This window comes from Kitasatospora sp. NPDC058048 (assembly GCF_042885555.1).
GTDB lineage: Bacteria > Actinomycetota > Actinomycetes > Streptomycetales > Streptomycetaceae > Kitasatospora > Kitasatospora lactacystinica.
Genome location: NZ_JBHVRT010000033.1, coordinates 1 through 57,671, shown reverse-complemented (window position 1 = coordinate 57,671; position 57,671 = coordinate 1). Strand labels below are relative to the sequence as shown.

23 protein-coding genes (1 of these 23 running past the window's edge) are annotated in these 57,671 nt (G+C 73.5%); 10 read left to right on the top strand and 13 right to left on the bottom strand.

Translation table 11 applies throughout. From position 1 onward, the window contains the following. Positions 1-1,286: the 3' portion of a type VII secretion integral membrane protein EccD gene (eccD, locus tag ACFVVA_RS29580; RefSeq protein ID WP_387693833.1), read on the top strand. 73 nt of this gene lie to the left of the window's left edge; 1,286 of the gene's 1,359 nt are visible here — the last part of the coding sequence; its start codon lies beyond the left edge, outside the window; it ends in the stop codon at positions 1,284-1,286. A 104-nt stretch (positions 1,287-1,390) separates the two neighbouring features. On the opposite strand, the gene ACFVVA_RS29575 is transcribed toward eccD, so the two are convergent. The 9 genes from ACFVVA_RS29575 to eccB form a co-directional block, all read right to left on the bottom strand. Beyond that, positions 1,391-2,053: a type VII secretion system-associated protein gene (locus tag ACFVVA_RS29575; RefSeq protein ID WP_387693832.1), complete on the bottom strand. Its 663-nt coding sequence runs from the start codon at positions 2,051-2,053 to the stop codon at positions 1,391-1,393. A gap of 25 nt (positions 2,054-2,078) precedes the next feature. Further along, on the bottom strand, positions 2,079-26,279 hold the full coding sequence (locus ACFVVA_RS29570; RefSeq protein ID WP_387693878.1) for an ADP-ribosyltransferase: 24,201 nt from the start codon (positions 26,277-26,279) through the stop codon (positions 2,079-2,081). Positions 26,280-26,396: 117 nt separating this feature from the next. Then, positions 26,397-26,696, bottom strand: coding sequence for a hypothetical protein (locus ACFVVA_RS29565; protein WP_387693831.1), 300 nt, complete (start codon positions 26,694-26,696; stop codon positions 26,397-26,399). Then, positions 26,689-27,138 (bottom strand): YbaB/EbfC family nucleoid-associated protein, encoded by a 450-nt coding sequence (locus tag ACFVVA_RS29560; RefSeq protein ID WP_387693830.1) that lies wholly within the window; start codon positions 27,136-27,138, stop codon positions 26,689-26,691. The genes ACFVVA_RS29565 and ACFVVA_RS29560 overlap by 8 nt, the downstream gene beginning before the upstream one ends. 141 nt (positions 27,139-27,279) lie before the next feature. Then, on the bottom strand, positions 27,280-29,595 hold the full coding sequence (locus ACFVVA_RS29555) for a hypothetical protein (protein ID WP_387693829.1): 2,316 nt from the start codon (positions 29,593-29,595) through the stop codon (positions 27,280-27,282). 93 nt (positions 29,596-29,688) lie between these two features. Next, on the bottom strand, positions 29,689-30,057 hold the full coding sequence (locus ACFVVA_RS29550) for a hypothetical protein (RefSeq protein WP_387693828.1): 369 nt from the start codon (positions 30,055-30,057) through the stop codon (positions 29,689-29,691). 23 nt (positions 30,058-30,080) lie between these two features. Then, positions 30,081-30,389: a WXG100 family type VII secretion target gene (locus ACFVVA_RS29545; RefSeq protein WP_359899441.1), complete on the bottom strand. Its 309-nt coding sequence runs from the start codon at positions 30,387-30,389 to the stop codon at positions 30,081-30,083. Positions 30,390-30,421: 32 nt separating this feature from the next. Then, positions 30,422-30,748, bottom strand: coding sequence for a hypothetical protein (locus tag ACFVVA_RS29540; RefSeq protein WP_359899443.1), 327 nt, complete (start codon positions 30,746-30,748; stop codon positions 30,422-30,424). A 75-nt stretch (positions 30,749-30,823) separates the two neighbouring features. Further along, entirely contained in the window at positions 30,824-32,365 is a 1,542-nt protein-coding gene (eccB, locus tag ACFVVA_RS29535) for a type VII secretion protein EccB (RefSeq protein ID WP_387693827.1), read from the bottom strand. A 203-nt stretch (positions 32,366-32,568) separates the two neighbouring features. On the opposite strand from eccB, the gene ACFVVA_RS29530 reads away from it, so the two are divergent. From ACFVVA_RS29530 to ACFVVA_RS29510, 5 genes are all read left to right on the top strand, one after another. After that, entirely contained in the window at positions 32,569-34,104 is a 1,536-nt protein-coding gene (locus ACFVVA_RS29530; RefSeq protein ID WP_387693826.1) for a flavin monoamine oxidase family protein, read from the top strand. Continuing rightward, on the top strand, positions 34,101-35,519 hold the full coding sequence (locus tag ACFVVA_RS29525; protein ID WP_387693825.1) for a glutamate-cysteine ligase family protein: 1,419 nt from the start codon (positions 34,101-34,103) through the stop codon (positions 35,517-35,519). Before ACFVVA_RS29530 ends, ACFVVA_RS29525 begins: the two co-directional genes overlap by 4 nt. A 165-nt stretch (positions 35,520-35,684) precedes the next feature. Then, positions 35,685-35,942 carry a hypothetical protein gene (locus tag ACFVVA_RS29520; protein ID WP_387693824.1) on the top strand — a complete coding sequence of 86 codons (258 nt, stop codon included), beginning with the start codon at positions 35,685-35,687 and terminating at the stop codon, positions 35,940-35,942. 149 nt (positions 35,943-36,091) lie between these two features. Then, positions 36,092-37,297 carry an MFS transporter gene (locus tag ACFVVA_RS29515; protein WP_387693823.1) on the top strand — a complete coding sequence of 402 codons (1,206 nt, stop codon included), beginning with the start codon at positions 36,092-36,094 and terminating at the stop codon, positions 37,295-37,297. Positions 37,298-37,436: 139 nt separating this feature from the next. Further along, positions 37,437-38,174, top strand: coding sequence for a class I SAM-dependent methyltransferase (locus ACFVVA_RS29510; RefSeq protein WP_387693822.1), 738 nt, complete (start codon positions 37,437-37,439; stop codon positions 38,172-38,174). 18 nt (positions 38,175-38,192) lie between these two features. Here ACFVVA_RS29510 and ACFVVA_RS29505 read toward each other — a convergent pair whose 3' ends face one another. Beyond that, entirely contained in the window at positions 38,193-39,566 is a 1,374-nt protein-coding gene (locus tag ACFVVA_RS29505; protein ID WP_387693821.1) for an FAD-binding oxidoreductase, read from the bottom strand. 328 nt (positions 39,567-39,894) lie between these two features. Here ACFVVA_RS29505 and ACFVVA_RS29500 point away from each other — a divergent pair, with 328 nt between their 5' ends. From ACFVVA_RS29500 to ACFVVA_RS29485, 4 genes are all read left to right on the top strand, one after another. Beyond that, positions 39,895-40,740, top strand: coding sequence for a ferritin-like domain-containing protein (locus tag ACFVVA_RS29500; protein WP_387693820.1), 846 nt, complete (start codon positions 39,895-39,897; stop codon positions 40,738-40,740). Positions 40,741-40,921: 181 nt separating this feature from the next. Continuing rightward, positions 40,922-42,841, top strand: coding sequence for a RiPP maturation radical SAM C-methyltransferase (locus ACFVVA_RS29495; RefSeq protein ID WP_387693819.1), 1,920 nt, complete (start codon positions 40,922-40,924; stop codon positions 42,839-42,841). After that, entirely contained in the window at positions 42,841-43,473 is a 633-nt protein-coding gene (locus ACFVVA_RS29490) for a DUF5825 family protein (RefSeq protein WP_387693818.1), read from the top strand. Before ACFVVA_RS29495 ends, ACFVVA_RS29490 begins: the two co-directional genes overlap by 1 nt. A gap of 3 nt (positions 43,474-43,476) precedes the next feature. Beyond that, on the top strand, positions 43,477-44,799 hold the full coding sequence (locus tag ACFVVA_RS29485; protein WP_359912541.1) for an MFS transporter: 1,323 nt from the start codon (positions 43,477-43,479) through the stop codon (positions 44,797-44,799). 39 nt (positions 44,800-44,838) lie between these two features. Here ACFVVA_RS29485 and gndA read toward each other — a convergent pair whose 3' ends face one another. From gndA to ACFVVA_RS29470, 3 genes are all read right to left on the bottom strand, one after another. Beyond that, a complete protein-coding gene (gene gndA, locus ACFVVA_RS29480; protein WP_387693817.1) occupies positions 44,839-46,293 on the bottom strand; it encodes an NADP-dependent phosphogluconate dehydrogenase in 1,455 nt (484 codons plus the stop codon). A gap of 161 nt (positions 46,294-46,454) precedes the next feature. Further along, entirely contained in the window at positions 46,455-47,792 is a 1,338-nt protein-coding gene (locus ACFVVA_RS29475) for an MFS transporter (RefSeq protein WP_387693816.1), read from the bottom strand. 153 nt (positions 47,793-47,945) lie between these two features. Continuing rightward, the gene (locus ACFVVA_RS29470) at positions 47,946-57,647 is read right to left on the bottom strand and encodes an amino acid adenylation domain-containing protein (protein WP_387693815.1); all 9,702 of its coding nucleotides are present in this window, start codon (positions 57,645-57,647) and stop codon (positions 47,946-47,948) included. Between the last annotated feature and the right edge of the window lie 24 nt (positions 57,648-57,671).

Below are 57,671 nucleotides of genomic sequence, written 5' to 3'. Positions count from 1 at the left end.
CCGCCGTCCTGGGGCACGCCGGTCCCGGGCTCGCCGAGGAGGGCCTGGAGCACGGCGGCTGGGTGCTCCAGCGGCTCGGTGAGGAGCCGCTGGACGAGGAGCGCACCGCCGAGGCGCTCGGCCTGCACGACGGCGACGCCCTGTACCTGCGGGCCCGCCACGAGGCCCTGCCGGAGGTGCACTTCGACGATCTGGTGGACGGCGTCGCCACCGGCATGAACGAGCGCGGCGACACCTGGCGCCCGGCCCTCACCCGGGTCCTCTCGCTGGCCCTGGCGCTGACGGCGCTGGCGGCCGGCTGGGTGCTGCTCGCCCTGTCCGGCCCGGCCGCCCCGCGCGAGGCCGCCGCCGCGGCGGTCGCCGTCCTGCTGCTGCTCGGCGCGGCCAGCGCCTCCCGGGCGATGGCCGACGCGGGCGCGGGCGCCGCGCTGGGCGCCGCCGCCGTCCCGTACCTGGCGCTCGCCGCGCTGCTGCTGCCGAACGGGCCGGGCGGGTCCGGCGGGGGCGAGCTGCTCGGCGCCCGGATCCTGGCGGCCTCCTCGGCCGGGGCCGGGGCGGCGGTGCTGGCCCTGGCGGCGGTGGGGGCGGCGGCGCCGCTGTTCCTCGGGGTGGCGCTGGTCGCGCTGCTCGGGGTGCTGTCGGGAGTGCTGGTGCTGGCCGGGATGACGCTCGCCCAGCTGGTGGCGGTGGTCGGGGTGGTGGCCGTGCTGGTCGGCGCCTTCGTGCCCTCGCTGGCGTTCCGGCTGTCCGGGCTGCGGCTGCCGATGCTGCCGCGCAACGCGGACGAGCTCCAGGAGAACATCGAGCCGGTCCCGGCCGCCGCCGTGCTGCCCCGCGCCCTGGTCGCCGACGACTACCTGATGGCCCTGCACACCGCGATCGGCGCCGTCTGCGGCGTCTGCCTGGCCGTGCTGCCCTTCGCCGACGGCTGGGCCGGCCCGGCCGAGGCCGGCGCGCTGAGCCTGCTGCTCCTGCTGCACGGACGGGCCGTCGGCAGCATCCGCCAGCGCCTGGCCGTCCTGCTGCCCGGTGTCCTCGGCGGCCTGGTGCTGCTCGCCCGCGCCGCCGCCGGCGCCTCGGCCATCGACCGGCTGCTCCTGCTCGGGGTCCTGCTGACGCTGACGGCCGCCCTCCTCGTCGCCGCCTGGACCGTGCCCGGCCGCCGCCTGCTGCCCTACTGGGGCCGCCTCGCGGACGTCCTGCACACCCTGTCCGCGCTGGCCCTGCTGCCGCTGGCGCTCCAGGCCTGCGGGGTCTACCACACCCTGCGCGGCCTGGCCGGCTGAGCCGGGCGGGGATCCGCGGGCCCGTCACCGTCCCCCGGTGGCGGGCCCTTCCGCTGCCCGCCCCGGTGCGGGCCGGCTCAGCCGTACGGGCGCTGCGGGCCGGCTCAGCCGAACGGGCGGAGCGGGCCGCCCCGGTCGCCGGCCCGCTCCCGGGCGTCGAGGGCCGCCCACAGGGATCCGGGCTCCAGCCTCATCGCGGCCGGGGCTCCCGGGTTGACGACGATCCCGAGGCCGGGGGGCAGCCGTTCCAGCAGCGTGCCGGGGCCGACCACCGCGTGCCCGGGGCTTCCCGCGGCCTCCAGCCAGGAGCGCGCGGAGAACACGACCACCGCCGGTTCGCCGTCCGGGAGTCCGAAGCCGCCGACGGTGCCGAACTCGTCCAGCAGTACGGCGACCCGGGCCGAGGCGAGCGCGCGGTAGACGTCGTCGCCCGGCCCGTACCCGGTCGCGGCCAGCTGGACGGCGGCGTCGACCGGGTCGGTCGGTGCGGGCCACTCGCGCGCCAGCGGCGACGGGCGGTACTCCGCGTTCGGCGCGAACTCCTCGACGGAACCGTCCTCGCCCGCACGCCACCGGCCGATCACCGCCCAGTCCGGGGGCTGCCCCTCGCCCTGCCAGTTCGGGTCGACCAGCCCGATCCACTGCCCCGGCGCGGCCCGGGCGGCGGCCAGGATCCGCTCGGGCACCGGCGCCGTGTCGGGTGGCGGCGTGTCGGGTGACGGCGTGGCGGCCGTCGGTTCGTCGTGGCCCTGTCCGGGAGCGGTCATCGCGGTCCTCGCTGTCTGGTGGCTGTCAGTCGTCGGTCAGGCCGTAGTCGGGGTTCGGGGCGAAGTGCTCCGCCGTCTCGTCCCCCATCGGCTCGAAGTCCTCGTCGGCGTCGTCGTCCGGCGGCTCCACCCTGCCGTAGACGATCCACTGGCTCTCCGGGGGCACGTCCGCCTCCCCGCCGTCCAGGGCCCCCTGCGGCAGGGGGTGGTCCGGGGGGATGATCCGGACCGGCCGCCAGCGCAGTCCGGCGCCGAGCAGGATCTCGTTCTCGGCCGGGCTGTGCGAGACCTCCCGGAGGAACGCCCCCGGTGTCCGGTCGGGCAGCATCAGGTACAGCCGGATGAGCCGTTGGCCGAAGGCCCCGTGCAGCCGGCTGCCCGCCGAGACCGAGACGTACGTGGGTTCGGTGACGACCTGCCCGACCTCCAGGGTGCCCGGGTGCAGCCCGGGTCCGACGTACGGCGCTCCCCTGCTCCCCACGAGGTCCCCCGTCACCGGGCTCTGCTCGATGGAACTGTCCAGATTGCCGATGACCTCCCGCACCGGGCCCGGGGGCAGGGCGGTGTGGTCCCGGCCCGCCATGGACAGCTGCCACCGGATCTGCTTGACCTCGTAGTACGAGAACTGCTGGGCGACCTCGCCGTCCCCGGTCTCGCTCGGGGCAGTGTAGAACTCCAGTGCCCCGCGTTCCTCGTCGCTCAGCCCGCGGACGAGCTCCGCCATCGGTTCGAGCCCCTGCCCGTCGTAGTAGGCGTCGCGGCCGAGCCTCTGCTGGTCGGGCCCGAAGAGCTCCAGCTGCGCGAGGCGCTCCCGGAACGCCCGCGGCATCGCGTCGAACTCGGCCGTGCTCATGGTCCAGCCCCCGTCGCGCCAGAACAGGTCGGCGGCCTGGGTGCCGTCGATGCCCGCCAGGGCCCAGCCGGACGGGTCGGCCCAGACCTCCGGGTCGTGCTCCGGGAGCTGGTGGTGCCAGCCTCCGGGCGGCGCCGCGCTGTTGTCGGAGTCGGACCCCACCGAGGAGTCGTCGCCGTTCACGATGTTCAGCCCGCCCAGGCCGTTCAGGACGCTTTCGATGTCGTCGGCCGTGTGGTCGCCGACGTGCCCGCCCGGGTTCCCGTCCGCTTCCGCGGCGGGCTCCGTCAAGCCCATCGCCGCGGCCTGCTCCGGGGTCCGGTGGTCCGGCCGGTAGGCCTCGTTCGGGACGAACTCGACCGCTTCCACGTACCGGCCGCTCTCGTGGTCCAGTTCGGTGCCGCGCACCAGTTCGACGCCGACGATGTACCGGCCGTCGATGCCCCCGGGGAACGCGACCTCCTGTTCCTCCTCCGAGAGGCCCGGACGGTTCAGGGTCTCCCGGACGTCGATGCCTCCCGGTGCGTCGATCACGTAGCGGTGCCAGGTCCCCCAGTCGACGTGCTGGGCCGTGCGGGAGCGCGTCGTGCTCACCAGGGCCGACGCCTCGTTGCTCCCCACGTAGTCCTGGAGGTCGGGGTAGCGGTCCTCCTGCCTCGGCCGCATCCCGCCCTCGAAGACCTCGGGGTAGTCGACCATGTCGGAGCGGCTCCGCTCCCACCGGTACAGGTGGCCGGAGTCGTACCGCCACATCAGGGGCACGGACTGGGCCTCCCGCAGCGCGTCCAGGTCGACGTACCGGCTCGTCGCGACCGGGTTCGGGGGCTCCTGCGCGGCGGCGTGCGGGACGTCGTCCCTCGGCACCAGCGGGACCTCGGGCACGCCGAACTCGGTGTCCAGGTAGGCGTTCCGCTCGTCGAGGGCGACCTCCAGCGGGCGCAGCTCGGGCCCGTGGTGGTGGTCCTCCGGCGCGCGGTACCGCTCGACCAGCCGGCCCTCGCCGTCGTAGGTGTCCACCCGGCCGTCGGCGAGGTAGCGGGTCTCCCCGCCGCCCGGGAAGCGGTGGATCTCCGTCCCGTCCGCGTAGCGGTGGATCTGCGTCCCGTCGGTGAGGTAGTGGACCTCGCGGTCCGCCAGGTAGTGGACCTCCCGGTCCTGGAGGAAGTGGATCTCCCGGTCCGCGAAGCGCTGGATCTCCGTTCCGTCGGTGAGGTGGTGGACCTCGCGGTCCGCCAGGTAGTGGACCTCCCGGTCCGGGAGGAAGTGGACCTCCTCCCCGGTGGCGTAGCGGTGGATCTCCACACCGTTCTCGTGGCGGACCTCGGGGCCGGACTGCGAGGAGCCCTCGCCGTTGCCCGTGTTGTCCAGCGCGCCTCGCACCGGCGCCGACCGTTCGAGCCCGCCGGCCGCCGGGGTGTGCGACGGGGGCGTACCGCCCGGGACGGCGCCGGCCGGGTCCGGGTGGAACGTCCGGAACAGCCCGGTCGAACCGTCCGGGCCCGGTTTGACGTACAGGCTCGCGGTCGACGGACCGTCGGGGCCGCCCGGCCTGCCGCTGACGCCGGTGCGGCCGGTCGGCGCGTGGACCGGCAGTCCGGTCTGCCGGGCGACGGCCTGGGCCTGCTCGGCGGACTCACAGCTGAGCAGCGTGATCGAGGCCGGACCGCGGCCCGGACCGCCGTTCGTGTCGCCGTCCGCGTCGGCGCTCACGTTCCGGTGCGCGTCGGCCGCCTTCAGCGCGAGGTCGGCGAGCCGGCGCTTGAGCAGGGCGCCGACCTCGGTGCCGGTGACCCCGTGGGCCTTGGTGCCGTCGGTCAGCGGGAGGTCGAATCCCTCCGGACGGCCGTGCGCGGCGAAGAAGTAGGTGTGCTTCCCGTCCCACGGCACCTGCCGCGGCACTCCGGTCGCGAAGCCGTCGGCGGAGCGCGGCACGAAGCTCGTGACCTCGCTCAGCTCGGGGTACAGCGGCGACCGCTTCGCCCAGTCGGCCTCGTCGAAGAGCGCCTGCCCGGTCTCCCGGCCGGTGGCGTCGGTGATGGCATGGGTGAGCAGCAGCTCGTCGGGGACGGTCCGTCCGTCCGCCAGGCGCACCCCGCCGGAGGCCGGCCCGGTCTCCTCGGCGGGGTCGGTGGCGGGCTCGTCGCCGGGGCGCCGGGGCGGCGGCACGGCGGCCGTGTTGTCCGTCTCCTCGGACACCGACTCGCGGGCCCTGAGGCGGACGTAGGTGACGCCGTCCTCCGTCCGCGTCAGCGTGCGCTCGGTGACCCGCATCCGGGCCCCGGGCAGGAAGAGGACCTCTTCCTCCTCCATGTGCGAGGAGAACGGCGCGATGTCGCGGCCGTTGAGGCCGGTCGCCTCCAGCTCCAGCAGGACCCGGTACTCGTCCTGGCCGTCGTACTTCTTCATGAAGCCCAACGAGGTGCTCTCGTTGGTGCTGAAGCTCGCGAACGTCCGGTGCAGGATGACGTCGCCGCCGTACTCGGGCCCGGCGGGCCGGCCGGTCGGCCGCATCGGGTCCTCCAGGGTGCCGTCGCCGCGGAACAGCGTCCCCCTCGCCGCGGGCAGCAGCCGCAGCGCGTCCGCCAGCAGGTGGCTGTGCAGCTGCATCTCCCGCTGGATGCCCGCCAGTTGCTCGGCGGTCAGGGAGTCGGCGAGACTCCACGGTTCGGTCCTCGCCCGCATGCCCTCGTGCAGCTCGGGGATCCCGGTGATCGAGCCGGGCAGCGCGGTGCCCGGGTCCCGGTAGTGCTTGGCGATCAGCGCCGCGATCTTCCCGCGGAGCGCGGGGACGGCGCCGGGGCCCGGGTTCTTGAGCAGCACGTTGATCAGCGAGTAGGCCGGGCCGGTGTAGGTGTACAGCGCCACGAAGTGCGCGGGGCCCAGCAGGTCGGTCACGTCCGTCGCCCTCGCGACGCCGTTGCGGGCCATCCACTGCAGGTACGGGGGCGCCCCGAGTCCCTCGTCCGGGTTGGTCTCGGTCAGCGACTCCCAGCGCCGCCGCGTCTCCTCCACAACCGTGTCGTTCACCTCCTTCGAGGTGCGGGCCCACTCCAGGTACGTGCGCTCGTGCGGCAGTCCGGCCGTGAGCTCCGCCGGTGCCGGGTGCTCGAAGGCCGGCCTGACCGGCCCGTCCCAGCCCTCCACCGGCGGGCGCAGCTCCGCCGGCGGGACCCCGGGCACGTTCCGGTACAGCTCGGCGCCGTCGGTGTACCGGTGGCCGGGGAAGGCACCGGCGAGCCGTATGCCCGCCACCACCTCGTGCAGCGAGTGCTCCCCGTCCGTCAGCAGCCAGCCGTACAGCGCCCGGGCGAACAGGTCGTGGTCGCCCTGCCCGAGGAGCCGGTACGCCTGCATGGCCTCGGCCGCGACCCGGGAGGCCGCGCCGTCCGCCGTCCTGATGCCCAGTTCCCGCAGGTCCGCCTGCCGGACGGCGTCGGCCCGCAGGGCCGCGGAATCGTCGAGGCGGAACCGCTCGTCGCGGGCCAGCCGGTGGAACTCCCGCATCACCTCGTGCAGGCTCCCGCCGGTGACGAGGTGGGCGGTGCCCTCCGCCCCGGTGGCCTCGGCGATCCGGCGCAGCGCCGCACGGGCCCGGTCGACCACCCGGGGGTCGCCCGCCGTCCACGCTCCGAGCTCCCGGTCGAAGGCCTCCGCGTGGTGCCGGTACCGCGGCTCGTCGAAGACTGTGTGCCGTACGACCGCTGCCGTGGGCGGTGGCTGGGTACCGGGGAGCACGGCGGGCGGGGTGCCGTCGCCGGGGTGGAGCTGCGGGTCGAGCGGCGTGCCGGTGTCGAGCGGCGTGTCGACGCCGAACTTCACCGCTCCGTCGATCCCGCCGTGGACGTCGCCCCGGTCGGCCTCCGGGTACGCCGCCCTGCCGTCGTCGTTCAGGTAGGCGCCGAGGTCCGCGGTCCCGTCCTGGGCGATGCGCTGCCAGTTGCCGCCGCGGACGATCACCGGACGGCCGTGCGCGTCCATCCCGACGCCGGAGGTGACCACCAGGTGGCCCCGGCCGTCGCCCGCCGCGCCGGCCGCGGGAGCCGGCGGGACGAACCAGACCTGGCCGTCGGCGGCGTAGGCGACGGCCTCGGGCAGCCGGGCCCACACGTGCTCCATGACCTCGCGCACGTACTCGCGGTCCGGCCGGACGTTGAGGTCGCAGGCGACGAAGCGCACCGGCTTCTCGCCGTCCCAGCCGTCCTCCTCGTAGAGCTTGAGCAGCCCGCCCGCGACGTCCGCCGGGGCGACCATGACATGGCCCATCACGGGCACGCCGTCGGCGGTGTGCATGGCCAGGGTGAGGTAGTCGTTCGCGTGCGGGAGGTTCGGGAAGACCGACTCGGTGAGCGTCCGCCAGTCGGCGTGCCGGTCGCCGACCCAGTACAGCGCCTGGGACTCCAGCACGGTCAGCTCGGGGGCGGGTTCGTACCCGGGGTCGCGCCAACGCTGCTCGACCTCGGTGACGGCCACCGCGCGGCCGGGGCGCTTGAGCTTGTCGACCACGTCGACCAGGGTCCGCAGGTCGCCCGCGTCGACCTCACCGCCGCCGTCGCCCTTCAGCGTCCGGACGTGGTCGACCAGGTGCGCCCTGGTCACCTGCTGGTCGGCCGGCAGGTGCAGGGCCTCGCGGACGAGGTCGGCGGTGCGGCGCAGCCTGGTGAGGTGCGCCAGGGTGATCCGCTCGGTGCCCTGCTGCAGTTCCTGGGCGAGCTTGGCGGTGCGCCAGGCGTTCATGCTCGCCTCGCGGCGGGCCGCCTCCCCCGCGACCAGGTCGGTGACCCGGCCGGCGAGCGGGCGCCCGTGGTCCGCTCCGATGTACTCGGCCAGCGGCCACAGGTCGTCGTGGGTGCGCAGTTCGGGGACGTTGGCGAGCCCGGCCAGGGCCTCGTGCAGCCGCCGGTCCGCGTCGCTCGCCTTCGGGAACGGCGAGGGCGTGGTCCGCTCGGTGGCCTCGATCTGCACGTACGGTTCCCGCAGCGGGGACTGGAGGAGTTGCCGTCCGCCGAGGTCGAAGGTGCTGCCGGGCCGGATCAGCACCTCGGCCTCGCCCTGCTTGTCCGAGAACGGCTGGATGTCGAAGGCGCTGCCGCCGCCGCGCACGGAGAAGTGCAGCAGGGCGCGGTAGGTGAGCGGGAGTTCCGTGCGGGTCTGCATGAACATCATCGCCGTTTGGCGGTCCATGCTGGTGCTCACGAAGTCGGGGTTGCTGAAGGTCTCTCCCCCGTAGGAGGGCGACAGCCGCCTGCCGACCGGTCCCGGCAGGCCCAGGACCCGGTCGCCGCGCCAGAGCTCGCCGGTGTACGGGGGGAGCTTGGCGAGCGACTCGGAGATCAGTTCCGCGTGGGCGATCAGCTCCCGCTCGATCTGCGGGAGCCGCTCCTTCACGGCGCTCTTCAGGGCCTTCCGGTCGTCGGCGGTGCGGTCGCGGGGCAGCTTGGTGAGCAGTGGTGCGAGCACCTCGTCGTGCTTGAGGATCGACGGCAGGCGGGCCGGGTCCGGTGTGCGCAGCAGCCCCGTGATCTGGATCTCCAGGGCCCGCTGCCGGGTGAGCGGACCGAACCTCAGGGCCACGTTGATCAGCGCGTAGGCGGGGCCGGTGTAGACGGCCAGCGCGTCGAAGTGCGCGGGGGTCAGCCGGTCGAGCACCTCCCGCGCGCTCAGCGGGTTGCGGCCCAGCCACTCGGCCACGACCCGCGAGGCCCGGGTCGGGTCGTTCGCGGCCAGCGTGAACCCGTCCCGGTTGCGCTGCGCGTTCTCCACCACGTCGTCCCGCCAGCCGCCGTCGGCGCGCGGCTTGTGGAGCAGGTCGTGGTAGGCCGCCTCGTGGGGCAGCATGCCGTCCTCGCCCAGCAGCGCGCGCACCTGCTGCTGCGGGATGCCCGGGATGTGCTGGTACAGCGTCGAGACGTCTTCCAGCGCGTTCGGCGGGAGCGGGGGCAGTTCGTCCAGCAGCTGCGCGCCCTTGAGGATCTCGTACAGCGAGTGGTCGCCCAGCGGCAGCATCCAGCCGGTGAGGGCCAGCAGCATGTCCTGCGGTGCGCTGTCCACGACCTTGAGCAGTCGGAAGGCGTTCAGCATCTTCGCCGTGGTGGCCGAGATGCCGGTGCTGAGCGGCATGCCCTTGTCGAGGTGGGCCTCGCCGTACCAGGCGGACTTCTCGTTGAGCATGTAGTGCGCCCGGCCGGGCTTCCACGTCAGCGCCTCCCCGTCCCCGACGCCCTGCTGGTACGCCAGTTCCCGGGGGCTCAGCGGCATGCCGCGGTCCTGGAGGCCCTGCGCCGTCAGGTCGTTCGGCGGCACCGGCTCACGGGCCTGGCGGGCCTTCAGGCTGGCCAGGTACTCGGCACCGGCCTTGAGCGGTTCCGCGCCCTGCTTGATGACGGTGCCGGTGCCGAAGTGGTCCTTGGCGAACATGGTGTTGAGGCCGGGCAGGATCTCCAGCACGGAGCGGGTCCCGCTCCGGAGGAAGTCCTGCTGGGCCGCCAGCTCGCGCAGGTCCAGCCCCATCGCCTCGGCCGTCGCCGTGGGGTCGGAGGACTCCAGCATCCGCTGGAGCACCTGCTTGAGGCCGAACGGGGAGTCCTTGACGTAGGCCGCGTTGTAGAACGCGGTCAGCAGTTCCCGGGTGTTGCCGGTCCGCATCATGGTGCGGAACTCCGCCAGGCCGAGCTGCTCGCCGACCTGCCCGGCGGCGCCCTCGTCCGGCTTCCTGTCGGTGTTGAGGAAGACCTGGTAGAGCTCCCCCTCCGGGGTCTCGGGGTGGGCGGCCCGCAGGGCGTCGTAGAGCCGCTGGACGGCGTTGCGGGCCGCGGCCTGCGCCTGGGGGTGCGCGAAGGCGTAGGCACCCAGCCGCGCCTCGAACTCCTCGGCGCGCCGCCGGTGTTCCGGGGTCGCGTGGAGCGCCTGCTTGGGGACGCCGAGGGGCTGGAGGTCCCGCTGGTCGACGACCGGGTGCTGCGCCGTGGCCTCGGCGAGCGGCTGCGGGTCGTGCAGCTGCGGGCCGTGGACCTCGACGACCTCCACGACCGGCCCGTGGGCGGGCGGCGGGGCGTGGTCCGGCGGCGGGGCGTGGACGCCCGCCCCGTTGTCGACGGTCGGGGTGTGCGCCCCGGCGCCCTCCACGGGCAGCCTCAGGTGGAGCCACTGCCCGCCCGCCTCCAGCCGGGGCCGGCCCGAGGCGTCCCAGCCGACCCGCGAGCCGACCACCAGGTGGGTGCGGCCCTGGTCCTGGACCACCCAGACCTTGCCGTTCCCGACGTACGCCTGCAGCTCCACGCCGGGAAGCCGCTCGCGCAGGGACCGCAGCACCTGGGTGACGTACTCCTGGGCGTCGCAGGCGACGAACCGCAGCGGGCGGCCGTCCCACTCGCCGGTGGCGTGGAGCTCCGCCAGCGACTGGGCCAGGTCGTCCGGGTGCAGGGGCCAGCCGTTCCAGCCCGGCGCTCCGTTCTCCGTGACGGCGTGGTAGGCGATGGTGAAGTAGCGCGGGTCCTCCTCGATCGACCGTACGCTCCGCTCCAGGTTCTCGTGCGTGGCCTGGTCGGCGAGCGGGTCCCGCAGGACGCGGACGCCCCCCTCGTGGTGCGGGGTCAGGGCGCGCGCCACCTGGATTCCGACCTGGCGGCGCGGCACGGTCAGGCCGTCCGGGTGCTCGGGCGTGAACTGCGTCCAGTGGTCCGCGGGCGAGACGCCTGCCCTGGTGTCGGCGTGCGGGATCTCCAGCTCGACGGGCAGCAGCCCGGACAGCGACCGGTTGCCGCCGGAGCCCTGGTCGGCGGGGTCGCCGCCCCTGTGGAGGGTCAGTTCGAGCTGGACGTAGCCCGTGTAGCGGGCCATCGGGGTGTTCGCCTTGGCGTTGGCCACGTACCGGCCGCCGGCGTCCGTGACGGTGCCCATCCGCCCGCGGTAGGCGCCTCCGAGCAGCAGCGAACCGGTGCCCTCGACCAGGGCCCCGAGGTCGGCCTGGGCGCCGACCTGGCCGCGCAGGTTCCACTGCCGGCCGGTCAGCTGCGTGCTCCGGTTGCCGCCGCCCGACTCGTTCGCCGGGCTCAGCGCGGCCCCGGTGCTGTCGCCGTGGTGCTCCAGCTGGACGAGGGAGGCCTTGACCGTCACCTCCGCGTCGTCGACGAACCAGCGCCGGCCCGAGGAGGGGGTGCCGATCGCCCGCTGCGGGCCGACCGCGGCGCCGGCTCCCGGGTGGGCGCCGACCGCCGGGGCCAGCAGGGAGGAGAGCTGGGCGTGGCTCAGGCCCGCGGTGACGACGGGCTCCAGCCGCTTCCAGGTGCCCCCGCCGAAGAAGCGCGGCCCCTCGGTCCGCAGGAGGCTCCGCAGGCCCGCGGTGTCGCCGACCCAGCGCAGCACGTCCCCCGGGCGCAGGCCCGCGGTGAAGACCTCCGCCGGCGGCACCCGCAGATCGCGCGGGAGGGAGGGGCCGCGCCGCTGCCCGGGCCCGGTGGCGTCCGCGGTGGCGCGGGCGGTCTCGGTCAGCACGTCGGCGTGGATGACGGCCTCCGCGACCGTCCGGCGCAGCCGCCACTGCGGGACGACCGCGTTCCCGGCCTCGGCCAGGTTGCGGACGACCGCCCGCGTCCTGGAGCGGGCGGGTTCGGGGACGGTCTGCACCGGCCGGGCGTCCAGCGGCAGCGGAACCGCGGGACGCCGCTCCATCACCACCGACAGCCGAATCGTGGCCCGGTGCGCCTCGGCGGCGAGCTTGGTCTTGACGGCCGTTCCGGTCACCAGGACGTCCCGGCCATACTCCAGTGCGTCCGTGCGCCGGGTGTGGGTGACGCCGCCGCCGATCACGGCGGACACGCCCGTGCCCACGGTCCCCAGCACGGTGAGCCCGAGCGAGTCGGCGTGCCCGCTGCCGGAGTTGGTGCCGGCCTCGGAGCTGGTGAAGGCGGTCTGGGAGCTGGCACCGATGTTGAACTCGACCTGGGGCGCGTCGCCGGACTTGGTCATCCGGTCCACCGAGGCGGTGATCCGCACCGTGCTGCGGCCGTGCGTCAGGACGATCTCGTGGCCCGAGGTCATGGGCTTCAGCAGCGGGTGCAGCCTGTCGAAGTCGAGGGCGTCGAGGAGCCGGGTCCGCATCCCCGCCCAGTCCCGGCCGAGCACCGCCCGGCCCTTTGGCGCCAGCTCGGCGACCACGTCGGCCACCGCCCGCGGCCCGGTGCGCACCGTTCCGTCCTGGGCCTCCAGGTGGACCCGGGTGACGATGTCCGAGGAGCCGAGCCGCTTGTCCGGGAGCTGCAGGACCGCCGGGTTGTCGCCGGCCGGGGGCCGGACCACCTCGCGGTGCGGGGCGGCCACCAGGACGGGCGCCTGCGCGGTCGCCTCGGCCAGCGAGCGCTGGAGCATTCCCGGCACGAACCGGACCGTGAACACGGCGTCCCCGTCGAACAGTTCGGCGGTCTCCACGCTCTTGCCGCGGCTTCCGGTGCCGCCGGTGCGCTCGATGGTGAGGCCGCGCGCGCTGTCCCGGGTGTGGGCGTACTCGCCGGTGACGCTCACGTGCGGGACGGTGCCCTTGAGGGAGACCCCGCCCCGCCAGCGGCTGAGCCGGTCCCAGCTGTAGCCGACGACGGTGCGCTGCTGGCTCCCGAGCTCGAACTCGAAGCCGTCCACCGTCCGCCGGTGCCGCAGGGCCAGCGGGGCGACGGTGACCTCCACCGTCCCCTTCCAGTTGCCGGTGTCCACCGACACCTTGAGGCTGCCGCCCCGGCTGAGCCGGGACAGCGAGGCGGTCAGGCCGGCCGTGTCCAGGTGGGCGGCGAGCCGGGCCGACGCGTGGGCGGAGACCGGGCCCGCCGTCCCGAGGACGCGGTGGGCCTCCTCCAGGACGGACGGGCCGCGCCGGCCGACGCTGAGCACCACGTCGGAGTGGCCGAGCCTGTCGGGGACGCTCAGGTGCTCGGGGGCCTGCCCCGCGGGCTCCGGCTGCGGGGCAGGCGGGTCGGCGGGCGGCGGCACCGCTTCGTCGAAGGGGTTGGCGATGACCCGGTCGGGCCGCTCCCGGGGCTCGGTGTGCGCCTGCTCCATGCTCAACGCGGCGTCCAGCGCGACCGGTTCGCCGTGCGGCCTGCCGTTCAGCGTCAGCCGGAGCTCGAACCTCGCGTCGTACAGCACCTGGGCGCTGCGGTACTTGCCGTTGGCGTAGCTCTTGGCCGAGGCGCCGCCCCGCCAGCCGTCCCGGTCGCGCACCTCGTGCTGGACCGTGGCGGTGCCCTGGAGGGTGTCCGTGAACGGCTTGCCGTTCCCGTCCAGCACGTTCTCGCGGGTGTGCACCGGCCCCTTGCCGAAGGCCTGGGCCGAGACGTTCCTGCTGTCGGAGTTCAGCAGCCGCTTCGACTCGAAGGTGGTGCTCTCCCGGACGGGGTTGAGGTCCGCCGACGCCTGCTCCCGCCGGTACGTCAGCGAGGTGACGTGCGCGGTGACGCCGAGGCCGAGCCTGCTCAGCGGGCCGAGCGTGACGGCGGGGCCGCGCAGCGGGACCTCGTGGGTCATGCCCACCAGGTGGGCGCCGACGGCCGCCTGCGAGAACGCCCGCAGGACGTCCTCCCTGACCCCGCGCCACGTCTTCGCCCCCAGCTGGGCGAGGCCGATCTCGTCCAGCCGGGCGTGCAGCGGTGCGACGCTGTGCACGTCACGGACGACCGTGGTCACGGGCAGGCCGGTGTAGGCGGCCGAGCCGTGCCAGATCCCGGTCGGCGGGTGCGGGACCAGGGTGCCGGGGGGCAGCGGCGCGTGGTCCGGGTGCGGGGCCGGGTTCTCCTGGCCCGGGGTCGGCGGGGAGGTCTCCGCCCGGTCGACGACCACCCGGAAGCCGAGCCCGGCGTCGACGGAACGGGCCGGGCCGGGCCGCAGGGTGCCGAAGGGGCCGAACTCGACCTGGATCCGCGCCTCCCCCTCGAACACCACCGCCGCCGTCTTCACCTTGGTGCCCAGCGACAGTTCGTCGCCGCCGCCGTTCAGCGTCACCCGGTCCCGGCCGGTCCCGGCACCGGCGCCGGCGCCTCCGCCGCCGTTCTTGGCCGACCCGGTCGCGCTGAGCGGCAGCGGGAACTGCCAGCCGGTGCTCGTGGTGTCCTGATGGACGTGCGAGCGGGACGTTCCGGTGGCGATGTTGAACTCGGTGGCCGGCAGCTCCGCGGTCTGCCCGATCGTGTGGATCCGGGCGTTCTTCAGGGTGATGACGGCCTTGGGGCCGACGAGGCCGTCCACCTCGACGGTCAGGGTCTCGCCCGACATCAGCGCCTTGAGGTCCTGGTGCAGCGCGCCCAGGTCGACCTCGTCCAGCAGCTTGGCCTTCAACGCGGGCCAGGCGCTGCCGAAGTGCTCCCGCGCCTGGGTCTCGAAGCCCGCGACGAACGCGGCGATGCCCTTGCCGCCGGCACCGGGTGCGTTCAGGTCGGGGAGCTGGATGCCCTCGGGCCCCTCGACCGGCTCCGGCCGGTGCCGCAGTGCCCACACGTCCGTCACGATGTGCGAGCCGGACAGCCGCCCGCCCGGGCCCGCCCCGGGCGGCGGGAGGAGCGGGAGGTCGACCGGCAGCGGAGCGCCGGTCTCCCGGAGCGGAACGGCGACCTGGGCCCGCACGTCCACCGGTCCGATCGGTCGCGGGACGGCTTCCGGGGACACGTCGGTGCCGCGGTGGGTGAGGTCGAGGAACCGCGCCGACAGGTGGAAGACGGTGTCGAACAGCGCGGCGGTCTCCGAGGTCTTGCCGCGGGCCACCGTCCGGCTCGCCTGGGCGTCGGTCGTCCCGTGCTGCCGGCCGTACCGGTAGCCGACGGTCTCGGTGAGGTCGGCCGGCTTGCCGAACTTGAACTTCGCCTGGCCGCCCACGTTCCCCTGGAGCAGCCGGTCCCCGGTCACGCCGACCGAGGTCTGCCGCTCCGAGCCGTACTCGAACTCGAAGTTGTCGGCGGCCCTCAGGAAGGTGCTGTTCCCGAGGTCGGCCCCGACCCGGACGGTACCGCTCCAGGAGCCCGCCGAGAACGGCACGTCCCACACCTCGCCCCGGGACAGCGCCGTGAGCTTCGCCTGCAGGGTCTCCGCGCCGAACAGGCTCTCGGCGAGCGTCCTGGCCGCCGGCTCCTCACCGTGCAGCGCCGCGGCGAACCGGCGGGTGAAGTGGTCGAGGAGCTGGGTGCGGGTGCTGCCGAGCCCGATCAGCACGTCCGAGGACGCCAGGCCGTGCTCGTCGATCCGCGACGGACGGGCGGGCAGCTCCGGGCCGACGACGGTGCGGACGACACCGTTCAGGTCGGTGACGGTGTCACCCGGCTGCAGGACCTCCAGGGGAGCGTGCTGCCCCTGGTCGTGCTGCTCGACGACCGTCTCGTCCACCGGCGCCACGGATTCCATGAACTCCCGGAACCCGGTGAACACCTCCTCCTCGCTCGGCCGGACGACCGTCGCCCTCTCCCGCGTCGCGGAGTCCATGAACTCCCGGAAGCGGCCGAACAGGTCCTCCTCGTCCAGCCGGGCGACGGTCCCGCGTTCGCGGACCGCGGAGTCCATGAACTCCCGGAACCCGGTGAACAGCTGCTCCTCGGCCTCGGTCCGGCCGACCTGGTTGGCCGGCTCCGGATGGGCCGCCCGCGGGTCCGTCCCGAAGAGGCGCTCCAGCAGCGGCACCAGCTCGGGCACGTTCTCCCGCACCCACGGCGCACCGTTGTTGCGCGGCGACCCGGTCAACGGGTCACTGCCGTGGTTGTGCCCGAAGTACGCCGTCACCAGCTGCGCGAAGAACTCGTGCTCGTCGCGCGCCGAGTAGTTCCCGACCCGCTCGCCGTTCCCGTCCCGCAGACCGCCGTCCGGCCAGGCCGTCACGGACTCCTCGCCGAACAGCTCCGCCAGCGCGTCGGACACGCTCCGGTCCCGGAAGGCCTCCCCGACCAGCTCCCGCTGCGCCTCGGTCAGACCGAACTCGTGGATCGCGTGCGCGAGTTCGTGCGCCGACGTGGAGTACCCCTCGGCGTACGCCGGATGCTGCCCCACCGGCGTCCGCGCACCGAGCAGGTTCTCCTCCGTGATCAGCACGGTCCCGTGCCCGCTGGAGCCCCGCACCACCGACCAGTCACGCCCGTCACCCGTGCCGTGCCCGGACGCCGCGAAGCCCGGGACCTCCGTCATCGGCACGTCACGCGGCACCACTCCGACCCGCAGGCCCGCCGCCACCAGCCGCTCCGCGACCTCCTTGTTCGCCAGCATCCGCGCCACCAGGTCCTCGGCCGTCCGGCGGGCCGCGACCGGCTGGTGCGTCCGGGGGTCGACGTCGACGAGCAGCCGCGCCGCCGCCTGCGCGAAGTCCTCCGGCCCCAGCTCGCCCCGCAGACCCGCCATGAAGGCCTGGTCCGCCGCGAGTTCACGCCGGTCCTCCGAGGAGAGGTGCTCCAGCGCCTGCACCCACTCGTGCAGCGGCCCCGGTACCGGCATCTCCCCGCCGCCCAGTCCCACCGGTGGCCGGCCCGGCGCGACCTGCCCGTCCTGCCCGGTCGGCGCGGGCGCCGGGAACGTCGGCGACGGCGGGGACGGCGGGGACGGCGGCTGCTGCATCGCCGTGTCCGTCGGCGACGGCGGCCGCGTCACCGTGCCGGGCGGCGGCGGGGTGGGGGCCGGTCCGGTGAGCCGCAGGTCCGAGGAGAGTTCCGTGGCGACCTGGTCGGCGGGAACCCCCGAGTAACCGGCCGGCACCTCGATGACCACGGGCACCATCTGCACGTTGCTGCCGCTCTGTCCCGCATCGGGCTTGACCATCATCCACGTTCCGCCCGTGGCGACCACCGGGAAGCCGTGGGAGTCGTAGCCGGTCGAGGTCGAAGCGACGAAGGTCCGGCCGCCCCCGGGAGGCAGGGGATCGCCGATGTGCCGACCGGGGAACGGCACGAACCAGAGGTCCTCCTTGGGTGCCCGCATGGTGACGTGCACGTCCCTCATGGAGAGGTACACGTGGAGTGTGGCCAGGTACACGCCGCCCTGCGTCGCGCCGAGGCGGGGGACGGCGAGCTCGATGTCCCCCGTCCCGCTCCAGTACCCGTGCTTCTTGAGATCCGCGATCAGGCGGGCCATCTCCCAGGAGGTGACCTGGTGCCCGTCGACCGTCGGGAAACCGTCCGCATCGGCGCGGCCCACGATCTCGAACGTCCTGGACGAGCTCTCGACGTACCCGAACTCCGGCAGCACCGTGCCGTCCAGCACCCAGCCGTGGAACCCTCCCGAGGTATCCGTGAGCGGCCGGCCCTGCTGGACCCAGTCGTCGCCCGGCAGTCGGTGCACGACCGGACCGGGCACCGGCGGCAAGGTCGGCGGCACCTGAGCGCCCGGTCCCGTCTGCTGCCCCGCCGCGGCGTTCCCGTCCACCGCCGGCGATCCGTGCGCGGTGTTCCCGCCGTCCTCCAGCAGGTCGTCCAGCTCGATGATCCTTCCCTCGGACTCCTGCCCCGGCCCGTGCACCAGGTGGTCGTCGGCCGGGTCCGGATCGAGGTGCGTCTCCCAGGAGGTGACCTCGGTGCCGAGCCCGACGGTGTGGGGTGCCGGGCCCACGAGCGGCAGCCCTTCGCCGTTGGTCACCCTGAACTCGGTCTTCTCGTCGGCGAAGTACGGCCCGAGCTTCTCCGGCCGGCTCCCGTGCTCCAGCCAGACCCAGTTTCCGGGACCGGCGTACACCTGCTCCCCGGCGACGGACAGGCCGACCTTCTCGGCGACGAGGAGGTGCGTGGTGCCGAGCGGCGAGGCGGCGATCCAGACGTTTCCCGCCGCCGCGAGCGCGAGGATCCTCCGGTCCATCCGCCACAGGTGGTTCAGCATCTGATCGGCGTACGACCGGTGGGCGTCCGACGCCAGGTCGGTGGCCAGCAGGCGCAGGGGCCGGCGGACGTCCCAGCTGCCGTCCTCCACCAGCTTGAACAGGGCGTGCGCGGCCTCGGCCGGGGTGAGGGCGGTGCCGTGCAGAGCGGGGCGCCCGCCGACGGTGTCCAGCACCACGGTGAGGAAGTCGCCCCGGAACTGCAGCGTGGTCAGGAGCGGCACCAGGGCGTCGTGCTCCGCGGGCCGGTCCCCCAGCAGGTACAGGCCCGCTTCGCCCGGGACCGCCGGCTCCGCGTCGGCCCGCCCGACGGCCTCCCAGGCCGTCCGCAGGGCGGCCACGGCCGAGGCGTGGTCGGTGTACTCCACGTCCTGTGCGACCGCCAGGATCCGGCGCAGGTCGTGGTCGCCCGTTCCGGTCCTGCCGGTCACCTGTCCGGTGAACCGCTGCAGGTCGTCCTGGGTGATCCGGTGGTCCGGGGACAGACCGAGTTCGGTGCGGGCCAGGGTGGCGACCAGGGACGCACCCGTGAGCTCGGCGAGGGTGTGCCCGACGGCGTCGTGCAGGGTGGCGGTGATCCGCGCGGCGTCCCACAGGTGCTCGGTCGCCCGGCGGACCAGGACGTCGTCCGGAGCGTCCGCATGGGCCCGGCGCGCGTCCGGCAGCCCGACGTGGGCACCCGCAGCCTTGGCCAGCTGCCAGAGGTCCCGGTGGAACCGCGCCTCGGACGTGTTCGCCAGGCCGGCCAGCTGGGACCTGAGCTTCTCGTGGAGCCGCTGGGGCCACTGCGGCGAGTCGTTCTGCCACTCGAACGGCCGCGCGGATCCGTTCTCCATGTAGTCGATCCGCTCGTACGGTCCGGTGCCCGCGCTGCCGGTGCCGCTGCCCGTGACCGTGAGGACCGCACCGGGCTTCATCAGGATCTCCCGCTCCCCGTCCCGGTAGCGGGAGAAGGGCGTGATGTCGACACCGCTGTCGCCCGCCAGGCGGATCCGGGCCAGGACCCGGTGGGCCAGTCCGTACTGGGCGAGCTTCTCGTCGGGCGCCAGGAATTCCTGGGCCGTCTCCTCCAGCCGGCTGGTGCTGAGCAGCCCCGCGCTGCTCTGCTTGTTGCCGGGCCTGGCCGCCGTGAACACGCTCTCCGGACCGTCCAGGCGGCCCAGCCCCCACTCTCCCCGGTACACGACCCCGGTCACCGCCGGCAGCCGGTCCAACGCCTCGATGATCATCTCGGCGTGGATCCGCAGCTCCTTCTCGATCTCGGGCAACAGTTCCCTGGCCATCCGGGAGAGTTCCGCGGTGTGCTCGGGCGTCCGGTGCTGCGGCCCCGGAGTCGCGATGAGCCCGCCGAGCACCGGGTGCTCCAGGAGCATCGACGGCACCGCCTCGACCTTCCCGGCCAGCAGGGCGTCGATCTGCTTGGCCAGCGCGGTGTGAAGCAACGGTCCGTCGTACTTCAACAGCGCGTTGACCAGCGGGTACGCCTTCCCGGTGTAGATGTTGAGCGCCTCGACGTGGGCCACGCTCAGCCGCGCGCCGAGTTGCTCCCGCGTCAGCCCGTTGTCGGCCAGCCACTCCCGCTCGAACGGGTACGGCACCTTCCCCGGCTCGACCATCCGCTGCCACACCCGGCGCACGGATTCCAGGCCCTCCTCCTCGAAGCCGCCGTTGCGGCGGGAGCGGCTCGCCAGGGCGTGGTACACCGACTCGTGCGGGAGCATCCCGAGCTCCCGGCGCAGAGTGCCCTCGGGCAGGCCCGGAATGTGCCGGTACATCGCGGCGGCCTCGGTCAACAGGTGCGACGGTACCGGCGGGAGCTCCCCGGCGAGTTCGGCGCCCTTGAGGATCTCGTAGAGCGAGTGGTCGCCCAGCGGCAGCATCCAGCCGACCAGCGCGAGCAGCATGTCCTCTGCCGTGACGTCCGGGACCTTGAGCGCGCGGAACGCGCCGAGCATCTTCGCCGTCGTCGCCGAGACGCCGGTGCTGAGCTGCATTCCCTTGGTGTTCCGGGCCTCGCCGTACCACTTGGAGGCCGTGTTGACGTCGTGCTTGAAGTTGCCGGGCTCCCACTGGAGGGCCTGGGAGGAGTCGGCGCCCTGAAACGTCTTCTCCCGGGGGCTCAGCGGCATCCGGAGCTCGATGAGCTTGCGGTCCAGCTCGAACGGATTCGTCTCGGTCCGCGGCGTGCGGGCATCGGAGCTGGCCCGGAACTCCCGCTGCAGTGCCAGTGGGGCCCGGTGCGCGACCGCACCGGTGGCGAAGTAGTCCTTGTCGAAGTAGCCGGCCCCGCCGGTCAGCGTGTGCGAGACCTTCCGGGTGGAGCTGTTGAGGTAGTCCAGCTGCTGCGGCACCCGGGTACTGTCCAGTCCCAGCTCGCGCAGCCGGGCGGCCGGATTCCCGTGCTCGGCCAGGCCGGTCAGCAGCTGCTTGAGACCGTACGAGCCGGGTGGCTGCGTGGCGTCGTGGGCGTAGGCGGCGTTGAAGAAGGCCGTCATCAGCTCGCGGAGGTTGCCCGTCGCCAGCAGCTCGTGGAACTCGTCCCGGGTGAGGTGCTCGCCGACCTGCCCGGCCGAGGTCAGGTCCTTGCTCAGGAAGACCCGGTAGACCTGCTCGCCGGTCGGGTCGCCGTGCGCCGACTTCAGCGCCTCGTACAGCCGGTACGCGCTCCCCCGGGCCGCTTGCAGCGCCCGTTCGTCCCGGTAGGCGAGCAGGCCGACGGACCGTTCGAAGTTCTGTGCGACGGTCTCGTACTCCGGCGCGTTGTACAGGTGCTTGCGGCCCGCGCCGAACTCATGCGCCTGCGGGTCCGGCGCGACGATCCGGTGCTCGGACGTGGCGGTCAGCGGTGCGGACCCGCCGTCCTGGTGGGCCGGCAGCTCGGTGGCCACCACCTGGGCGTGCTCGGCCGGGGCGTGCTCCGCCGGGGTGTGCTCCGCCGGGGTGTGCTCGGCCGGGGCGTGCTCCGCCGGGGTGTGCTCGGCCGGGGCGGTGAGCCGGACCCAGTGGCCGCCCGGCTCGACGCGCGGGAGTCCGGCGCTGTCGAAGCCGACGTCGCGGGTGACGACCAGCCGGCGCGAACCGTCGCCCGCGACGCGGTCGGGCACCAGCCACAGGGTGCCGCCCGGGGCGTCCACCTCGACCTTCAGCGCCGGTCGCTGCTCGCGCAGCGCGGCGACGAAACGGCCCGCGTACGAGTCCGCGCCGCCGCGGCCGACGTCGCAGCCGGCCAGGCGCAGCGGCCGGCCGTCCCACACGCCCCGGTCGTACAGGTCGAGCGCGGTCCTGGCCAACTCGCGGGGCGGGACGGGCTTTCCGTCGAGATGCGGCGCGCCGTCCGGTCCCTTGCCGTGGAAGACCAGGGTGAAGTGGGACGGGTCGGAGGGGAAGTGGGCGAGCGCCTCGTCGGTGGCGCGCGGGTCGGAGCCGCGGTCGGCCAGCCAGTGCACGCCGGGGCGGATCTCGGTCGTGGCCGGCGGGTGCTCGTGGAGGGCGCCCGGGGCGCCCAGCGCCGAGGCGACGACCACCGCCGGGTCGTGCTCGCCGGGCAGGTCGGCGGTGTCCCGGGCCCGGACGGCACCTCCGCCGTCGGCCCCCCGGTCGTCGGCGCCGCCGTGGTCGCCGCCGGTGGTCCGGATCAGGGCCCCCGCGGCTCCCCCGTCCGGGGAACGGTCGCCACCCTCCTCGGGACTGGCTTCCGTCCGGCGGCCGAAGGCGTCCTCGTGTGCGCGCTGGTGGGCCTTCCAGCCGGCCGCGTCGAAGTGGGCGAGCGTCCACAGTTCGCGGTAGTGGGCGATGAAGTCGTCGCCGTACTCGCGCTTGAGGTGGTCGGTCAGGGCCTCGTTGAGGTCGTGGCGCGCCGCGAGCCCGTCGAAGCCCTTGGCGGCCTCGCGCAGGGCGGGGGCGGCCTCCTTCTCGAAGGCGGCGTGCTCGGCCAGTTCCCCGGTGAGCTCGCGGCGGCTCTCCTCCCAGTGCTCCTGGCGGCCGGCGAGGTCCTCGTGGGAGCGGAAGGACTCGTCGAAGGCGCGGGCGATCCGGTCGCCGTGGCCCTCCGCCAGGCGCTCGGCGGCGTGCGTGGACAGGCCGTGCTCGCGGGCGACGGCCTGGGCCTCCGCGGTGGCCTGCCGGCGGACGGCGAGGCGGGCGGCCTGGTGGGTGAGCCGGTCGTGCAGGGCGGCGGGGTCGGTGAGCCGGTCGAGGGCGCCGCGGAGCGCGGCCGGCTCGCCGACGCGTTCGGCGGCGGCCCGGTCCGCTTCCTCGGCGAGTTCGCGGAGCACCGTGTCCCTGGCCCGCAGCACGTCGGACTCGCCGGCGCCGAACTTCTCGGCGAACTCCTTGCGCGCGGCGTCCTCGGCCCAGGATTCGGCCGCCTTCTCCGTCTCCGCGACGGCCCGGCGGATCGCCGCCTCGCGGACCGCCTGGACGGCGAACTCGTGCGGCAGCGCCCGGTCGTGCCCGGCCAGGGACCGGGTGAACAGCTCCACGGCCTCGTCGCGGTCCCGGCGCTTGCCGGTCGCCGCGTCCAGCGGGCCGGCCGCCTTCTCGAAGTCGGCGGCGAGGCGGTCGCGCAGCCGGTCCCGGACCGCCTGCATGCTGCTCGACGACAGCTCGGGGCGTTCCGTCACCCCGGCGGCGTCGAGCAGTTCCCGGTCGGCCGGGGAGAGCCGCTCGTACCAGTCGTGGGCGGCCCGCTCGACCCGGTCCTTGGCGAGGGCCAGGGCGTTCGCCCGGTCGGTGTGCAGGGCGAGTTCGTCGCGCGCGTGCTCGGTAAGCCGCTGGAGGGCGTTCCCCGCCCGGGTGTTGGCCTCGGTGGTGAGGCTGTCCGCGTCGGCGTAGATCCGGGCGACCTCCGCCTCCGCCCGCGCCTTGAAGTCCTGCCGGACGAGGTCCACGACGGGAGCGGGGGTGCGGTCGGGGGTGTGGGCGACGCCGGTGTCGCCGTCGGTGATCCGCGGGGCGTTCCAGGCGGCCGCCGCCCGGTCGAAGTGCTGCACCGCCACCCGGACGGCCGCCTCGCGGACGGAGGCGACCCGCACCAGGCCGTCGAGGTCGCCGAGGATCCGCTCGCGCTCCCCCGGCCGGGCGGCCAGCTCCTCGTACATCATCGCCCGGGCGCGCTCGTGGACCGCTCCGCGCAGGTTCGCCGGCGCATCCTCCGGGAACCGGCCGGGGGCGTCGAGGGCCTCGTTCAGCAGCCGCTCGGCCTCGTCCTCGCGCCGGTGGCCGCTGCCGTCCGGGTCGGCCCGCAGCTCCTCTGCCGCCTCGGTGAGCTTGGCCTCGTACTGGTCCTGGAGGTCCCGCTGGGTTCGGCGCCACTGCTCCGCCCGCTCGCCGTCCGCCTCGGCGCGGATGTGCTCGGGGGCGTCGGTGTAGTGGTAGGCGTCCGGTTCGGTGCCGAAGCGCACGGCGGTGTCCATGGGGCGCAGGTCGCCCTCGGACTGGTGCTGGTACTCCGTCGGCTTCGTCGACGCGGTCGTGGTCACGATCGGCTGGTCGCCGTCGGGCGACTTGGCGTACGTGTGCCATTCGCCGCCGCCGACGACCGCCGGACGGCCCAGCGAGTCGAAGCCGACCTTGTCCGCGACGATCACGTGGCCGGTGCCGGAGGCCGTCTTCATGGTCGTACCGTCGAACCCGGGCGCCACCCAGACCGGCCCGTTCGCCGCGACGGCCTTCAGGTCGGCGAGCTTGGGGTGCGACCAGACCTCGGCCATCACCTGCTTGATGTAGTTCGGGTGCGCGCTGTCGAGGTTGCAGGAGACGAACTCGATCGTGCGGCGACCGCCCGACAGGTGTCCGAGGCTGTCCAGGCCCACGATCACGGCGGCCAGGTCCTTGGCCGACACGGGCACGCCGCTCTCGTCGGTGTGGATCGCGACGGTGTAGCGGTCGTTCCGGACGGGCAGCAGCGACAGCACGTCCGGCAGGTCGGCGCCCGGCTTGCCCGCGACCCACCCGGGCTGCCGCCCCTCGCCCTCGGGCAGGAAGTTGCCGCGGTCCCACGGGACGTCGCCGTCGCCGCCCGTGCGGAGGTAGTCCAGGCGCTCGTGGACGACCGGTTCGGGCTTCGGCTGTGCGTCGGGCTTCGGCTGCAGGTCGGGCTGCGGCTCCGGCCGGGACTTCGACGGCCCGTCGGACCCGTCGGACCCCTCGGACCTGTCGGACCCCTTGGGCTCGTCGGGGTCCTTCGGGTCCTTGGGATCGTTCGGGTCCTTCGGGTCCTTGGGATCGTTCGGGTCCTTCGGGTCCTTGGGATCCTTGGGGTCGTGCGAGTCCTTCGGCTTCGGGTCGAGGTCCTGCCGCTCGCGGGTGCCCTGGTTCCCGCCGTCGTCGTGCTGCCGGGGCGGAGCGGCCGGCTGCTCCACCGGAATCGGCGCCTCGACCGACGACTCCGTCCTGGGCCGCGTCACGGGCGGGGCGGACCCCTCCGAGGTCTGCTCCGCGGTCCTCTGCTCCGCGGCCGTCTGCTCCGCGGTCTTCCGCTCCGCTTCGTGCCTCGGTGCCTGCTCCGGCGTCTCCTTCGGGCCCCCCGTCGTGTTGGCCGGCTTCGGCGCCTCCGGCCTCTCGTTGTTCGAGGAGGACTTGGGCGCCTCGGACGACGTCCTCGTCGAGCCGTCCCCGCCGGTCGTCCTCGGACTGCCCGCCGGGGGCTTCGCCGACTTGTCCCCGGCCGGGGCCGCGGAGCCGTCGGAGTCCGTCCTCAGGTTCTCCGGCCGCGAGGCGTCCAGCGGGCCGGTCCCGGGCAGCTTGCCGCCGATTCCCTCGGGGCCGCCGCCCACCGCCCCCGCCCCCTCCGGGCGGGAGACCCACAGGGAGGTCGGGTGGCCCATCAGGGTGGACACCACGGCCAGCGGGAAGCGCGCGTAGTTGGGGAGGTTGATGTCCTCCATCCGCAGTCGCAGCGGGCCGCCGGCGATGTGCCCGAGGTGGCCGAGCGCGCCCATGGCGACGCCGCCGTAGAAGCTCTCGACGCTGACGGTGAACTTGTGGTTCTCGCCGAAGGCCAGGTTGTACGCGCCCTCGGTGACGATGTTCTGGACGCCGCCCTTGAGGTAGTTGCCGACGCCCTCGCCGAACCGGTACAGGAACTGCCCGGCGGTCTGCGGGTGCAGGCCGTCCATCAGGCTCACCGCGCGCCCCGCGAGGTCCTGGGTGGCCTGGATGGTGTCCCGCAGGTGCTGCTGCTCCGCCTGGAGGAACTTCAGGTCCCTCATCCCGCTGTCCAGCGCACCGCCGCCGAGCTGCTTCAGCTCGTTCTGCATGTGGCCGATCTGCTTGGTGATGCCCTGCAGTTCGGCCCTGAGCGTGCCCGACTCCATCCTTCCGCTGGCCGCGACGAGCGTCGACACCAGCTTGTTGACGGTTCCGAGGTCGATGGCGTAGCGGGCGCCCTGGGTGGCGAGCCGCGAGGCGATCAACCGGCCCGCGGCGTTGGAGAGTTCCTTGTCGATGCCGAGCTCGAGGAGCTGCCGCTCGAAGGTCTCCCCCATCTTCTGGGTGAGCTTCTCGACCTTGCTGAGGTGCTCGGCGACGTTCTCGATCCCCTTTTCCCCGGCCTCCTTGCCGAACTTCTCCCCGACCTTGTCCGCGAGCTCCTTGAGGGCGTTGTCCTGGACCTTCTTCTCGGTGTTCTTCGCGACCTCCTTGGCGGTGTTCTTCGCGGCTTCCTTGGCGGTCTTCTTCGCGAGGTCCTTGGCGACGTTCTTCTCGGCCTGCTCGATGGCGGTCTTGAGCGTGAGGCTGCCCTCCTTCCGCATGAGGTTGAGGGCCTCCTTCAACGTGCCGGTCGGGAGGTTCTTCAGCAGGCCCTTGAACTCGGATCCGGCCAGCGCCTTGAGGTCGGCCTGCAGCCCCTTGCTGACGCCGCGCCCGAAGATCCGCCCGAAGGCCTTGCCGAGGCCGAAGGTGAACAGCTCCAGCGGACCGGTGAGCAGGCCGTTGATCGCGCCCATCTCGATCGACTGGATGAAGGATTCCTTCTCCCACTTGTCCTTGTGGCCCTGGCCGATCTGGATGCCCTGGATGATCCCGTCCATCAGCATGGCGGTGGTGATGGAGAGGAACTCGTGCAGCAGGAGCTGCTTGAACAGCCAGATGAAGACCTGCTTGATCACCGCGCCCGCGGTCTCGTAGGCGACGAAGATCCCCGCGAGCGAGCCGCCGAAGGTGATCGGCGACATGGCGATCGCCCAGGCGATCTGGGCCACCAGCTGGATGAGCTGGGCGATGATCATCCACTTGGCGTACTCGACCTGGTTGGCCACCTTGTGGGCGAAGTCGCCGAGCTGCTTGGCCATCTCGCCCGCCGCCGAGACGTAGTCCGGGCCGCCGGTCTCGCCGATCAACTGGCGCATCTGCTCCATGAAGGCGTCGGCCGCCTGACCCTCGAAGCTCTCGCCGCAGAGCTTGACCAGCTCGACCAGGTAGCCGCGGAGCTCGGGGACCTTCTCGTGGATGGCCAGGTAGTCGTCGCCCGCTATCCGCAGGTGGTCCTCGTTCGCCTCCGGCCACTTCATGCCGGTCACGATGCTGAAGAACTTCGCCAGGCCCGGCGGCAGCATGATCGACACGGTGGTGCACTCCTGGCAGTGGACGAGCGGGGAGGGGGGTGCCCGGCGGCGGAGGTCCGGCGGACCGGTGGGGCCCGCCCGGACGCGGGGCGGGCCGGAGGGGCCTCGTCAGGCGTTCCTGGCGTCCTGGTCGGCGTCGTTGAGGATGTTGGAGGTGTTCGTCCCGCCCCTCCCGGCGCTCTCGACCGTCTTCCGCACCTTCTTGAACAGCGCCGTGATCGACGTGGTGGGCTCGTCGACGTTGTCGTGGTACGTCGTGCCGATCTCGTCGCTGCCGGCCGAGTTCTTGTTGTACTGGTTGATCTCCCCCGTCTTGACCTCGAACTCCTGGAAGAGGTCGGACAGTTCGGGGTACTTGGAGAACTTGTCGGTCAGGTCCGACAGCGCGGTCAGCCTCGGCTTAGCCACGGAACTCCTCCTGCCGGTCGCGCTTGCGCCGCTCCTCGGCCGCCGCCGCGTCGGCGAACCCGGGCCGCATCTGCCGCAGCGGGGCGAAGAGGTCGCCCAGCTCGGTGCCGCCGGTCATCGAGGCCGCCAGGGTCTCGCCGAGGCCGCTGAACCCGCTCATCGTCTCGGCCACCCGGTCGCCCATGTCGGCCCGCGCGGTGTTCAGCACGTCGATGAGGGCCTTGGACAGCTCGCCCGGGGCCATCGAGCGGTAGGCGGTGGTGTGGAAGGTCAGCGACACCACCTGTCCCTGCGCTCCGACCACGGCGGTGACCAGCCGGTCCTTGGAGGTCACCGAGGCGGTCGCCGTCTCCAGCTCCTTGGCCGCCGCGGCCATCCTGGCCTGCTGCTCCCCCAGCGCGGCCATCGCCTGCTCGATCTGTGCGGTGAACGGGAACTCCACGCCCGCACCTCCCTCTCTTCCCGAGGGTGCGTCCCGGGCCCGGAGGTGTCGGGCCCGGGACGCACCGGTCCATGGGGTCGTACGGTCCTCTCTACGGCTGCGCCCGCCCGCCCGGTTCGACTCCGGCCGCGAGCGCCCCGATCAGCGGCCGATGACCCCCGTCACCGCACCGGAGTCGGTGCCCCAGACCTCCTCGTCCTCGGACAGCCAGGTGGTGCGCTGGCGCTCCTTCTCACCCTGGCCGCCGGCGGCCCCGGCGCCGGCACCGGCACCCATCGGCGGCATCATCGGGCCGCTCATGCCGCCGGCGCCGCCCGTGGTCGAGATGCCCCGGCCCATCAGCTGGGACTCCTCGGCGGCGGCCGTCGCGGCCCGTCCCGCGGCGGAGCGGCCGGCCTGCGCCTCGGCGGCGAGTTCGGCGGCCTTGGCCGCGTCGCCCATCACCGCCGACCGGCCGCCGATGCCGATGGTCGGCGGGCCGGACGCGCCGATGCCGCCGATGCTGCCGCGGCCGCCCGAGCTGCCGAACGACTGGCCCGCCAGGTCCGGGCCGCCCTTGAACGAGGTGGTGATGCCACCCGTCCCGGTCCCGGTGGAGATCCCGCCGAACGACGGCAGCCCGGTCCAGTTGCCTCCGGTGGAGACTCCTCCGCCGGGGTAGCTGACGCCGGTGCCGGGGCGGCCGGCGATGATGGCGTGCGCCTGGTCGTTCATCAGCTGCTCGAACTGGGAGACCGGCCTGCCGTCCGACCCCCGGACGATGCCGTCCTTGTCGATCGTGTCGTCCTTGCCGAGCACGACCGTGTTGCCGTTGGCGTCCTTCAGCAGGTTGCCGTCCGGGCCGGTGACGGTGCCGTCGTCGTTCCGCTTGGAACCGACCGGCACCTTGAACGCGCCCCCGCCGGTCGTGTTGTCGGTGCCCGGCACGGTCGTCGGCTTGCTGACCGTCGTCCCCGGGGGAACGATGATCGGCTTGCCGTCCTTGCCGAGCACCGGCTTGCCGTCCGGGCCGATCACCTCGCCCTTGCCGTTGACGGTGCTGCCGGGCGGCACGGTGATCGGGTTGCCGTCCTTGCCGAGGACCGGCTTTCCCTTTCCGTCCAGCAGCGTGGACTGGCCGCCACCGGGGCCCTTGTTGCCACCGATGCCGCCGGGGTTCCCGGGCACCGTGGTGGGCGGTGGAGGCGGGATCTTGCCCGTGCCGGAGCCGCCCCCGGCGCCCTTCTTGTCCTTGTTGTCACCGATCCCGCCGATCCCGCCGGTGCCGCCACCGCCCGCACCGCCGCCCGCACCGCCGTCACCCGCACCGCCGCCGCCGGTACCGGGCGGCGGCTTGGGGCCCTCCTGGGTCGGCGGCTTGTCGGCCGGCAGCCACTTCTGCGGGGGTTCGAGCTTCTGGAGGACGGCGGCGGCGTGCGCGTACGCCGTCTTGAAGGTGGCCATCACCTCGGTCGCCTGCTTGTCCAGGACGATCTCGATCCACGAGGTCCAGATCTTCTTGGAGATCTCGTCGATCCACGCCTTCAGGGCTTCCTTGTCGTCCGGCGACGGGGCCGCTCCGGTGGCCGTGAATTTGAAGGTGCGCGTTCCGTCGCCGTTCGTGGTCATCGTCGGCGTCACGTAGGCCGTGGCCGCGCCGAAGGCCGAGTGGACGCACTCGGAGGGCCAGGAGAACGACACCCCCTTGCCGTCCTTGTCCAGGTCGTCGTTCTTGAGGATCCACTTCGTCCCCCCCTCGAGTCGTTTGTCCGGGACCGCCCTCCAGGCGGCGTAGCCGCTGTACAGCCCCTTGTACGCGGCGCGCAGCGCCTCCGCGGTCTCGCGCAGGCACTTCGCCTTGGCGTCGGCGTCGTCGCCGAGCTCGACGTGCACCTGGATGAGCTGGTTCCGCAGCCCGATGAGGACTTCCTTGAACCGGCCCGCCGCGCTGCCCTGGAACTCGCTGCCGGCGCCCTCGACGCTGTCGGCCCAGCCCTGGACTTTCCCCTGCTGTTCCTTGACCCAGGTGTTGACGGCCGAGATGACCGTCGCCGCCTGATCGAACGTCGCGGCATTGGTACGGTCGTTGAAGCCGCCGCCCCAGATCAGCGGGCCGAGGATGTTGTCCGCGGCGTGCCCGAAGTGCCCGAGCGGGGTATCGGTGTCGCCGGCGGGCGGCTGGAGCTGCCAGAAGTTCCAGTCGACCGTGACGCCGACGATGGTGCTCCTCTCGTAGACGTCGCCCTCGGCCTTCGGATAGACCCACTCGGCCCACATGTCGAAGCCGGCCTGGCCCTTGTCCTTGTCGTACGGCTTCAGTGCGTCGTTCGTCGACTTGAGGGTGCTGCTGACCTGGATCCCGGTGATCCACGGTTTGCCGATGACGGCGTCCCGGCTCGTGATCGAGCTCTGGGTCGAGGCCGCGAACGCCGCCAGGCCGTCTTCCCACGGATAGTGCTTCGGTGCTGTTTCTGCCATGACTTCCTCCCGGAGGCACACGGGGCGGAGCGGGAACGGAACGGGTGTCGGTCCGGCCGTCGGACGGATGGTCCGCCCGACGACCGGGGGCGCTCAGCCGGTGCTGGTCGGGGGCTTGGAAGTGCCGCCGCCCAGGACGTCCTTGAAGAGCTCCATCGTCTCCGCCTCCGTCAGGCTGTGGTCCTCGCCGTCCGCGAACATGACGCCGGCCATCTCCAGATCCAGCTTGGTGTGCTTGGCCTCGGTCTGGATCGTGGTCAGTGCGTCCTTCACACTGCCCATGAAGGCGTCGACGCCGGTCTTCAGCGTCTGGATCTCCAGCACACTGGTGTTGCCCGGCAGCACCGGCGGACAGTTCTGCACCGTGTTCGCCTCCGTGCCGAGGTCGATCCGGAAGGTCTCCAGATTCGTGGCGAACGCCTTGAGGCCGCTGGTCGAGACCTTGATCGTGGTTTCACCCATGGGGAGCGCCTCCGCCCTCTCGACTAGCCGAACTGCTTGCGCGCGCTCTGGTCGGCCTCGTTCATGATGTGGTGCATGTTGGTGAGCTTCCCGCCGGCGGCGATGATGTCCTGGTTCATCTGTCCGGCGTTGGCCGTCACGGCCTGCTTGAACTCCGTGAAGGCGTCGGCCGCGGCACCCTGGAAGTTTCCGCTCTCGGTCAGGGAGTTGAGCTTCCGCTCCACCTCCCACAGGGCGTCGTCCATCAGCTGGCCCGCCTGGCCCAGCTCGCTCGCCGCCTGGGCGACGGTCTCGTGGTGGAGCTGGATGCTCCCGAAGTTGTCCATCGACATGTGCTCGTTCCCTTCCTCTCCGTGGCGCGCCGTCAGGCGCCGTTCAGCGCGTCGACGATGCCGTCGGCCGCGTGCAGCCGGGCCTCTTCCTCGGCGTGGCTGAGGACCTGGTCGGCGACCTTGGTGGACTCCGCGAAGCGCTCGAACGCGCCGATGACCGTGTGGTAGCGCGTCATCCAGTCCTCGACCTTCTGCTGGAAGGTCGAGCTGGCCCCGGAGATGTATCCGCTGGCCAGTTCCTGCTTGATCCGCTCGACCGTGCGGCCGGCGGTGATCATGCCCTCGATCTGCTGCTCGATGTCGGACAGCGCCTTGCGGATCGCCTCGTCCTGTTTGTTCAAGTTCGCCGGCGTGCTCACCAGGTGCTCCTTTCTCTCCGCGCGCCGGTCGCGCGCGGCTCTGATCGACTCAACGGGACCGCCGCGACCGGCGGTTCAGCCGCAGGTCGCCGTCGTGGCGGCGGACACGGCGGCGTCGAGCGCAACCCCTGCGACGGGCACGGCGGCGGTTCCGGGAACCCCTGCGGTGACCGCCGCGACGGTGGGCGCTGCCGAGGCCGCGGCGTCCGCCAGGGCCGCCGGGTCGAGGCTCGGGCCGGCCGGCAGCAGGGCCACCACCGCGGCCGGGACGGCGACCGGCGTCGCGCCGCCGTAGCCGAGCTGCTTGACGACCGCCGCCGAGGGCAGCGGGTAGCGCACCCCGGCCTCGGTGACCAGGTACTCGGTGCCACCGGCGCCGGCGCCCGACAGGGCTCGCACCAGAGCACCGCGCCCCGGCCGGACGGCGATCCGGTCGGCGACGGTGCAGGCCGGCCCCGCCGTGCCGCTCGCCGGACCGGCCGGGGCCGCCGGGGGGCGGCCCTCGTAGGCCCGGCCGGCGGGCAGCACGGTGACGGCGGTGGTCGGGGCGCCGGCGCCGGTGTGCAGGTCGGCGCAGACGCCCTCGCCGTGCAGCGGGGCGACCAGCGCCGGCGGCGCCTCCGGGAGCCCCGGGGGAGGCGGCCCGCCGGGCGCGGTGTGCCCGGCGAGGTCCAGGGCGCCGATCGGCGCGGGCGCCGGGGCCGCGCTGCCGTACGCCTCCTTCTGGGTGCGCGGGTCACCGAGCAGCAGGGCGTACAGGGTCGGGGTGAGCGGGGCGAGGCCGTCCTTGGTGAGCAGGTAGTGCGCGCCGCCGGGGGCCTCGAAGAGCTGGCCGATCCGGGTCGGCTTCCCGCCCAGCGCCGGGCCCGCCTCGCCGCGCCGGGCGACGGCGGGCGCCGCGAGGTCGGGCCCGGCCGGCAGCGCGTTCAGCACCCCGGCCGGCACCGGGAACGGCGTCGCACCGCCGTAGCCGAGCGCCTGGAGCGCCTGGTTGGCGGTGTCGACGCGCAGCCGCTGGCCCTGCCAGAGCAGATGCGTCGAGCCGTCCGGGGCGGCGACCAGCAGACCCTGGCCGGGCGCCAGCGCCCGCCCCTCGGCCGCCGGGTCCACCAGCAGGGCGAGCTTCGGCACCGGGGCGCCGGTCGGGCCGGGCTGGGTGGTGGCGCAGACCAGCCAGGTGCCGCCCGCCAGGTCGGCGGCCGGCGGCAGCCCGTCCGGGGCGCCGACGATCCCGACCGGGGCGCCGCGCGGCGCGTCCGCGATCGACGCCCGGCTCACCTGCCGCACCGTCATCTGCTCACCGGCCAGCAGCCTGGCGCTGGTGTCGTTCAGCACCGGGTGCAGCTGCCCGCCGATGGACAGGTACCGGGCACCGGTCTCCTCGACCACCACCAGCGTGCCGGGCTTGGCCCAGCCGTCACCGCCACCGGGCCGGATCACCCCGTACACCGTGACGCCCAGCCCGATCAGCACCCCCACCGCCAGGCCCGTCATGGTGCCCCGGGTGGTACGCCCGGTGGGGGTGTCCGGCGCGTCGGGCTCCGCCCGCAGCATGCCCGAGGCCAGCCTGCTCATCACGAACAGGTGTGCCTGCACCTGGTCGCGTCGGGACTGCATCCAGTTCCTCCCCGGTTCCTCACGGACGCACCCGCTGCTTCGCGGCCGCACCGCTGCGCGCGCCCACTTCGGTCCTACGGCCCCCCGCACCGGCCGGGTTCACCGCCCCCACCCGTCACTCGCATCGGCGCCGCGAAGTGGCATGCCCGGGGTGCCTGGCCGAGGCTGGGGCGGGGGTCCAGCCTCAGAGGGGTACGGTGCCGATGTTCGAGACGAGCTTTGCCTTCCCGCGCTCGCTGGAGAAACCGGTGGCCGGCGCCCGGGGCCGGGTGGCGGTGATCGGGGCGGGCGTCTCCGGGCTGGTGTGCGCCTACGAGCTGCAGCGCCGCGGGTTCGACGTCGCCGTGTACGAGCGGGCGAACCGGCCGGGCGGGCGGGTGCGCACCCACCGCTTCTGGGACGGCACCCACGTGGACCTCGGCGCCATGCGCATCCCCGGCAACCACCACTGCGTGCTGCACTACGTCTCCCGGTTCCGGCTGGCGACCCGCCCCTTCGTCAACGCCAACCCGCACGCCTACTACCACCTGCGCGGCCGGCGGGCCCGGGTGCGGGACGTCGCGGCGCTGTTCCCCGCGTACGAGCTGCGCCCGGCCGAGCGGCAGCCCCCGGGCCCGGTGCTGGACCACCTGCTCGGCTCGGTGTGGCGCACCCTGACCGTGGAGCAGCAGCGCCGCACCCTGGAGGGCCACTGGGACGACCCGGCGCTGGAACGGGCGGCCTCGGTGTCGCTGTGGCAGTTCGTCCACGAGCACCTGTCGCAGGACGCCTGGGACCTGGTCGGCCACGCCACCGGCCTCGCCCACTACGAGCAGTCCTCGCTGCTGGAGGTGCTGGTCGACTACTTCGGCCTGTTCCACCGCGGGCAGGTCGAGCTGGTCGACGGGCTGGAGGCGCTGATCCACGCCTTCGTCGGCTCGCTGCGCCCCGGCACGCTGCGGCTCTCCACCCAGGTCGACGAACTGGCGCTGACCACGGACGGCGTCCGGCTGCACGGCCGGCGGATCGGCGCCCGGCTGCACGAGGACGTCGACTACGTGGTGTGCTGCGTCCCGGCGCCCGCGCTCGACCGGATCACCGTCACCCCGGGCCTGCCGCACGCCCAGCGGCACGCCATCCGCGGCATCAGCTACGCGAGCAGCATCAAGACCGTCCTGCACCTCACCCGCCGCCGCTGGGAGCTGGAGGACGGCATCCACGGCGGCGGCAGCTTCACGGACCTGCCGATCCAGCAGTGCTGGTACCCGTCGGACAACGCGGTGCGGGCGAAGAAGGACGGGGTCAACGGCAGTTCCGGCCCCCGCTGGGCAGTGCGCGACCCGCTGCGCTCGGCCGAGCCGACGGCCCTGCTCGGCGCGTACCTGTGGGGTGCCAACGCCCGCCGCTTCGCCGCCCTGGAGCCGGCGGACCGGGACGCGCTGGTGCTGGACTGCCTGGAACGGCTCCACCCGGGCATCACGGGGGACGTGGACGACATCGTGCACTGCAACTGGGACGTGCAGACCGGCATGGGCGGCGGCGCCTTCGCCCACCTGACGCCCGGCGAGCACACCCGCTACCTGTCCGTGCTCGGCTCCGCCCACCCGGCGGAGCAGCCGCGGATCTTCTTCGCCGGCGAGCACCTGTCCGGCGCCCACGCCTGGTGCCAGGGCGCGGCGCAGTCCGCCCTCGGCGCGGTGGGCGCGCTGCTCGACCGGGCCGGGCACCCCCGGGTCGTCACCCGGGTGGGGGCGGTGTGACGGAGGACGAGGCCCGTCCGGCGCCGGACCCCGCGGACCCGGACCCCGCCGCGGACCCCGCCGCGGACCCGGGCCCGGCACTCGGCCGGGCCGAACTGCTGGCCCCGTTCCGGCCCGGCCGCGGCGAACTGATCGGCATCGAGGTCGAGTGCGGCCTGGTCGACCCGGTCACCGGACTGGCCGCCCACTACGACGGCGAGCGCGGCGTGCTGGCCGTCCTGGAGGCCGTGCTGGCCAGGTGGGGCGGCGAGCGGCAGGAGGACGCCGGACGGCTGACCGGGGTCCGGCTCCCGGACGGCAGCCAGATCACCCTGGAGCACGGCGGCCAGATCGAGTACTCCTCGACGCCCGTCCCGTCCGTGGCCGAGGCGGTGGACGACATGCGCGCCGCCCTGGAGCAACTCGCCGAGCTGGCCGACCGGTTCGGCCTCGCCCTGCTGCCCGGCGCCTACCTGCCCTTCGACCGGCTCGCCGACATGCGGTGGGTGCCGATGACCCGGGGCGCCATCATGCGGGACTACTTCACCGGGCTCGGCGAGCCCGGCAGCCGCGCCCGGTACGTGATGGCACTGTCGCTGTCCACCCAGGTCACCCTGGACTACCTCTCCCCCGCCGACTTCACCCGCAAGCTGCGGATGCAGACCGCCGCCGCCCCGGTGGTCTCCGCCCTGCTCGTCAACTCGCCGCTGCAGGAGGGAAGTTCATCCAGCGGTCGGCTGTCCCACCGGTGCTGGGCCTGGCTGCGGATGGACCCCCGCCGGGGCGGAGTGCTGCCGCCCGCGCTGCGCCCCGACGTCACCACCGAATCCGTCGTCGACTGGGCGCTCGACATCCCGCTGATCCACTACCGCACCCCGGACGGCCGCTACCACCCGGCTCCACCCGGGCGCACCTTCGCCGAACTGCTCCGGCACGGCTACCCGGACGGCTCGCGGCCGACCCCGGCCCACTGGAGGGCCCACCTCAACCAGCTCTGGACCAGCACCAGGGTCCGCGACACCCTGGAGCTGCGCGCCTCGGACGGCCCGCCGTACCCGTTCGTCCCGGCCGTCCCCGCGCTCTGGGCCGGACTCAGCTACCACCCCGCCTCCCTCTCCGCCGCCTGGGAGCTGCTCGGCCGCTACACCCTGCACGACCACCGGGCGGCGCTCGCCGAGCTGCCCGCCCTCGGCCTGGCCACCCGCCTCGGCGGCGACCCGGTCCGCCCGCTGGCCGCCGAGCTGCTGCGGCTGGCCCGGGCCGGCCTCGCCGCCCGGATCGCGGCCGGCCTCGAACCGCCGCACGTGCTCGGGTACCTGGACCCGCTGGAGGAGATCCTCGCCACCGGACGGACCTTCGCCGAGCAGTGTCGCAAGCGCTGGCACGGGGACCTGCGCCGCGACCCGGCCCGCTACGTCGCCGCCTACCGGGTCTGACGCCCCGGCGGCCCCCGCGGCGGACCCGCGGCGGACACCTCCGCGTCAGCAGTTCGTCAGCGCGGTGTCAGCAGCCCGTCAATCCGGCCCGCGGCGGCCGCGAACCGGCGGAAGCTGGACGGACCGCACCTGCACGACCCGCAGGTCCTCCCGGAGGTGAGCCGCATGTCCGTCCTCGCTGGGTTCCATTCCGTCGTCCCCGACGTGCCCCGCCACGGCCACGGCCTGCGCACCGCCGTCGCACGGGTGCTGGACCGGCTGGCCGCCAGCCCGCTCGACAACACCGTGCTCGGCGCGATCGGTACGCCCCGCCCGTCCGGCCGACCGGCCACCCGCCCGGGCGGCCTGCGCGCCCGGTGGCGCCCCGCGCCCCGGCCGGACGGCACCACCGCCCTCGAAGCCACCTGGCACCCGGACCGCTGACACCGCCCGACAGCCGCCCGAGCGGCGGTCCGAACGACCGTCCGAGCGGCGGTCCGCGCCCGGCGGCGGCCCGGCGCGGACCGCCATTCGGCGCAGCGCTCCCCCGCACGGCACGGCCCCGGCCCGGGGTGCGCGCCTATGGTGGGCGAATGACCGATCGTCGGACCGCCCGGCCCGGCATCGCCCGGGTGGGGCACCTCGTCGCCGCCGCCGCTTTCGCCGTCTGCATGGCGGGCACCACCCTGCCCACCCCGCTGTACGGGCTGTACCAGGAGAAGCTCGGCTTCTCCGAGCTGACGGTGACGGTCGTGTTCGCGGTGTACGCCTTCGGTGTCATCGGCGTCCTGCTGCTGATCGGCAACGTCTCGGACTCCGTCGGCCGCCGGCCCGTGCTGCTCTGCGGGCTGGTCTGCTCGGCGGCCAGCGCCGTGGTCTTCCTCACCGCGGACAGCGTCGCCCTGCTCTGCCTGGGCCGCCTGCTGTCCGGGTTCTCGGCCGGCCTGTTCACCGGCACCGGGACGGCGTACGTGCTGGAACTCGCCCCGCCCGGGCATCGGGCCCGCGCGGGCTTCGTCGCGACCGCCGCCAACATGGGCGGGCTCGGCTGCGGGCCACTGCTGTCGGGCGTGCTCTCGCAGTACGCACCCAACCCCCTGGTCCTGCCGTTCGTCGTGCACCTGGGGCTGCTCGCCGTCTCCTTCGCGCTCACCTGGCTGCTGCCCGAGACGGTCGCCGGGGCCCGCCCGCTGCGCACGGCCCGGCCCGACCGGCCGTCCCTGCCGCCGGAGGTCCGGCGGGTGTTCGTGCCGGCCGCGGTCGCCGCCTTCGCCGGCTTCTCCCTGCTGGGCCTGTTCACCTCGGTCAGCCCCGCCTTCCTCGCCGTCGACCTGGGGGTCCACAACCGCGCGGTGATCGGCCTGGTGGTCTTCACGGCCTTCTTCGCCTCCACCCTCGGCCAGCTCCTGGTGCCCCGGCTCGGCACCGCCCGGGCGATCCCGCTGGGCTGCCTGGTGCTGATCGCCGGGATGGCCCTGCTGGCCGCCTCGCTCGCCCGGGAGACCGTGCTCCCGCTGGTGCTCAGCGCCCTGGTGGGCGGCGCCGGGCAGGGCATGGGCCTGCGCGGGGCGGTGGGCGAGGTGGCCGCGGCCGCTCCCGCCGAACACCGCGGCGGCGCCCTGTCGGCGCTGTTCGTGGTCGCCTACTTCGGCATCTCGGTCCCGGTCATCGGGGTGGGCCTGCTCACCGGGCCGCTCGGTCTGGCCCACGCGGGCCTGGTCTTCGCCGCCTGCATGGCCGTGCTCGCCGCCGCCTCCGGCGTCTACCTGCTGCACCAGGCGCGCCGCGTCGGGGGCTGACCCCCGCGCGCCCCCGTACGCGCCCGTCGCGCGCCGCCCGCGCACGCCCGCCGGGTGCCGCCCGGACCCGCTTGCCGCGCGGGCCGGGTGCCGATAGACACGAGCCAGACACCCTGCGTGACACCCGGAGGTCCCCGCCATGAGCGTGACGAACCGCTACCTGGACGCCTGGGAGGGCTTCTGGCGCGATGCGCCCGAGGAACCGGGCGCGGTGATCTGGGACGCCGAACCGGCCCTCGGCGCCGAACGCCACCTCACGCTGTTCCGCCCCCACCTGGCCGACCCCGCGCTGCCCGTCGTCGACCTGGGCTGCGGCAACGGCACCCAGACCCGCTTCCTCGCCGAGCGCTTCCCGCTCGCCCTCGGGGTCGACCTGTCCGCCGCCGCGGTGGACCGCGCCCGGCGCGGCGACCCGGCCGGGCGGGCCGAGTTCACCCGGCTGGACGCCACCGACGCCGAGGCCGTCCGGGCCCTCCACCGGCGCCTCGGCGACGCCAACGTGTACGTGCGCGGGGTGATCCACCAGAGCGAGCCGGCCGACCGCCAACGCGTGGCCGAAGCCATTCGCATCCTGCTCGGGGCCCGCGGCCGGGCCTTCGTGTTCGAGCTCGCCGAGGCGGCCAAGGGCGTGCTGGAGGCGCTGGTCCGCGGCCCGTCCGGCCCGCCCCCGAAGCTGCGCCCCGTGTTCACCCACGGACTCGCCCCCGCCGAGGTCGCCGACGCGGTCTTCCCCGAGCTGTTCCGCGCGGCCGGACTCGACGTCCTCGCCACCGGTGAACTGCCGCTGGCCACCACCGAGTCCACCCCCGACGGCGCCCGGATCGAGCTGCCCGCGCACTGGCTGGTCGCCGGGCCGCGCGGGTCCGCACCGCTCTGAGCCCGGCGCGGCCACGCCCTACTCGGGCCGGATGTTCAGGTTGCCGCGCAGGACGTTCGCCGGGTCGTAGGCCTTCTTCACGGCCGCGAGCCGGGCGTAGCGCTCCGGGCCGTAGATCTCCCGTGCCTTCCGGTCGCCCTCGCCCTGGACGTAGTTGGCGTACGCCCCGCCGGTGCCGAAGGCCTCCAGGCCCTCCACCGTCGCCCGCGACCAGGCGATGTGCTCCGCGTCCCGCGCCGGGTCGGTCCAGTGCGCCTCCGCCGTCACCTGGTAGGGGGCGGCGCGGCCGGGGAAGGCGGAGTCCTCCTCGGGGACGTCCGCGATGGCCCCGCGCAGGAACTCGAAGTCGATCGAGCAGAGCGCGGACGGGTTGGCCCTGGTCGCCTCGACCAGCCGGGCCACGGCCTCGGGCGAAAGGTCCTGGAGGTAGCGGGACTTGACGAAGTACCGGTCGCCCTTGGGCTCGCTGCTGTCGCCGAGCGCCTGCAGCTGCGGGTAGGTCATGGGGATGCTGACGCGGGCCGCGGGCGCGACCTCCCGGTAGAGCGCCTCGGTCTGTGCCCGGCCCTCCTCCGGGTCCCCGGTCCACACCGCCAGGAGCAGCAGCGCGTGCCGCCCCCGCAGGTGCTCGGGTATCCACTCCTGCTCGCCCGCGCGCTTCAGCCCGCCGACGACGTGCAGGCCGGCCGGTTGCCGCGCGGTGTACGCCCGGTAGGCGGCCAGGGCCTCGGGGACGTCGTCCAGCGCGTGGACGCCCATGCTGAAGAGCGCCGGTCCGACCGGGCGCAGCCGCAGCGTGAAGCGGGTGACCACGCCGAAGTTCCCGCCGCCGCCGCGCAGCGCCCACAGCAGTTCGGGGTGGCTCTCCTCGGTGGCCTCGACCACCGAGCCGTCGGCGAGGACGACCTCGGCGGCGAGGATGTGGTCGCAGGTCAGGCCCCAGCGGCGGGCGAGCCAGCCGTATCCGCCGCCGAGGGCCAGTCCGCCCAGGCCGGTGTGGGAGATGACGCCGGCGGGGCAGGCCAGTTCGTACGGCGCGGTGGCCCGGTCGAGGTCGCTGAGCAGGCAGCCGCCCTGGGCCTCGGCGGTGCGGGCCCCCGGGTCGACGGTGACGGCGCGCATCGGCGACAGGTCGATCATCAGCGCGCCGTCGGCGACGGCGCTGCCGCCGACGTTGTGGCCGCCGCCGCGGACGGTGACGTCGAGGCCGTGGGCCGCCGCGTGGCGCAGCGCCTCGCTCACGTCCGCCGCGGTGCGGCAGCGGGCGATGCGGGCGGGGCGGCGGTCGTGCATCCCGTTCCACACCGCGCGCGCCTCGTCGTACCCGGCGTCGCCGGGGCTCAGCCAGTGCCCGGGCGGTGTCGCCCGTGGCAGAACGTCGTCCTCCGGCATGGCGGCACCCCCCGTGTTCGATGCATGGCGTACACACGATAGGTGGCCCGTCGACACGGCGTGCGTGAAGATTTGATGATCCATCAGGTTTCGGCCATCCTCCGTTCCGGGCCGAACCCTCCCGGACGGGTCACACCGGCGGGCCGGCCGGTCCCGATCGCCGCTGGTCAGCCTCGGGCCACCCGGCGGAGCGCTCAAGTCCCGCCGCCGACCGGGATCTTGGCGCATTTGCGGGGCCGGAGCGACGAAAGCGCTCGAACAACGGGGCCCGCCGTGTTTTGCTTCCCTGCACATGACATCGGTCGGCACGACGGCAACGGGGTGAGGGATGGCTGGGACCGAGGGCGCTCCGGACCGATCGCGTCCGTCGGGCGTGGCCCGCTACCGCACCCGCGGCGTCCCCGGCCTGCACGACCGCTTCATCCGGGATGCCCGCTCGCACGACTGGGAGCCGGCCGAGGTGGTCCACCGGGCCCTGCGGGACCGGACCGGGACCGCCCAGCCCTCCGAGCTCTCCTGGCTGCTCGCGAGCGGCAGCACCTACGCCGAACAGGTCGGCATGGACGTGGCGGCCGGCCTGCTGCACGCCTGCCCCGAGGGCGACATGAAGCTGGTGCTGGCCACCGCGGTGGCCGACGAGGCCAAGCACTCGGCGGTCTTCCACCGCTACGCGCACGCCGTCGCCGGGTCCGTCAAGGATCCGGGCGACGCCGTCGAGGAGCTGTCGCGCGACCTGTGGTCCCTGGACGACTACACCGCCCGCTTCCTGGCCCACACCCTGGCCGAGGGCTTCGCCGCCGACGAGTTCCGCTGGTTCGACGAGGGCCTGCGCGAGGAGGGCCTGGGCGAGGTGTACCGGCTGGTGCGCCGCGACGAGTCCCGCCACGTCGCGCTCGGCATGGCCTACCTCACCCACGGCCCCGGCGCGGATCGACTGCGCCGCATGCCCGCCGAGTTGCTGCTCGCCGCCGAACAGGTGGTGCTGAAGCACAACGACGTGGACAAGCTGGCCTCGCTGGTGCACCGGCTGCTGCCCGGTACACCGGCACCACGGGTCGCCGCCTGGCTCCGGGCGCGACACGCCACCCGCATGCGGGTGCTCCTGAACGTCCGGGACGACCGGCAAGAACTGTCCCGGCGCCGAAAATCCACGCGAGAACACATGGAGGTGTGATGGAGATCAAGAAGGTTGCCGTCCGCGCTGAGACCAAGGCGGCCAACAAGTACAGCGTGAGCACACGTCGCGCGAGCAAGTAACGAGCACTGGTTGTACCGAGGCGGGCGCCCCCCCCGGGGGGGGGCCCCCCGCCTCTCCACTGTCCTCTGCACCGTCCGAGAGTCCGAAAGGCCAGGGAATGCGTATCGCGCTCGTCTCCATGCCGTGGCAGGCCCTGGAGATGCCGTCGCTCCAGGTCGGTCTCCTGCACGCACTCGTCGCCCGGGAACGGCCGTCCGACGAGGTCGCCGAGTACCACGGGTGGCTGCGCTGGGCCGAGTTCCTGCTGGAGCACAGCGACGGCGAACTGACCCCGACGGAGTACATGACCGTCGCCGACGACCAGGTGTTCGACGGCTTCGGCGACTGGGTCTTCTCCGGCAGCCTCTACGACGACGACCAGTGGGGCACCGAGCAGCTCACCGCCTACGCGGCCCGCACCGGATCGTCGATCGACAGCCTGCTGCGGATGCGCCCGCACGCCGCGCGGTTCATCGCCGAGGCCGCCCGGGAGGTGCTCGCCACCGACCCCGACGTGGTCGGCATGACCACCACCTTCCTGCAGAACGTGCCCTCGCTCGCCCTCGCCCGGGAGATCAAGCGCCTGCGGCCCGAGGTCGTCACCGTGCTGGGCGGCAGCAACTGCGACAGCGTCATGGGCCACGCCCTGCACCGCAACCACCCCTTCCTGGACCACGTCGTGCGCGGGGAGGCCGAGAAGACCTTCCCGGCGCTGCTCGCCCACATCGAGCGCGGCACGGCCCCCGCGGACGTCCCCGGGGTCTGCTGGTGGGACGGCGGCACCTCGCGCGCCAACCGGGAGGCCCGCGGCACCGTCCCGATCGGACTGCTGCCCAGCCCCGACTTCGACGCCTGGCAGGAGTCCTTCGACTCCTCCCCGGTGGCCGAGTTCGTCGAGCCCAAGCTCGTGGTGGAGGGCGCCCGCGGCTGCTGGTGGGGCGAGAAGCACCACTGCACCTTCTGCGGGCTCAACGGCAGCCTGATGGAGTTCCGTTCGAAGAACGGCGAGCAGCTCTGGTCCGAGATCGAACGGCTCGTCCAGCGGCACAAGTTGCTCGATGTCATCACGGTCGACAACATCATCAGCATGGACTACTTCCGTGACTTCCTGCCACGGGCCGCCGACAGCGGGTGGGACCTGCGCATCCACTACGAGGTGAAGTCGAACCTCAGCCAGGAGCAGATCGCCCTGCTGGGCCGCGCCCGGGTCACCCACGTCCAGCCCGGCATCGAGAGCCTGAACAGCCGGGTGCTCGGTCTGATGGACAAGGGGGTCACCGGCGCCCGCAACGTCCGTACCATGCGGGAGTGCGAGAACCACGCGCTCACCTGCGTCTGGAACTACCTCTACGGGTTCCCGGGCGAACGCGACGAGGACTACACGGAGATCATCGACCAGATGCCCGCCCTGCGCCACCTCCAGCCCCCGGGCGGTGCCACCCGCATCGCGCTGGAGCGGTTCAGCCCGCACTTCACCAACCCCGCGCTGGGCTTCACCGAGCGCCGCCCAGCCGACATCTACCAGCACGTCTACCAGCTGCCGCGGGAGGAACTGGAGGACCTGGTCTACCTGTTCGACGCCCCGGCCACCGGCATCCAGGGCGAGCTGGAACGACGGCTGGCGGAGGAGATCGACCGCTGGACGGAGGCCTACCCGTCCTCCCGGCTCCTGCTCGAACCGGCCGCGGACGGCGGCGCCCCCGGCGACGGCGGCGAGGAGGGGGACCTGCTCGTCCACGACGAACGCGAGGGCTGGCCGCGGCGCACCCACCGGCTGACGCACTGGCGGGCCGCCGGGTTCCGCGAGCTGGAGCACGGCCGCACGCTCCCCGCCCTGCACCGCCGCCTGGCCGAGGCCGGGTACGAGGTCCCGCTGGACACGCTCACCGCCTGGGGAAGCGAACTCCTCGCGCACGGACTGGTGTTCAAGGACGGCGACACCCTGCTCGCACTGCCCACCCGGGCGGTGCCGGTCCGCGCCCCCGACCTGGGCACCGCCTTCCCGGCCGCCCTCCCCACCCCCGAGGAGGTGGCGTGATGCCGATCGCCAAGCCCTCCCTCGCGGCGCCGGACCTGCCGGACCTGCCGGACACCGTCCCCCACCGGCTGGACGGCCGGCTGGTCGTCCTCGCCGCGCCGGTCCCCCTCGGCGCGGGCGGACGGCCCGCCGCCGAGGCCGTCCGGCTGCTGCGCGAGTGCCAGAGCCACGTGCTCCCGGTGCGGTGGTCCCTGGCCCCGGACGACCCGGCGCTGCGGGACCCCTCCGCCGCCGACTTCGCCCTCCACCACCTGCACCACCTGCCGCCGCCCGCCCCGCAGGATCCGGGGACCGCCGACCCCTCCGGGACCGCGGAGACCGAACCCGCCCTGGCCGAGTGGCGCTCCGCCTACGCGTACGGGCGGTTCTACTACCGGCAGGGACCGGGCTTCCTCCAGGTCCGGGACCGCCGGGACCCGGACGCCTCGGCCCGCTTCGCGCTGGACCACCCCGACCTGGTGGCCACCTTCCGGGCCTGCCTGACCCCCACCGCCCTGGACGACCTCAGCAGTACGGGCCGTGAGGCCGTGTCCGTCCTGGCGTCCGAAGGCCTCGTGCTCGTCACGCGGGGCTGGGCGGTGACACTGCCTCCACGTATCCGCCACTGGACCGTGCCCGACACAGGAGTCTGATACATGGGATCTTCCACGGCCGAGGAGTCGTCCGTACCCGCGGAGTCCGGACCGCCCGCGACCCCGCCCCCGGCCCCGGAATCCGTGCCGCTGCGCCGGCACCGTCCGCTGCTGCTGCTGGTCACGGAGCAGATGACCAGCTCGGTGGGACGCCAGGTCACCGCGCTGGCGCTGCCGCTGCTGGCCATCGCCCACCTGCACGCCGGCCCGCTGGGCGCCTCGGCGCTGATGGCGATGACCTACCTGCCCGGCGTCCTGCTCAGCCCCCTCATCGGCGTCGCCGTCGACCGGGCCCGGCTGCGGCGGATGCTGGTCTCGCTGTCCTGGCTGCAGGTCCCCGCCATCGGCAGCGTGCCGCTCGCGGCCGCGCTGGACGGCCTGACCTGGCCGCACCTGTTCGCCGCGGCCGCCGCCTCCGGGGCGCTGAACTCCGCCCAGAGCGTCGCGCTGCAGTCCTGTCTGCCCCGCGTGGTGCCCGCGGAACGCCTGCTGCCGGCCAACTCCTCGCTCACCGGCGCCCGGACCATCGGCCTGATCGGCGGGCCCGCGCTCGGCGGCCTCCTGATCAGCGTGATCGACCCGGCCCCGGCGCTGCTGGTCGAGTGCGCCGCCTACCTCGTCGGCGGAGCCCTGTTCCTCGCGCTGCCGACCTCCCTGAACCGGCCGGCGAACGCGGGCAGCGGCGCGCGCTCCCGCCTCGAAGCCCTGCGGGAAGGTCTGGCGGTCATCCGGCGCGAGACCCTGCTGCGCCGCCAGGCCCTGGCCGCGGCCGGACTCAACCTGGGCGGCGGGGCCGGCGGCGGCCTGTTCGTCCTGTACGCCGACCGGGAACTGCAGCTGCCCCCGTGGCAGCTCGGCGCCGTCTACGCCGCGTACGCCGTCGGGATGGGCTCCGGTGTGCTGGCCGCGACCTCCGTCACCCGTTCGCTGGGCATGGCCCGGGCCATCCGGCTGTGCGCCGTGGGCGCGGGGGCCGCGCTCTTCCTCATCCCGGCGGCTTCCCTGGGGCTGCCCTTCCCGGTCCTGGTGCTGTACCAGCTGCTGTTCGGACTGCTGGCCACCGTCTGGTCGATCGCCATGACCACGGGGCGCCAACTCGTCACCCCCGCCCACCTGCTGGGCCGCGTGAACGCCTTCCTCCAGGCCGTGCTGACCGCCACCCTGCCCGTCGGCGCCTTCGTCGGCGGGTGGCTGGCCTCCCGGGTCGGCATCGTGCCGGTGCTGGTCGGGGCGGCGGCCGTCGCCCTGGCGGGCGCGAGCAGCCTCTGGTTCCCGCGCGACATGCTCGCCGAGATCGAGCGGGCGGCGGAGCGGAAGAAGGCCTGAGCCCGCCCGGCCGCGACGGCCGGGCCGGCCGGTGACGCGCTACGCCGGCCCGCCGTCCGTCCGCACCTCGGGGCGGCCGGGCTCGGCCCAGCGCGTGTGGAAGCTGCCCGGACGGTCGGTGCGGCGGTAGGTGTGGGCGCCGAAGAAGTCGCGCTGCCCCTGGATCAGCGCGGCGGGCAGGTGCTCGCTGCGCAGGGTGTCGTAGAAGGCGAGCGCGGCGGAGAACGCCGGCACGGGGATGCCGTGCTGGGCCGCGCCGGCCACCACCGTGCGCCAGGCCGCCTGGGCGTCGGAGACCTCGGCCGCGAACTGCTCCTCGGCGAGCAAGCTGACCAGGTCGGGGTTGGCGGCGTGGGCGGCGCGGATCCGGTCGAGGAACGCGGCGCGGATGATGCAGCCGCCGCGCCAGATCCTCGCCACCGCCCCCAGGTCGATGTCCCAGCCGTACTCGGCCGCGGCGTCGCGGATCATGGTCCAGCCCTGGTCGTAGGCGATGACCTTCGACGCGTAGAGGGCCTGTTCGACGTCGCGGGTGAAGCGCTCGGCCTCGTGCGGGCGCAGTTCCTGCCGGGTCCCCCCGGGCAGCGGCCGGTAGGCCGCCCGCAGTTCGGCCCGGGCGGAGGCGACCCGGGCGAAGGTGGCCTGGGCGATGGCGGTGACCGGGGACCCGAGGTCCAGGGCGGTCTGCACCGTCCAGCGTCCGGTGCCCTTCTGCTCCGCGGCGTCCTGGACGATGTCGACGAAGGGCCTGCCGGTGGCGGCGTCGGTGTGGGCGAGCACCTCGGCGGTGATCTCGATCAGGTAGGAGTCGAGCCGCCCCTTGTTCCAGTTCCGGAAGGTCTCGGCGATCTCGGCGGGGGTGTACCCGCCGACCTCCCGCAGGAGGTGGTAGGCCTCGGCGATGAGCTGCATGTCGGCGTACTCGATGCCGTTGTGCACCATCTTCACGAAGTGGCCGGCCCCGTCGGTGCCGATGTGGGTGCAGCACGGATCGCCGTCCACGTGGGCGCTGATCCGCTCCAGCATCGGGCCGAGGACGGCGTAGGACTCGGCGGAGCCGCCGGGCATGACCGAGGGGCCGTGCAGCGCGCCCTCCTCCCCGCCGGAGACGCCGCTGCCGACGAAGTGGATGCCGCGTTCGCGCAGGGCCCGCTCCCGGCGGCGGGTGTCGGCGAAGTGCGCGTTGCCACCATCGATGATCATGTCGCCCGCTTCCAGCAGCGGGGCGAACTCCTCGATGACCTCGTCGGTGGCCTGCCCGGCCTTCACCATGATCAGGAGTCGGCGGGGCCGTTCCAGCGCGGCCACCAGCTCCTGCGGCGATCCCGCCGGGACGAACGCGCCCTCGTGGCCGAACTCCTCGACCAGCGCCGTGGTCCGTCCCGGCGTGCGGTTGTGCACCGCGACCGTGTAGCCGTTGCGGGCGAAGTTCCGCGCCAGGTTGCGGCCCATCACCGCGAGCCCCGTCACGCCGATCTGTGCGGATGCCTCCATGGGCGGGTGCTTCCTTCCTCGGGGAGTCCCCCGGCCGGGCCCGCGGGTCCTGCGCCGCGGCCGCCCGGGCCGGCCGTACCCATGCTCACAACCCGCGCCCTCCCGCCGCGCGGGGAACTCCCCCGTTCAGGTGCCCCGGGCCCGCGGCGACGCCCGGCGTCTCAGCGGACCGCCTCGACCGGCTCCACGTCCGCCTCCGGGTCCGTCTCGGGGTCCGCCTCGGCGTCCGTCCCCGGCCGGCGCACGGACATTTGCCCGGTCGGCAGGTCCCGGTGGCCGCGGATCGGGGAGCAGTAGAGGAAGAGGGCCGCCGCCGGTACGCCCGCGGTCAGGATCCACAGGGCCGGGCGCAGACCGAGCCAGGTGCCGAGCGCGCCGCCGAGCACGGCGCCCAGCGGCATCGTGCCGTAGTTGAGGAACGCGGAGCTCGCGACGAGCCGGCCGAGCACGCCGCTCGGGCAGTAGCTCTGGACGAACCCGGACTTGAGCACATTGCCCGCCACCACGCCGATCGACACCCCGGCGTAGGCGAGGACGACCATCGTCAGCCCCCAGCCGGGGCCGGCCAGCGGGATGAGCAGCGCCAGCGCCGGCAGCACCAGCTCGAACATCAGCAGGGAGCGGCCGGTGCCCAGCCTGGCGCTGACCCGGCGCACGACGAAGGCTCCCAGCACGCCGCCGACACCGCTGACCATCGCCAGGCTGCCGATCGTCCCGGAGGACAGGCCGATCTCACGGACCAGGAAGACCACGGTGAGCGACTGGTACCCGGACAGGGCGAGGTTGGACGCCGCTCCGAAGAGCGCCAGGCTCCGCAGGAAGGGGTCGCCGAAGAGCAGCCCCAGTCCTTCCCGGATCTCCTTGGCCATGGCGCCGCGCGGTCGCTCGACCCGCTCGGGGGTGGCCTCCCGGTGCCGGATGCCGACCAGGCAGAGCGTCGCGAGCAGGAAGGTCGTCGTGTTGACCAGCATCCCGTTGGCCGCGCCCGCGAGTTGGATGAGCAGGCCGCCGCAGCCGAGCCCAACGATCTGCGCCGCGGAGGCGCTGCCCTGGAGCTTGGCGTTGCCCTCGGCCTGGTCCTCCGGCTTCACCAGGTCCGGCAGGTAGGCGGTGTACGCGGTCTGGAAGAACACCGTGGCGGCGCCCGCCAGCAGGGCGACGAGCAGGAGTTGACCGACCTTCAGCACCCCCGCCCAGGCCGCCACGGGAACGCTGGCGAAGAGCGCGAAGCAGACGATGTTGGCCCAGAACATCACCTGCCTGCGCCTCAGCCGGTCCACCCAGACCCCCACCGGCAGCCCGATGAGCAGCCACGGCACCCAGGGCGCCGCGCTCAGCAGACTCACCTCGAAGGTGTCGGCGTGCAGGGTCGAAACGGCGATCAACGGGACGGCGAGAACCGTGACCGACTGACCGAAGCGCCCCGCCGTCTCGCCCAACCAGAGGAGCCGGAAGTCCCGGTGACGGCGGAGCAGGCCACCACGTGTGTCATTGCCCATCGATCGCTCCAATTTCTCGAGGAAGGGAAGCCGAACCGTCCGAAACCGCCCGCCGGCCGGGCCCCCTCCCGCTCGCCGGGCAGTGCCGGGACGAGCGGGAGGGCCGTCGCGCGGCCCGTGTGCCGACCGGCACACGGGCCGCCGATCCAGCAGCTAGGACCCGTCGCGCTCACCGGCGAGCCGGGCGGCGAGGACCGGGCCGATCTGGGCGAGCTGATCCGGCCGCGTCATTTCACCATGCCGTCCGGTCACCCGGTGCACCTCGATCCGGCCCGTGACGTGGGGCTGCCAGTCCTCGGGCCGCACCGGGGGGAGCGGCTCCTCCCTGGTCGCCTCGAAGAAGAGCACATCGCCCCTGAACGTACGGGACTTGAACGAGTCCAGCACCGCGACGTTCCCGAGGAAGACCCTGGCCATGGCCTCCAGCGTGGCGTCGTCGAGCAGCGCGAGCGGACCGTCCGCCGCCGCCGCGGAGTCCGGGTCGTAGCCGAGCGACTCCAGGAGCGCCCGCACGGCCTCCTCGCCGCTCAGCGCCTCGGCCGACCCGGCCGACGTCCCGGTGCCACCGGCCGGGAAGCCGTCCATCAGGGTGAGGACCTCGATCTCCTCGCCCTCCTCCTGGAGCCGGACGGCGAGTTCATGGGCCACGACCCCGCCGAACGACCACCCCAGCAGCGCGTACGGGCCCTGCGGCTGCACGGAGCGGATCAGTGCCAGGTAGTCGTCGACCATGGCGTCGAGGCTCTCCGGAACGGCCTCGGGGGCCAGCAGGCCGCGGGCCTGGAGACCGTACAGGGCACGGTCGCCGTCGAGGTGGCGGAGCAGTCCCGAGTAGACCCAGCTGATGCCGGCCGCGGGGTGCACGCAGAAGAGCGGCCGGGCCGCCGGCCCGCTGCTCCTGCGCAGCGGCAGCAGGGTGGCGAGGGCGCCGTCGCCCTGCCCCGCGTCGTCCAGCCGTCCGGCGAGGGCGGCGGCGGTGGGGGCGTCGAAGACGTCCCGGATGCCGATCTCGGCGCCGAGGGCGGTGCGGATCCGGCTGATCAGCCGGGCCGCGAGGAGCGAGTGACCGCCCAGGAGGAAGAAGTCGTCGTCGATCCCCACCGACGGCACCCCGAGGACCTCGGCGAACACCGCGCACAGGATCTCCTCCTGCGCCGACCGCGGCGCCCGACCGCCACCGCCCGCACCGGCGCCCGCACCGGCGACCGGCGCCGGCAGCGCCCGCTGGTCGAGCTTGCCGTGCGACGTCATCGGCAGCGCCTCCAGCACCACGACCGCCGACGGCAGCATGTGGCGCGGCAGCCGCCCCGCGGCGAAGCGCCGCAGCTCCTCCGGGTCGGCCTCCCGGTCGGCGACCGGCACCACGTAGCCCACCAGGCGCTGGTCCCCCGGCCGGTCCTCCCGCGCCACCACGGCGGCCTGCGCCACCGCGTCGTGCGCCATCAGCACCGCGGCGATCTCCCCCGGCTCGATCCGGAAGCCGCGGATCTTCACCTGGTCGTCCGCCCGGCCCACGTACTCCAGGGCGCCGTCGGCCCGCCACCGCACGAGGTCGCCGGTGCGGTACATCCTCTCGCCCGGCGCCCCGAACGGATTCGCCACGAAGCGCTCGGCGGTCAGGGCCGGCCGGCCCACGTAGCCGCGGGCCAGGAGCTCCCCCGCGATGTACAGCTCGCCGGGGACACCCGGCGGGACCACCCGCAGCCGGTCGTCCAGGACGAACAGCCGGGTGTTGCGGATCGGCCGGCCGATGACCGGCCGCTCGTACGCGCCGATCACGGCGTTCGTGCTGTACACGGTGCACTCGGTGGGACCGTACTGGTTGTTGCCGGCGACCCCGGCCCGCCGCAGGTCCGCCCAGAGCGCCTCGTCGACCGCCTCGCCGCCGACGTCGACGATCCGGGGGCGGGAGGAGCGCTCCGCGGAGAGCATGCCCAGCTCGATCAGCTGGCGGCAGTAGGTCGGGGTCGTCTCGATGTAGTCGATCCCCTCGGCCTCGATGTAGTCGACCAGGAGTTCCGGCGTCCGGCGCGTCTCGTCGTCCACCAGGTGCAGCTCGTGGCCGTCCAGCAGCCAGAAGAGCAGCAGCCAGCTGGCGTCGAAGGTCGTCGCCCCGATCATGGCGGCGCGCAGGGGGCGGCCGGCGGAGGCGATGTCGGCCCGGTAGACGTCCTCCCGGTGGCTGTGGACGAGGTTGGCCAGCGAGTGGTGCTCGATGAGCACGCCCTTCGGCTGCCCCGTCGACCCGGAGGTGAAGATGGCGTACGCGGAGTGCTCCGGGCGCAACGGCGAGAGCCGATCGGCGTCCGACACGTCGGTGTCGGACCGGCCGGCCAGTTCGGCGCCGACCGCGGGCTCCGTCAGGTCCAGCAGATGCGGCACGCGCCCGGCGAGGCCCGCGAACCGCCCGGCGGTCTCCCGGCCGGTGATCACGAGGGCGGGCCCGCAGTTGTCCAGCATGTACGTGACCCGCTCGACGGGGTACTCCGGGTCGACGGGGACGTAGCAGGCGCCGGCCTTCAGGATCGCCAGCAGCGAGACGATCAGGTCGGTGCCCCGCGGCAGCAGGACGGCCACGGTCTGCTCCGGCCCCACCCCGCGGTCGATCAGCAGCCGCGCCAGGCGGTTCGCCCGCGCGTTCAGCTCACGGAACGTCAGGGCCTCGCCCCGGAAGACGAGCGCGTTCGCGTCCGGCGTCCGCCGGACGCTCCCCTCGAAGATCTCCGGGACCGGTCGGGTGTCCGCCGGGACGCGCTGGGTGTCGTTCCACTCCACGAGGATCCGCCGGCGCTCGGCCGGGCTCAGGACGTCGACCGCCTCGATCGACCGGTCCGGGTCCGCGACCACGGCGGCCAGCAGCCGGAGCAGACGGTCCGCCAGCAGGGTCATGGTGGTGTGGTCGAAGAGGTCGGTGGCGTAGTGCAGGACGGCGAGGATGCCGGCGGGCGCGTTGCGGCCGTCCCGGTTCTCGACGCAGGTCAGGTTGAGATCGAACTTGACGGGCGGCGTCCCGAAGGACTCGGGCTGCGCGGTGAGACCCGGCAGCTCCAGCGACCCCTCGTCGTTGTTCTGCAGAACCAGCATCACCTGGAACAGCGGATGCGTGGAACTGGAACGGACGGGGTTCAGCTCCTCCACCAGCCGCTCGAACGGCAGGTCCTGGTTGGTGAACGCCGCCAGGTCGGTGTCACGGACCCGGCCCAGCAGCTCACCGAAGGTGGGGGCCTGCGACACGTCGGTCCGCAGCACCAGCGTGTTCACGAAGAACCCGACCAGCTCGTCCAGGGCCTGGTCCGAACGCCCGGCGACGACCGTGCCGATCGGAATGTCCGTGCCGGCGCCCAGCCGCGACAGCAGGGCGGCCAGCGCCGCGTGCAGCACCATGAACAGAGTGACCCCGTGGCGGCGCGCCAACGCGTCGAGTGCGGCGTGCAGTTCGGTGTCGACGTGGAACTGCAGCAGCTCACCCTCGTGCGAGGCGGTGACGGGGCGGGGGCGGTCGAAGGGCAGAGCGACCTCCTGCGGCGAGCCCTTCAACGCCTCTGCCCAGTAGGCGAGCTGCTGGTCCATGGTCTCGGCGAGCTGGTTGTGCTGCCAGAGGGTGTAGTCGGCGTACTGAACCGTGAGCGGCTCCCACTCCGGGGTGAGCCCGGCCAGCCGGGCCCGGTAGGCCGAGGCGATACCCGACCAGAGCGGACCGGAGGACCAACCATCACTCGCGATGTGATGCAAGGTCAGGACGAGCACGGACTCGTCCCCGCCGAGCGTGAACAGCGCCACCCGCAGAGGCAGTTCGGAGGCCAGGTCGAAGGTGGCGAACGCCTCGGCCGAGATCCGTTCCGCCACCTCCTCCGCCGTGCACGACTGGACCCGGAACGGGACCTGGGCGGCGTCGGCGGGCAGCACCAGCTGGCGGGGCTGACCGTCGTGCGCGGGATAGATGGTGCGCAGGGCCTCGTGCCGGGCGACGACGTCGCCGATCGCCGCGCGCAACGCCTCGACGTCCACCGCGCCGTGCAGGCGGAACGCGAAGGGGCTGTTGTAGGTGGCGGAGGCGCCTTCGAGCTGGTCCAGGAACCACAACCGCTGCTGCGCGAACGACAGCGACAGCACCTCCGGCCGCGTGCCCGCCACCAGCGCCGGACGGGCCGGGCCGCCGTCCTTCAGCTTCTCCACGACCCCGACCACGGTCGGGTTGCGGAACAGGTCGCGGATGCCCAGCTCGGCGTTCAGGGTCGTACGGATCCGGCTGATCAGCCGCGTCGCGAGAAGCGAATGACCACCCAGAGCAAAGAAGTTGTCGTCGATCCCCACCGACGGCACATCGAGCACCTCGGCGAAGAACGCGCACAGAATCTCCTCCTGCGCCGTCCGGGGACCACGATGCCCCCGCACCGCACCTTGCCCCTCCTCGGCCTCCTCCGCCGCACCGGCCCGCGCCCGCTCCGCCCGGGTCAGGAAGTACCGCTCCTGCTCGGGAGAGTCGAACACCTCCCAGCCGGACACCGGAACCTCCGGATCCTCGACCACAACAGCGAGCAACCGCACCAGCCGCTCCGCCAGCAGGGTCATGGTGGTGTGGTCGAAGAGGTCGGTGGCGTAGTGCAGGACGGCGAGGATGCCGGCGGGCGAATTGGAACCGTCCCGGTTCTCGACGCAGGTCAGGTTGAGGTCGAACTTCGCGGGCGGGGTCCCGAAGGACTCGGGCTGCGCGGTGAGGCCCGGCAGCCGCAGGGTGCCCTCGTCGTTGTTCTGCAGGACCAGGAGCACCTGGAACAGCGGGTGCCGGCCCAGCGAACGCACCGGGTTCAGCTCCTCGACGAGCCGCTCGAACGGCAGGTCCTGGTTGGTGAACGCCGCCAGGTCGGTGTCACGGACCCGGCCCAGCAGCTCACCGAAGGTGGGGGCCTGCGACACGTCGGTCCGCAGCACCAGCGTGTTCACGAAGAACCCGACCACGTCGTCCAGGGCCTGGTCCGAACGCCCGGCGACGACCGTGCCGATCGGAACGTCCGTGCCGGCGCCCAGCCGCGACAGCAGAGCCGCCAGCGCGGCATGCAGCACCATGAACAGAGTGACCCCGTGGCGGCGCGCCAACGCGTCGAGTTCGACGTGCAGTTGGGCGTCGAGGTGGAACTCCAGCAGCTCGCCCTCGTGCGAGGCACTGGCGGGCCGGGGCCGGTCGAAGGGCAGAGCGACCTCCTGCGGCGAGCCCTTCAACGCCTCCGCCCAGTAGGCGAGCTGCTGATCCATGGTCTCGCCGAGCTGGTTGTGCTGCCACAGTGCGTAGTCCGCGTACTGGACCGCCAGCGGCTCCCAGACCGGCGCGGAACCGGCCAGCCGGGCCTGGTAGGCCGAGGCGATACCCGACCAGAGCGGGCCGGAGGACCAACCGTCACTCGCGATGTGGTGCAAGGTCAGGACGAGCACGGACTCGTCCTCGCCGAGCGTGAACAGCGCCACCCGCAGCGGCAGTTCGGAGGCCAGATCGAAGGTGGCGAACGCCTCGGCCGAGATTCGCTCCGCCACCCCCTCCTCCGTGCACGGCTCCACGCGGAACGGCACCTCGACATCGCGGACCGGCAGAATCAGCTGCCGGGGCTGACCACCGACCGTCGGGTAGACCGTACGCAGGGCCTCGTGCCGGGCGACGACGTCGCCGATCGCCGCACGCAGGGCCTCGACGTCCACCGCACCGTGCAGGCGGAACGCGAAGGGGCTGTTGTAGGTCGCGGAGGCGCCTTCGAGCTGGTCCAGGAACCACAACCGCTGCTGCGCGAACGACAGCGGCAGCACCTCCGGCCGCGGGCCTGCCACCAGCGCCGGACGGGCCGGGCCACCGTCCTTCAGCTTCTCCACGACCCCGACCACGGTCGGGTTCCGGAACAGATCGCGGATGCCCAGCTCGGCGTTCAGAGTCGTACGGATCCGGCTGATCAGCCGCGTCGCGAGAAGCGAATGACCACCCAGAGCAAAGAAGTTGTCATCGATCCCCACCGACGGCACATCGAGCACCTCGGCGAAGAACGCGCACAGAATCTCCTCCTGCGCCGTCCGGGGACCACGATGCCCCCGCACCGCACCCTGAGCCTCCCCGGCCTCCTCCGCCGCACCGGCCCGCGCCCGCTCCGCCCGGGTCAGGAAGTACCGCTCCTGCTCAGGAGAATCGAAGACTTCCCAGCCGGACACCGGAACCTCCGAATTCCCGGCCACCACACCCAGCAACCGCACCAACCGCTCCGCCAGTTGGTCCGCGGTCCCCCGATCGAAAAGATCGGTCGCGAACTGCAGAACAGCCGTGATACCGGCGGGCGCGTTGGAACCGTCCCGGTTCTCGACGCAGGTCAGGTTGAGATCGAACTTCGCGGGCGGGGTCCCGAAGGACTCGGGCTGCGCGACGAGACCCGGCAGCTCCAGCGACCCCTCGTCGTTGTTCTGCAGAACCAGCATCACCTGGAACAGCGGGTGCCGGCCCAGCGAACGCACCGGGTTCAGCTCCTCCACCAGCCGCTCGAACGGCACGTCCTGGTTGGTGAACGCCGCCAGATCGGTGTCACGGACCCGGCCCAACAGCTCACCGAAGGTCGGCTCACCCGACACATCCGTCCGCAGCACCAACGTGTTCACGAAGAACCCGACCACGTCGTCCAGCGCCTGGTCCGAACGCCCCGCCACCACCGTCCCGATCGGAACATCCGTCCCCGCACCCAGCCGCGACAACAACGCCGCCAACGCCGCGTGCAGCACCATGAACAGAGTGACCCCATGGCGGCGAGCCAACGCCTCCAGCTCGGCATGCAGTTGGGCGTCGAACTGGAACTCCAGCAGCTCACCGTCATGCGACGCGGCGGCAGGGCGGGGCCGGTCGAACGGCAGGGCCATCTCCTGCGGCAGTTCACCCAGCAGATCGCGCCAGTACGTCAGCTGCTCGTCGAGCATCTCGCCGAGCTGGTTGTGCTGCCAGAGGGTGTAGTCGGCGTACTGAACGGTGAGCGGCTCCCACTCCGGGGTGCGCCCGGCCAGCCGGGCCCGGTAGGCCGAGGCGATACCCGACCAGAGCGGACCGGAGGACCAACCGTCACTCGCGATGTGGTGCAAGGTCAGGACGAGCACGGACTCGTCCTCGCCGAGCGTGAACAGCGCCACTCGGAGCGGCAGTTCGGTCGAGAGACTGAAGAGACCGAAGGCCTCCGCGTTGATCCGCTCCGCCAGCTCCTCCTCCGCGCACGGCTCGACCGTGAACGGAACCTGGGCGTCCTCGACCGGCAGAATCAACTGCCGGGGCTGACCGCCGACCGTCGGGTAGACCGTACGCAGGGCCTCGTGCCGGCCGACGACGTCGCCGATCGCCGCACGCAGAGCCGCAGCGTCCACCGCACCGTGCAGGCGGAACGCGAAGGGGCTGTTGTAGGTGGCGGAGGCCCCTTCGAGCTGGTCCAGGAACCACAACCGCTGCTGCGCGAACGACAGCGGCAGCACCTCCGGCCGCACGCCCGCCACCAGCGCCGGACGGGCCGGGCCACCGTCCTTCAGCTTCTCCACGACCCCGACCACGGTCGGGTTCCGGAACAGATCACGGATGCCCAGCTCGGCGTTCAGGGTCGTACGGATCCGGCTGATCAGCCGCGTCGCGAGAAGCGAATGACCGCCCAGAGCAAAGAAGTTGTCATCGATGCCCACCGACGGCACATCGAGCACCTCGGCGAAGAACGCGCACAGGATCTCCTCCTGCGCCGTCCGGGGACCACGATGCCCCCGCACCGCACCCTGAGCCTCCTCGGCCTCCTCCGCCGCACCGGCCCGCGCCCGCTCCGCCCGGGTCAGGAAGTACCGCTCCTGCTCAGGAGAATCGAACACCTCCCAGCCGGACACCGGAACCTCCGAATTCCCGACCGCAACACCCAGCAACCGCACCAACCGCTCCGCCAGTTGGTCCGCGGTCTCCCGATCGAACAGATCGGTCGCGAACTGCAGAACACCCGTGATACCGGCGGGCGCGTTGGAACCGTCCCGGTTCTCGACGCAGGTCAGGTTGAGATCGAACTTGACGGGCGGCGTCCCGAACGATTCGGGCGTCACGACGACATCAGGAAGCCGAAGGGTGCCCTCGTCGTTGTTCTGCAGAACCAGCATCACCTGGAACAGCGGGTGCCGGCCCAGCGAACGCACCGGGTTCAGCTCCTCCACCAGCCGCTCGAACGGCACGTCCTGGTTCGTGAACGCCGCCAGATCCGTGTCACGGACCCGGCCCAGCAGCTCACCGAAGGTCGGCTCACCCGACACATCCGTCCGCAGCACCAACGTGTTCACGAAGAACCCGACCACGTCGTCCAGCGCCTGATCCGAACGCCCCGCCACCACCGTCCCGATCGGAACATCCGTCCCCGCACCCAGCCGCGACAACAACGCCGCCAACGCCGCATGCAGCACCATGAACAGAGTGACCCCATGGCGGCGAGCCAACCCCTCCAGCTCGGCATGCAGTTCGGCATCCAGCCCGAACTCCAGCAGCTCGCCGTCATGCGAAGCGGCGGCGGGGCGGGGGCGGTCGAAGGGCAGAGCCAGCTCCTGCGGCGAGCCCTTCAACGCCTCCGCCCAGTAGGCGAGCTGCTGATCCATGGCGTCGCCGAGCTGGTTGTGCTGCCACAGTGCGTAGTCCGCGTACTGAACGGCCAGCGGCTCCCAGACCGGCGCGGAACCGGCCAGCCGGGCCTGGTAGGCCGAGGCGATGCCCGACCAGAGCGGACCGGAGGACCAACCGTCACTCGCGATGTGGTGCAAGGTCAGCACCAGGACCGATTCGTCCTCGCCGAGGTTGAACAGCACCACCCGCAGCGGAAGTTCGGCGGCGAGGCCGAAGGTGGCGAAAGCCTCGGCGGAGATCCGCTCCGCCAGCTCCTCCTCCGCGCACGGCTCGACCGTGAACGGAACCCGGGCATCGCCGGCGGGCAGGACCAGCTGGCGGGGCTGACCGTCGACCGTCGGGTAGACCGTGCGCAGGGCCTCGTGCCGGCCGACCACGTCACCGACCGCCGCACGCAGAGCCTCGACGTCCACCGCACCGTGCAGACGGAACGCGAAGGGGCTGTTGTAGGTGGCGGAGGCCCCTTCGAGCTGGTCGAGGAACCACAACCGCTGCTGGGCGAACGACAGCGGCAGCACCTCCGGCCGCGGGCCCGCGACCAGCGCCGGACGTGCCGGGCGGCCGTCCTTCAGCTTCTCCGCGACGCCCACGACCGTGGAGGCGTCGAACAGGTCACGGATCCCGAGCTCGGCATCGAAGGTACTGCGGATCCGGCTGATCAACCGGGCCGCCAGGAGCGAGTGGCCGCCCAGGGCGAAGAAGTCGTCGTCGATGCTCACCGACGGAACACCGAGGAGCTCGGCAAACAGGCCGCAGAGCAGTTCCTCCTGCACCGAGCGCGGGCTCCGTCCGCCCTGGTCGGCGGTGACGGCTGCGGGTGCGGGCAGGGCCCGCTGGTCCAGCTTGCCGTTCGGCGTGATCGGCAGCGCCTCCAGCAACACCAGCGCCGACGGGACCATGTGCCGCGGCAGACGCCCCGTGGCGAAACCCCTCAGCTCCTCCGGATCGACCACCTGGCCGGCGACCGGCACCACATAGCCGACCAGACGCCTGTCCCCCGCACGGTCCTCCCGCGCCACCACCGCCGCCTGCGCCACCGCCTCGTGCGCCTGCAGCACCGCCGCGATCTCCCCCGGCTCGACCCGGAACCCCCGGATCTTCACCTGGTCGTCCGCCCGCCCCACATACTCCAACACCCCGTCGGCACGCCAACGCCCCAGGTCACCCGTCCGGTACATCCTCTCGCCCGCCGCACCCAACGGACTCGCCACGAACCGCTCCGCCGTCAACGCCGC

Bases quoted from the DNA above. Each gene is read 5' to 3' on its own strand.
- ACFVVA_RS29575 (WP_387693832.1), bottom strand. From the start codon at position 2,053: ATGACCGCTCCCGGACAGGGCCACGACGAACCGACGGCCGCCACGCCG.
- ACFVVA_RS29570 (WP_387693878.1), bottom strand. From the start codon at position 26,279: ATGCTGCCGCCGGGCCTGGCGAAGTTCTTCAGCATCGTGACCGGCATG.
- ACFVVA_RS29555 (WP_387693829.1), bottom strand. From the start codon at position 29,595: ATGGCAGAAACAGCACCGAAGCACTATCCGTGGGAAGACGGCCTGGCG.
- ACFVVA_RS29550 (WP_387693828.1), bottom strand. From the start codon at position 30,057: ATGGGTGAAACCACGATCAAGGTCTCGACCAGCGGCCTCAAGGCGTTC.
- ACFVVA_RS29545 (WP_359899441.1), bottom strand. From the start codon at position 30,389: ATGTCGATGGACAACTTCGGGAGCATCCAGCTCCACCACGAGACCGTC.
- eccB (WP_387693827.1), bottom strand. From the start codon at position 32,365: ATGCAGTCCCGACGCGACCAGGTGCAGGCACACCTGTTCGTGATGAGC.
- ACFVVA_RS29530 (WP_387693826.1), top strand. From the start codon at position 32,569: ATGTTCGAGACGAGCTTTGCCTTCCCGCGCTCGCTGGAGAAACCGGTG.
- ACFVVA_RS29520 (WP_387693824.1), top strand. From the start codon at position 35,685: ATGTCCGTCCTCGCTGGGTTCCATTCCGTCGTCCCCGACGTGCCCCGC.
- ACFVVA_RS29515 (WP_387693823.1), top strand. From the start codon at position 36,092: ATGACCGATCGTCGGACCGCCCGGCCCGGCATCGCCCGGGTGGGGCAC.
- ACFVVA_RS29510 (WP_387693822.1), top strand. From the start codon at position 37,437: ATGAGCGTGACGAACCGCTACCTGGACGCCTGGGAGGGCTTCTGGCGC.
- ACFVVA_RS29505 (WP_387693821.1), bottom strand. From the start codon at position 39,566: ATGCCGGAGGACGACGTTCTGCCACGGGCGACACCGCCCGGGCACTGG.
- ACFVVA_RS29500 (WP_387693820.1), top strand. From the start codon at position 39,895: ATGGCTGGGACCGAGGGCGCTCCGGACCGATCGCGTCCGTCGGGCGTG.
- ACFVVA_RS29495 (WP_387693819.1), top strand. From the start codon at position 40,922: ATGCGTATCGCGCTCGTCTCCATGCCGTGGCAGGCCCTGGAGATGCCG.
- ACFVVA_RS29490 (WP_387693818.1), top strand. From the start codon at position 42,841: ATGCCGATCGCCAAGCCCTCCCTCGCGGCGCCGGACCTGCCGGACCTG.
- ACFVVA_RS29485 (WP_359912541.1), top strand. From the start codon at position 43,477: ATGGGATCTTCCACGGCCGAGGAGTCGTCCGTACCCGCGGAGTCCGGA.
- gndA (WP_387693817.1), bottom strand. From the start codon at position 46,293: ATGGAGGCATCCGCACAGATCGGCGTGACGGGGCTCGCGGTGATGGGC.
- ACFVVA_RS29475 (WP_387693816.1), bottom strand. From the start codon at position 47,792: ATGGGCAATGACACACGTGGTGGCCTGCTCCGCCGTCACCGGGACTTC.